53 protein-coding genes and 2 pseudogenes (2 of these 55 only partly in view) are annotated in these 56,292 nt (G+C 64.6%); 23 read left to right on the plus strand and 32 right to left on the minus strand.

Annotation, left to right across the window (positions count from 1 at the left end; genetic code table 11):
• Positions 1-311, minus strand: a pseudogene (locus Q0030_RS06320) (serine hydrolase) (it extends 948 nt beyond the left edge of the window).
• 187 nt (positions 312-498) lie between these two features.
• A complete protein-coding gene (locus tag Q0030_RS06325) occupies positions 499-972 on the minus strand; it encodes a VOC family protein (protein ID WP_298364146.1) in 474 nt (157 codons plus the stop codon).
• A gap of 486 nt (positions 973-1,458) precedes the next feature.
• Between Q0030_RS06325 and Q0030_RS06330 the strand changes: the two genes are divergently transcribed.
• Positions 1,459-2,112 (plus strand): glutathione S-transferase family protein, encoded by a 654-nt coding sequence (locus tag Q0030_RS06330; protein ID WP_298364148.1) that lies wholly within the window; start codon positions 1,459-1,461, stop codon positions 2,110-2,112.
• Between the two features lie 210 nt (positions 2,113-2,322).
• A complete protein-coding gene (locus Q0030_RS06335; protein WP_298364150.1) occupies positions 2,323-2,559 on the plus strand; it encodes a hypothetical protein in 237 nt (78 codons plus the stop codon).
• Positions 2,560-2,681: 122 nt separating this feature from the next.
• Here the strand turns inward: Q0030_RS06335 and Q0030_RS06340 are convergent, their stop codons facing one another.
• Together Q0030_RS06340 and guaA are read right to left on the minus strand one after the other, a co-directional pair.
• Positions 2,682-3,584, minus strand: a complete 903-nt coding sequence (locus Q0030_RS06340; protein WP_298364153.1) for an HNH endonuclease — start codon at positions 3,582-3,584, stop codon at positions 2,682-2,684.
• 92 nt (positions 3,585-3,676) lie between these two features.
• Positions 3,677-5,275, minus strand: coding sequence for a glutamine-hydrolyzing GMP synthase (gene guaA / locus Q0030_RS06345; RefSeq protein WP_298364155.1), 1,599 nt, complete (start codon positions 5,273-5,275; stop codon positions 3,677-3,679).
• A 136-nt stretch (positions 5,276-5,411) separates the two neighbouring features.
• Between guaA and Q0030_RS06350 the strand changes: the two genes are divergently transcribed.
• Both Q0030_RS06350 and Q0030_RS06355 read left to right on the plus strand, forming a co-directional pair.
• The gene (locus Q0030_RS06350) at positions 5,412-5,783 is read left to right on the plus strand and encodes a nuclear transport factor 2 family protein (RefSeq protein WP_298364158.1); all 372 of its coding nucleotides are present in this window, start codon (positions 5,412-5,414) and stop codon (positions 5,781-5,783) included.
• A gap of 152 nt (positions 5,784-5,935) precedes the next feature.
• On the plus strand, positions 5,936-6,268 hold the full coding sequence (locus Q0030_RS06355) for a DHCW motif cupin fold protein (protein ID WP_298364161.1): 333 nt from the start codon (positions 5,936-5,938) through the stop codon (positions 6,266-6,268).
• Between the two features lie 153 nt (positions 6,269-6,421).
• Here Q0030_RS06355 and Q0030_RS06360 read toward each other — a convergent pair whose 3' ends face one another.
• A complete protein-coding gene (locus tag Q0030_RS06360; protein WP_298364163.1) occupies positions 6,422-6,874 on the minus strand; it encodes a helix-turn-helix domain-containing protein in 453 nt (150 codons plus the stop codon).
• A 114-nt stretch (positions 6,875-6,988) separates the two neighbouring features.
• Between Q0030_RS06360 and Q0030_RS06365 the strand changes: the two genes are divergently transcribed.
• The gene (locus tag Q0030_RS06365; protein WP_298364166.1) at positions 6,989-8,239 is read left to right on the plus strand and encodes an MFS transporter; all 1,251 of its coding nucleotides are present in this window, start codon (positions 6,989-6,991) and stop codon (positions 8,237-8,239) included.
• 145 nt (positions 8,240-8,384) lie between these two features.
• Here the strand turns inward: Q0030_RS06365 and Q0030_RS06370 are convergent, their stop codons facing one another.
• Complete coding sequence (locus Q0030_RS06370; protein WP_298364169.1) at positions 8,385-9,683, minus strand: RsmB/NOP family class I SAM-dependent RNA methyltransferase; 1,299 nt, start codon at positions 9,681-9,683, stop codon at positions 8,385-8,387.
• A 22-nt stretch (positions 9,684-9,705) separates the two neighbouring features.
• On the minus strand, positions 9,706-10,128 hold the full coding sequence (locus Q0030_RS06375; RefSeq protein ID WP_298364171.1) for an MAPEG family protein: 423 nt from the start codon (positions 10,126-10,128) through the stop codon (positions 9,706-9,708).
• Positions 10,129-10,297: 169 nt separating this feature from the next.
• On the opposite strand from Q0030_RS06375, the gene Q0030_RS06380 reads away from it, so the two are divergent.
• Together Q0030_RS06380 and Q0030_RS06385 are read left to right on the plus strand one after the other, a co-directional pair.
• On the plus strand, positions 10,298-10,735 hold the full coding sequence (locus Q0030_RS06380) for a hypothetical protein (RefSeq protein ID WP_298364173.1): 438 nt from the start codon (positions 10,298-10,300) through the stop codon (positions 10,733-10,735).
• 125 nt (positions 10,736-10,860) lie between these two features.
• Positions 10,861-11,697: a metallophosphoesterase gene (locus Q0030_RS06385; RefSeq protein WP_298364175.1), complete on the plus strand. Its 837-nt coding sequence runs from the start codon at positions 10,861-10,863 to the stop codon at positions 11,695-11,697.
• Between the two features lie 6 nt (positions 11,698-11,703).
• On the opposite strand, the gene Q0030_RS06390 is transcribed toward Q0030_RS06385, so the two are convergent.
• From Q0030_RS06390 to Q0030_RS06410, 5 genes are all read right to left on the minus strand, one after another.
• Positions 11,704-12,036, minus strand: a complete 333-nt coding sequence (locus Q0030_RS06390) for a hypothetical protein (protein ID WP_363323433.1) — start codon at positions 12,034-12,036, stop codon at positions 11,704-11,706.
• Positions 12,037-12,174: 138 nt separating this feature from the next.
• Positions 12,175-13,197 carry an NADP-dependent oxidoreductase gene (locus tag Q0030_RS06395; protein WP_298364178.1) on the minus strand — a complete coding sequence of 341 codons (1,023 nt, stop codon included), beginning with the start codon at positions 13,195-13,197 and terminating at the stop codon, positions 12,175-12,177.
• A 192-nt stretch (positions 13,198-13,389) separates the two neighbouring features.
• On the minus strand, positions 13,390-13,815 hold the full coding sequence (locus tag Q0030_RS06400) for a GFA family protein (RefSeq protein ID WP_298364183.1): 426 nt from the start codon (positions 13,813-13,815) through the stop codon (positions 13,390-13,392).
• A gap of 71 nt (positions 13,816-13,886) precedes the next feature.
• Positions 13,887-15,377 carry an IMP dehydrogenase gene (gene guaB / locus Q0030_RS06405; RefSeq protein WP_298364191.1) on the minus strand — a complete coding sequence of 497 codons (1,491 nt, stop codon included), beginning with the start codon at positions 15,375-15,377 and terminating at the stop codon, positions 13,887-13,889.
• Positions 15,378-15,578: 201 nt separating this feature from the next.
• Positions 15,579-15,824: a hypothetical protein gene (locus Q0030_RS06410; RefSeq protein ID WP_298364194.1), complete on the minus strand. Its 246-nt coding sequence runs from the start codon at positions 15,822-15,824 to the stop codon at positions 15,579-15,581.
• Between the two features lie 142 nt (positions 15,825-15,966).
• Here Q0030_RS06410 and Q0030_RS06415 point away from each other — a divergent pair, with 142 nt between their 5' ends.
• On the plus strand, positions 15,967-17,454 hold the full coding sequence (locus Q0030_RS06415) for a DHA2 family efflux MFS transporter permease subunit (protein ID WP_298364198.1): 1,488 nt from the start codon (positions 15,967-15,969) through the stop codon (positions 17,452-17,454).
• A 493-nt stretch (positions 17,455-17,947) separates the two neighbouring features.
• A pseudogene (locus tag Q0030_RS06420) lies at positions 17,948-18,168 on the plus strand (hypothetical protein); the annotation flags it as partial.
• A gap of 101 nt (positions 18,169-18,269) precedes the next feature.
• Here the strand turns inward: Q0030_RS06420 and Q0030_RS06425 are convergent.
• From Q0030_RS06425 to Q0030_RS06440, 4 genes are all read right to left on the minus strand, one after another.
• The gene (locus Q0030_RS06425) at positions 18,270-18,593 is read right to left on the minus strand and encodes an antibiotic biosynthesis monooxygenase (RefSeq protein ID WP_298364201.1); all 324 of its coding nucleotides are present in this window, start codon (positions 18,591-18,593) and stop codon (positions 18,270-18,272) included.
• 125 nt (positions 18,594-18,718) lie between these two features.
• Positions 18,719-19,612 (minus strand): LysR family transcriptional regulator, encoded by an 894-nt coding sequence (locus tag Q0030_RS06430; protein ID WP_298364204.1) that lies wholly within the window; start codon positions 19,610-19,612, stop codon positions 18,719-18,721.
• Between the two features lie 66 nt (positions 19,613-19,678).
• A complete protein-coding gene (locus tag Q0030_RS06435; protein ID WP_298364209.1) occupies positions 19,679-20,371 on the minus strand; it encodes an RlmE family RNA methyltransferase in 693 nt (230 codons plus the stop codon).
• Positions 20,372-20,404: 33 nt separating this feature from the next.
• A complete protein-coding gene (locus tag Q0030_RS06440; RefSeq protein ID WP_298364215.1) occupies positions 20,405-21,448 on the minus strand; it encodes a Ppx/GppA phosphatase family protein in 1,044 nt (347 codons plus the stop codon).
• 212 nt (positions 21,449-21,660) lie between these two features.
• Between Q0030_RS06440 and Q0030_RS06445 the strand changes: the two genes are divergently transcribed.
• The gene (locus Q0030_RS06445) at positions 21,661-24,036 is read left to right on the plus strand and encodes a xanthine dehydrogenase family protein molybdopterin-binding subunit (protein ID WP_298364218.1); all 2,376 of its coding nucleotides are present in this window, start codon (positions 21,661-21,663) and stop codon (positions 24,034-24,036) included.
• A gap of 188 nt (positions 24,037-24,224) precedes the next feature.
• Here Q0030_RS06445 and Q0030_RS06450 read toward each other — a convergent pair whose 3' ends face one another.
• Positions 24,225-25,028: a hypothetical protein gene (locus Q0030_RS06450; RefSeq protein WP_298364221.1), complete on the minus strand. Its 804-nt coding sequence runs from the start codon at positions 25,026-25,028 to the stop codon at positions 24,225-24,227.
• A 136-nt stretch (positions 25,029-25,164) separates the two neighbouring features.
• On the opposite strand from Q0030_RS06450, the gene Q0030_RS06455 reads away from it, so the two are divergent.
• The 3 genes from Q0030_RS06455 to Q0030_RS06465 all read left to right on the plus strand — a co-directional run bounded on the left by Q0030_RS06455 (position 25,165) and on the right by Q0030_RS06465 (position 28,683).
• Entirely contained in the window at positions 25,165-25,659 is a 495-nt protein-coding gene (locus Q0030_RS06455) for a YaiI/YqxD family protein (protein WP_298364224.1), read from the plus strand.
• Between the two features lie 4 nt (positions 25,660-25,663).
• Positions 25,664-27,478 (plus strand): ATP-binding cassette domain-containing protein, encoded by a 1,815-nt coding sequence (locus tag Q0030_RS06460; RefSeq protein ID WP_298364227.1) that lies wholly within the window; start codon positions 25,664-25,666, stop codon positions 27,476-27,478.
• Positions 27,479-27,603: 125 nt separating this feature from the next.
• A complete protein-coding gene (locus tag Q0030_RS06465) occupies positions 27,604-28,683 on the plus strand; it encodes a D-TA family PLP-dependent enzyme (protein ID WP_298364229.1) in 1,080 nt (359 codons plus the stop codon).
• 99 nt (positions 28,684-28,782) lie between these two features.
• On the opposite strand, the gene Q0030_RS06470 is transcribed toward Q0030_RS06465, so the two are convergent.
• Positions 28,783-29,685, minus strand: coding sequence for a LysR family transcriptional regulator (locus Q0030_RS06470; RefSeq protein ID WP_298364232.1), 903 nt, complete (start codon positions 29,683-29,685; stop codon positions 28,783-28,785).
• A 92-nt stretch (positions 29,686-29,777) separates the two neighbouring features.
• Between Q0030_RS06470 and Q0030_RS06475 the strand changes: the two genes are divergently transcribed.
• A complete protein-coding gene (locus Q0030_RS06475) occupies positions 29,778-30,995 on the plus strand; it encodes an MFS transporter (protein WP_298364235.1) in 1,218 nt (405 codons plus the stop codon).
• Positions 30,996-31,094: 99 nt separating this feature from the next.
• Here the strand turns inward: Q0030_RS06475 and Q0030_RS06480 are convergent, their stop codons facing one another.
• The 9 genes from Q0030_RS06480 to Q0030_RS06520 all read right to left on the minus strand — a co-directional run bounded on the left by Q0030_RS06480 (position 31,095) and on the right by Q0030_RS06520 (position 40,907).
• A complete protein-coding gene (locus Q0030_RS06480) occupies positions 31,095-32,309 on the minus strand; it encodes a TIGR03862 family flavoprotein (protein WP_298364237.1) in 1,215 nt (404 codons plus the stop codon).
• A gap of 2 nt (positions 32,310-32,311) precedes the next feature.
• A complete protein-coding gene (locus tag Q0030_RS06485) occupies positions 32,312-33,229 on the minus strand; it encodes an SDR family NAD(P)-dependent oxidoreductase (RefSeq protein ID WP_028344663.1) in 918 nt (305 codons plus the stop codon).
• Positions 33,230-33,498: 269 nt separating this feature from the next.
• Entirely contained in the window at positions 33,499-33,645 is a 147-nt protein-coding gene (locus tag Q0030_RS06490; RefSeq protein WP_246787647.1) for a hypothetical protein, read from the minus strand.
• 141 nt (positions 33,646-33,786) lie between these two features.
• Positions 33,787-34,266, minus strand: coding sequence for a MaoC family dehydratase (locus Q0030_RS06495; RefSeq protein WP_298364244.1), 480 nt, complete (start codon positions 34,264-34,266; stop codon positions 33,787-33,789).
• Between the two features lie 13 nt (positions 34,267-34,279).
• A complete protein-coding gene (locus tag Q0030_RS06500) occupies positions 34,280-36,004 on the minus strand; it encodes an AMP-binding protein (RefSeq protein WP_298364250.1) in 1,725 nt (574 codons plus the stop codon).
• Between the two features lie 143 nt (positions 36,005-36,147).
• Entirely contained in the window at positions 36,148-37,035 is an 888-nt protein-coding gene (gene mmsB / locus Q0030_RS06505; RefSeq protein ID WP_298364253.1) for a 3-hydroxyisobutyrate dehydrogenase, read from the minus strand.
• 25 nt (positions 37,036-37,060) lie between these two features.
• Positions 37,061-38,143 carry an enoyl-CoA hydratase/isomerase family protein gene (locus tag Q0030_RS06510; protein WP_298364255.1) on the minus strand — a complete coding sequence of 361 codons (1,083 nt, stop codon included), beginning with the start codon at positions 38,141-38,143 and terminating at the stop codon, positions 37,061-37,063.
• A complete protein-coding gene (locus Q0030_RS06515; RefSeq protein WP_298364258.1) occupies positions 38,140-39,285 on the minus strand; it encodes an isobutyryl-CoA dehydrogenase in 1,146 nt (381 codons plus the stop codon). Before Q0030_RS06515 ends, Q0030_RS06510 begins: the two co-directional genes overlap by 4 nt.
• Before the next feature lie 125 nt (positions 39,286-39,410).
• Positions 39,411-40,907, minus strand: coding sequence for a CoA-acylating methylmalonate-semialdehyde dehydrogenase (locus Q0030_RS06520; RefSeq protein ID WP_194454867.1), 1,497 nt, complete (start codon positions 40,905-40,907; stop codon positions 39,411-39,413).
• Between the two features lie 120 nt (positions 40,908-41,027).
• On the opposite strand from Q0030_RS06520, the gene Q0030_RS06525 reads away from it, so the two are divergent.
• A complete protein-coding gene (locus Q0030_RS06525; RefSeq protein WP_298364263.1) occupies positions 41,028-41,942 on the plus strand; it encodes a LysR family transcriptional regulator in 915 nt (304 codons plus the stop codon).
• Positions 41,943-41,954: 12 nt separating this feature from the next.
• Here Q0030_RS06525 and Q0030_RS06530 read toward each other — a convergent pair whose 3' ends face one another.
• Entirely contained in the window at positions 41,955-42,197 is a 243-nt protein-coding gene (locus tag Q0030_RS06530; RefSeq protein WP_298364266.1) for a DUF1127 domain-containing protein, read from the minus strand.
• A gap of 170 nt (positions 42,198-42,367) precedes the next feature.
• On the opposite strand from Q0030_RS06530, the gene Q0030_RS06535 reads away from it, so the two are divergent.
• Entirely contained in the window at positions 42,368-43,939 is a 1,572-nt protein-coding gene (locus Q0030_RS06535; RefSeq protein WP_298364269.1) for a winged helix-turn-helix domain-containing protein, read from the plus strand.
• Between the two features lie 196 nt (positions 43,940-44,135).
• Positions 44,136-44,648 carry a ParB N-terminal domain-containing protein gene (locus tag Q0030_RS06540; protein ID WP_298364272.1) on the plus strand — a complete coding sequence of 171 codons (513 nt, stop codon included), beginning with the start codon at positions 44,136-44,138 and terminating at the stop codon, positions 44,646-44,648.
• Positions 44,649-44,801: 153 nt separating this feature from the next.
• On the opposite strand, the gene Q0030_RS06545 is transcribed toward Q0030_RS06540, so the two are convergent.
• Positions 44,802-45,410 (minus strand): TetR/AcrR family transcriptional regulator, encoded by a 609-nt coding sequence (locus Q0030_RS06545; protein ID WP_298364275.1) that lies wholly within the window; start codon positions 45,408-45,410, stop codon positions 44,802-44,804.
• 60 nt (positions 45,411-45,470) lie between these two features.
• Complete coding sequence (locus tag Q0030_RS06550; protein ID WP_298364277.1) at positions 45,471-46,010, minus strand: PaaI family thioesterase; 540 nt, start codon at positions 46,008-46,010, stop codon at positions 45,471-45,473.
• A 132-nt stretch (positions 46,011-46,142) separates the two neighbouring features.
• Here Q0030_RS06550 and Q0030_RS06555 point away from each other — a divergent pair, with 132 nt between their 5' ends.
• From Q0030_RS06555 to Q0030_RS06565, 3 genes are all read left to right on the plus strand, one after another.
• Positions 46,143-46,913, plus strand: a complete 771-nt coding sequence (locus Q0030_RS06555) for an enoyl-CoA hydratase (protein ID WP_298364281.1) — start codon at positions 46,143-46,145, stop codon at positions 46,911-46,913.
• Between the two features lie 287 nt (positions 46,914-47,200).
• Positions 47,201-47,926: a toll/interleukin-1 receptor domain-containing protein gene (locus Q0030_RS06560; protein WP_298364283.1), complete on the plus strand. Its 726-nt coding sequence runs from the start codon at positions 47,201-47,203 to the stop codon at positions 47,924-47,926.
• A 292-nt stretch (positions 47,927-48,218) separates the two neighbouring features.
• On the plus strand, positions 48,219-50,498 hold the full coding sequence (locus tag Q0030_RS06565) for an FdhF/YdeP family oxidoreductase (protein WP_298364285.1): 2,280 nt from the start codon (positions 48,219-48,221) through the stop codon (positions 50,496-50,498).
• Positions 50,499-50,677: 179 nt separating this feature from the next.
• On the opposite strand, the gene Q0030_RS06570 is transcribed toward Q0030_RS06565, so the two are convergent.
• Both Q0030_RS06570 and Q0030_RS06575 read right to left on the minus strand, forming a co-directional pair.
• The gene (locus tag Q0030_RS06570) at positions 50,678-52,264 is read right to left on the minus strand and encodes a hypothetical protein (RefSeq protein ID WP_298364289.1); all 1,587 of its coding nucleotides are present in this window, start codon (positions 52,262-52,264) and stop codon (positions 50,678-50,680) included.
• 269 nt (positions 52,265-52,533) lie between these two features.
• Positions 52,534-53,793 (minus strand): MFS transporter, encoded by a 1,260-nt coding sequence (locus tag Q0030_RS06575; protein WP_298364291.1) that lies wholly within the window; start codon positions 53,791-53,793, stop codon positions 52,534-52,536.
• 295 nt (positions 53,794-54,088) lie between these two features.
• Between Q0030_RS06575 and Q0030_RS06580 the strand changes: the two genes are divergently transcribed.
• The 3 genes from Q0030_RS06580 to Q0030_RS06590 form a co-directional block, all read left to right on the plus strand.
• Positions 54,089-54,256, plus strand: a complete 168-nt coding sequence (locus Q0030_RS06580; protein WP_298364293.1) for a hypothetical protein — start codon at positions 54,089-54,091, stop codon at positions 54,254-54,256.
• Between the two features lie 622 nt (positions 54,257-54,878).
• The gene (locus Q0030_RS06585; protein WP_298364296.1) at positions 54,879-55,166 is read left to right on the plus strand and encodes an AlpA family phage regulatory protein; all 288 of its coding nucleotides are present in this window, start codon (positions 54,879-54,881) and stop codon (positions 55,164-55,166) included.
• A gap of 252 nt (positions 55,167-55,418) precedes the next feature.
• Positions 55,419-56,292, plus strand: partial view of an AAA family ATPase gene (locus Q0030_RS06590; protein WP_298364299.1) — the 5' portion only. The gene runs 524 nt beyond the window's last position; 874 of the gene's 1,398 nt are visible here — the first part of the coding sequence; the start codon lies at positions 55,419-55,421; its stop codon lies off the right edge, out of view.

Raw genomic sequence — 56,292 nt, forward strand, 5'->3', positions numbered from 1 at the left:
TCCTCGAGCATGCGCGCAAAAGTCTGCGGGCGGCCGTCCATCGTCACCGACGCGGAGGCGCCGATGTCATGATCTTCGCGCGGCAGCACCGACGCCGGCCCGGCGCCGCGCCAGACATTCACCGTCGGCACCAGCTGGCGAATGTTGCTCCAGGCCCAGCGCAATTCGGGAAAGCTGCGGAACGAGCCGTTCTGGAATGTGATGGTCTTGTCCTGCGGCGGCGGAAAGCCCTGCATCCAGCCAAGCATCTCGGGATCGGACTTCGCGGCGGTGGGCGTTTGTTGCTGATTGGCGGCGGCTGCGACGGACATCAATGCTGGCTCCAGAGCTGCGGAGCGAAATGCGTATCATGCGACGGCAAAGGGCACATCCCGTGTTTGCGCCGGGGTGACCGTCGTCGCATGCGCATGCCGATGCACGAATGGCTGTGCGGCCGCACAATTCGCTTGATCGGACACCTGACTGTCGCGCTCGGGCCAGATCATTCCAGCGCGCGGATTACCCGGCAGCCGCCCGCTCGATCGCCGCGATGTCGATGTTCTTCATCGTCATCATCGCCTCCATGGCGCGCTTGCCGGCGGCGCGATCGGCGCCGTTGACGAGCTCCAGCAACCGCCGCGGCGTGATCTGCCAGGTAAAGCCCCAGCGATCCCGGCACCAGCCGCACGGCAATTCCTTGCCGCCATTGCCAGTGACCGCATTCCAATAACGATCGGTCTCGTCCTGGCTGTCGGTCAGCACCATGAAACTCACCGCCTCGTTCGGCGTGAAGTTGGAGCCGCCATTCAGCCCGACGAAGCAGCGGCCGAGCACGGTGAACTCGACCGTCAGCTCATCGCCCTGCCCGATGCCCGGTATCGGCGAGACATGGCCCGCATCGACATGGCTGTCGGGAAACGTCGCGGCGTAGAATTCCGCCGCTGCGCGCGCCTGGCCCTGATCGAACCAAAGGCATGTGACGAGATCGGTCATTTGCAGTCTCCTGGTTTTTGCGAAGGACGCTTGGCCGAGGCGCCAGCCGACAGCGGGGCAACACACCGATGAAAATAATTCAGGATGGCATTTGTCAAAGTTCCGCCTCTACACGCACAGTGTCGTCCTGGCGAAAGTCAGGAGGAACTCAGGTGACCCATAACCACCGAATTTGGTTATGAACGAGATCATGGCCCCGGCGTCGCATGACAAATTGCCATTTGGGGTAATGGGTCCTAGCTTCTGCCAGGACGACGATGAGGATGGCTCTCGATTCAAGTTGTCACACCACGCGGTGTCATCACCCGCGCATGCGGGTGATCCAGTATTCCAGAGACTATGCTCGAGCCGAGAGGCCGCGGCGTACTGGATCGCCCGGTCGAGCCGGGCGATGACACCTGAGAATAAGGACGCAGCTTCCAGGATCGGCTGTCGGGGCGCGCGCCGCTCGTTCGTCCTCGGGACGCAAGGACATGGAGTGAAGCGATGACCCCCACCATCACCGCCTTCGAACGGTCCCCCGACGGCGGCAAGGGGCTGGCGCGCGATACGCGGGTTCGCTGGGCGCTGGAAGAAGTGGGCCAGCCCTACGCGGTTCGCCTGGTTTCGTTCCAGGCGATGAAGCAGCCGGCACATCTGGCGCTGCATCCCTTCGGCCAGATTCCAACCTATCAGGAAAGTGATCTCGCGCTGTTCGAGACAGGCTCTATCGTGCTCCATATCGCCGGGCGTCATGCGGGCCTGCTGCCTAACGAAGCCAATGCCCGCGCCCGCGCAATCAGCTGGATGTTTGCCGCGGTCAACACCGTGGAACCACCGATCCTCGAACTCGCAACCGCCAGGGTTCTGGAGAGCGACAAGCCATGGACCAAGGAGCGCCTGCCCCTGGTCATGGATCGCGTCCGCGACCGGCTGAAGCAGCTCGCCGCCCGCCTCGGCGATGCCGACTGGCTCGACGGCGCGTTCAGCGCCGGCGACCTGATGATGGTGTCGGTGCTGCTCAGGCTAAGAATGTCGGGCATCCTGAATGAATTTCCGAACCTTTCCGCTTACGTCGCCCGCGGCGAAGCACGACCTGCCTACAAGCGGGCTTTCGAGGCTCAGCTGGCGGTTAACACGGGCAAGCAACCGACCGGCTGAGGTTTGCGACAGGCGGGACAGAGCCCTCGTGCAGTTGCACAACACCACTGCACCACATGCAGTTCCGGCACAACGATTACGATCGCGTCGAAGCCCTCACGCAGCATTGAGCCGGCGTGAGCAAGGATTGCATTCAAATGCGCCCGCTCCGCGCACATCTATCAGACGAGGCCGGACTCCTCGGCCCCTTAAGCAAAACGGAGAAACTCAATGACGAACGTCAAACTGTTGTCGGCTGCTTTCATCGCGGTTGCCATGATCGCGACACCGGCGATGGCGCGTGAAACGCACGCTGTTTCCAGGCATGTGGCCGAAGCCAATGCCGCCGCGCCGGCCGAGCCCGTCTATGTCGATGGTCGCGCCTGCATCCCGGCACCGCGTGTCGGTTCATTCGCGACCGCACCCTGGACTGGCGGCAATATCCCCTGCGAACCGGGTCCGTATTGATCGCTGCGCGCGACAGCTAACGAAACAGCAAATTGCCGTATGGCGGGTTAGCGACACGCTACCCGCCATTCTGCGCACCGACCGATGAGACGGTGGAATACGTTTCGCTACACCCTACGCGCTCATTGCTTAAAGCAATGCTCACGGTGCCATCTTAGGAAATGCGGATGCGGACGGTCAGACACGCGCTGCGGCGCGAGCGCGTGGCCTGACTTGTTGATTATTGATCGTATGCCTTGCGGATCATTTGTCTGCCGCGAGATCAATATTTCCAAATTGTCGGCCAAGCTGATCAAGCCGCGATCAAACATCCAATGCGCTGTGCCAGAAAGAGCGATCCCGTTGCTAACAATATCGGGTCCGCTCGCCTCCACTGGCCGAATGTGCGCAGCAGCGACTTCCGCGCGCCCTCTCCCATTGATCAGTTTTAGTCCTGTGATCGCACACCGCTCGTCGTAGGCGCGCAGAACCACACGACGAAAGACCCGGTCGCGCATAATCCTCGACATCGTAACGCTCACGCGGTCGCGTTGCTGGTCATATGTGAAGGGCGCTTGTGCTCCTTCGCCAATATCGAGCGATGGCACGTCAGTGTCGGAACGCGGCAACAGAGGCACATCTTCCTCGAAGCCCAGTTCGACTATTCTGGCAAAATCATCAGGTGAGAGTGGACGAACCGCAGATTGAGCCCGTCCGGATATGCGTCCCTGGTCATTGAGAACACCCCGCTCGACTGGTCCCGTTGCACCGTTGAACGGGACCGGATTTGCGAAGTCGAGATAGGTTCGTGGCTCGATCAGCGCGAGGTACATCCCCGAAATGCCGGGATCGGGAATAACCTGACGAACCTTGGCGATCGCAAAGTAACCTTTTGTCTCGGCCACTTTGCTTGGCTCGTAGTAGACAATCCAGTCACCGACACAGGCCTCGACACGGCGCAAATACTGGCTGGGGAATTGATACTGTTCCGCAGGACTATCGTCGTAGATCGAGTCCGACCGATGAATGAATACGCCAAACCCCATAGCTGCTTCGGCCCCACCTCCCCGAAATCCATTTAGATTACGTGACAACGCTCCAAGAAGTCATCATGGGATCTGCTTTTTCGCGCGTGACCTCACTCCCACTCAATCGTCCCCGGCGGCTTCGACGTCACGTCGTACACCACCCGGTTCACGCCCTTCACCTCGTTGATGATGCGCGTCGCGGTCTCGGCCAAAAACTTCATGTCGAACTGGTAGAAGTCGGCGGTCATGCCGTCGGTCGAGGTGACGGCGCGGAGGCCGACGACGTATTCGTAAGTTCTGCCGTCGCCCATCACGCCGACGGTCTTGACCGGCAGCAGCACGGCGAAGGCCTGCCAGATTGCGTCATAGAGGCCGTGCTTGCGGATCTGGTCGATATAGACCGCATCGGCGTTACGCAGGATGTCGAGCTTTTCTTTGGTGATGTCGCCGGGGCAGCGGATCGCAAGGCCGGGGCCCGGGAACGGGTGGCGGCCGACGAAGACTTCGGGCAGGCCGAGCTCGCGGCCGAGCACGCGCACCTCGTCCTTGAACAATTCGCGCAGCGGCTCGACCAGCTTCATGTTCATGCGATCAGGAAGGCCGCCGACATTGTGGTGCGACTTGATGGTGACAGACGGTCCGCCGGTGAAGGAGACACTCTCGATCACGTCGGGGTAGAGCGTGCCCTGCGCCAGGAATGCGGCGCCGCCGATCTTCTTGGCCTCCGCCTCGAACACGTCGATGAAGAGCCGCCCGATGGTCTTGCGCTTCACTTCGGGATCGGTGACGCCTTCGAGCTCGCCCAGAAACTCTTTCGACGCGTCCACATGGACCAGCGGGATGTTGTAGTGGTTGCGGAACAGGTCGACGACGGTCTTCGCCTCGTCGAGCCGCAGCAGGCCGTGATCGACGAACACGCAGGTGAGCTGGTCGCCGATCGCTTCATGGATCAGGACCGCGGCGACGGCGGAATCGACGCCACCCGACAGGCCGCAGATCACCTTGCCCTTGCCGACCTGGGCGCGGATCTTCTCGATCGCCTCCTCGCGGAAGGCGCGCATGGTCCAGTCGCCGGTCAGGCCCGCGACCTTGCGGACGAAGTTGCGCAAGAGCTTTGCGCCGTCCGGCGTGTGCACCACCTCAGGGTGGAACATCAGGCCGTAATACTTCCGCTTCTCGTCCTGGATGATCGCGAACGGCGCATTCGGCGAGGTGCCGGCGACCGAGAAGCCGGGCGGCATCTTGGTGATGCGGTCGCCATGGCTCATCCACACCTGATGCTTTTCGCCGTGGCCCCAGACGCCGTCGAACAGTTGGCTCTCGGTCTTGACCTCGACATCGGCGCGGCCGAATTCGCGGTGGTGGCCGCCCTCGACCTCGCCGCCGAGCTGGGCGGCCAGGGTCATCTGGCCGTAGCAGATGCCGAGCACGGGAACGCCTGACTCGAAGATCAGCTGCGGGGCGCGCGGCGAGCCGGTCTCGTGCACCGACTCCGGCCCGCCGGACAGGATCACCGCCTTCGGCTTCATCTCCTTGAAGGCGGCCTCCGCCTTCTGGAACGGCACGATCTCGGAATAGACGCCCATCTCGCGGACGCGGCGGGCGATCAGTTGCGTCACCTGGCTGCCGAAATCGACAATCAGAATCTTGTCATGCGCCGAGGCCACCGTGGGCGCCGACGAGTCATGGGCTGTGTGCTGGGCTGTCATGGCAAGCAGATACGCGACGGCGCCCGCCCCCGCAACCGCGCAGCGCGGGGCGCCCACATTCTTCTTTGGGCATGGACAAATCTATATAGGTCAATACTATTGACCTAATTTGGCCGGAACCGATGGGAGGAAACCAATGCCGGATTTTCACGAACCGTCCCGCCTCGCGGCCCTCGGCCGCGACTGGGTCGCCGCCTGGAACGCGCGCGACCTCGAGCGCGTGCTGGCGATGTATTCGGAGGATACCGAGATGACCTCGGACCGGATCCCGGCGTTCGGGTTCGGCGCGTCGGGCACGGTGCGCGGCAAGGCGCAATTGCGGGCGTATTGGAGCGCTGCGCTCGCCAAACTGCCCGAGCTGCGTTTCGAGCTGATCGACCTCTATGTCTCGCCCGACAGCGTCGTGGTGTTCTACCAGAATGAGCGCGGCAAGAAGATCTGCGAGTATCTGCGGTGTGACGCCGAGGGCAAGATCAGGCAGGGTTCGGCGAACCATCTGGTGGGTTGAACGCGATCTCTCACCCCCCGTCATTGCGAGCGAAGCGAAGCAATCCATGGCTCCTTCCCCCCTCGCGCGGAAGCATGGATTGCTTCGTCGCTTCGCTCCTCGCAATGACAGCGAAGAATTCGTAGGATGAGCGAAGCATCAGGACCACCCACATGAAAATCCCGGCCCTGCCCTTCACCGTCACCGACTGGAGCAACGTCGAACCTTCGGTGCATCCCGGCGAGACCGGGCAAGCGCTGTGGCGCACGCTCGACATCGGCGAGCTGCGGGTGCGGATGGTCGAGTATTCGCCGGGCTACCTCGCCGATCACTGGTGCGATCGCGGCCATGTGCTCTTTGTCGTCACGGGCGAGCTCGACACCGAGCTGCGCGACGGCCGCAAATTCACGCTGAAGCCGGGCATGAGCTACCAGGTCTCCGATTTCGGCGACGCCGCGCACCGCTCGTCGACGGCGGTGGGTGCGACGCTATTTATTGTGGATTGAGCTGATGTAGTTCCTCAGTCATTGCGAGCCACCCGGTCGGCGCGAAGCGCCGCCGGATGACAGGCTCCGCGAAGCAATCCATAGCGCCGCTTGGTGAGACATGGATTGCTTCGTCGCTTCGCTCCTCGCAATGACGTGGAGAGAGTCACGCACTCACCGCCTCCGCGCCGCAACCTTCCTCACCTTGGTATCCGCCCAGCTCAGCGGCTTGCCGCTCTTCGACGGCAGCACGAGTTGCCCGACGGCCTGCCCGGCCTGGTCCAGCAGCACCGAATGCGCTTCGCCGCGCGCATAGAGATGCGCCTCACCCCATTGCCGCAAGGAGACCACGATCGGGAACAGGTCGTGTCCCCGCTTCGTCAGCGCATATTCGAGGTAGGCGCTGCCGTCGGACGCCGCGACCTGCTCGAGCACGCCGGCTTCGACCAGCTTGCGCAACCGCGCCGTCAACATGCCCTTGGCGATGCCGAGATTCTTCTGGAAGTCGCCGAACCGGCGCAGGCCGTCGAACGCGTCGCGCACGATCAGCAGCGACCACCAGTCGCCGATCGCATCCAGCGCGCGCGCCACCGGGCATTCCGCCTTTGCGAATGCAGTCCGCTTCATCGCGGCCTATCTCCTTCGATCACGATTCCGAACTGGTATTAAAATAGGACTAGACAGCATCCGGCGCAACTGGTCTCATTATAAGACTAGATTGAACTTGCAACGGAGGCGATGATGAGCACCCAGGATGTGACGACAGCGGAACCGGCAAAGTCGGCCGACATCGCCGGAGGCCGGCTTTCGCCCGCGATCGTGCTGCTGTTTGCGGTCGCTTGCGGGCTCAGCGTCGCCAACATCTATTCCGCCCAGCCGCTGCTCGACACCATGGCGCAGGATCTCGGCATTACCCCCGCCGCGATCGGCATCGTGGTGACGCTGACCCAGGTCGGCCTCGCCTTCGGCCTGATGCTGATCGTGCCGCTCGGCGACCTCTGGGACCGCCGCAAGCTGATCGTCGGCCAGATCATGCTGTCATCCGTCGCGCTCGTCGTGGTCGGCACCGCGCCGAACGCGGTCGTGCTGTTTTGCGCAATGGCGCTGGTCGGGCTGCTCGCCGTCGTCATCCAGGTGATCGTCGCCTTTGCCGCGACATCGGCCTCGCCGGCCGAGCGCGGACGGACCATCGGCACCATCCAAAGCGGCGTCGTGTCGGGCATCCTGCTCGCGCGCTTTGCCTCGGGCACACTCGCCGATATCGGCGGATGGCGCATGGTCTACCTGACCTCGGCGGTGCTGATGCTCGCAATGGCCGCGCTGCTCGCCTATGTGCTGCCGCGGCAGCAGCCGCGGGCGTTGACCGGATCATCCTGTGCCAAGCTGCTGCGCTCGACGGCCGCGCTGTTCGCCGAGGAGCCGGTGTTGCGCGAGCGCGCCGTATTCGCATTCCTGATTTTTGCAAGCTTCAGCGCGTTCTGGAGCTCGGTGGTGCTGCCGCTCGCCGCACCGCCGCTGTCGCTGTCGCACACCACGATCGGCATGCTCGGCATTGCCGGCCTCGCCGGCGCGCTGGCGGCGCGCAATTCGGGCCGCCTCGCCGATCGCGGCTGGGGCCAGCGCACCACCGGATTGTCGCTGCTGCTGATGCTCGCCGGCTGGGCGCCGATCGCCTGCATGCACGCGTCGCTGTGGCTGGTGCTCGCCGGCGTCGTCATGATCGACTTCGCGGTGCAGGCCGTCCACGTCACCAACCAGAGCCTGATCGTCGCGGCGCGCCCCGACGCGTCGAGCCGCCTGATCGGCGTCTACATGGTGTTCTACTCGGTCGGCAGCGGGCTCGGCGCGATCTCTTCGACGATGGCCTATGCCGCCGCCGGCTGGCTCGGCGTCTGCGCGCTGGGCGCTGCGATCAGCGCCTGCGCGCTGCTGTTCTGGGTCATCGTGGTGAGCAGGACACCGGCGCCGGCGGGCGTGTGCTCCGAGGCGTAGGGTACCCAACCCGTCATTGCGAGCCACCCGGTCGGCGCGAAGCGCCGCCGGATGACAGGCTCCGCGAAGCAATCCATCGTGCCGCATGTGCGGAGCCATGGATTGCTTCGTCGCTACGCTCCTCGCAATGACGGCGGAAAAAGCCTCACGCCTTCCTCAGCACCGAGACGAAGAACCCGTCGGTGCCGGTGCGGCGCGGCGTCATCAGCAGGCCCTCCGCCGATTGCAGGGCGGCCTCTGCGAATGGCTCGGCCTTGTCCCACAACACCGATGCGGTCTGCTCCGGCGGCTGCACGGAAAACTCCGGGTGCCGCGCGATGAACGCCTTGACCTGCTCGCCGTTCTCCTCCGACAGCACCGAGCAGGTGATGTACGCGATGCGGCCACCGCCCTTCACCAGCGGCGCGGCGCGCTCCAGCACCTCGGCCTGATCCTTCAGCCGCACCTCGAGCGCGCCGGGGCGCATGCGCCATTTGGCGTCGGGATTGCGGCGCCAGGTGCCGGTGCCCGTACAAGGCGCGTCGATCAGCACGAGATCGGCGGAGGCCTTGATGTCGGCCAGCACCTCCTCCTCGCCGCGCGGCGTGCGCACGTCGCAATTGTGCACGCCGGCGCGCGACAGCCGTTCATGGATCGGCGCGAGCTGGCGCTTGTCGCTGTCGGTCGCGATCAGCCGGCCCTTGCCTTGCATCTGAGCTGCCACCGCCAGCGTCTTGCCGCCGGCGCCGGCGCAGAGATCGATCACCTGCTCGCCGGGCTTGGCCGCCGAGAACAGCGCGGCGAGCTGCGAGCCCTCGTCCTGAACTTCGATAGCGCCCTTGATGAAATCCTCCTCGGCATGGATGCCGGGGTTGCGCGCGTCGGCGCCGAGCTCGATGCGCAGGCCGAGCGGCGACCACGGCGTTTCCTTCGCACCAAGATGCGACAATCGCGGCAGCACCTTCTCGCGCTTGCCACGCAGCGTGTTGACGCGCAGATCGAGCGGCGCGCGGCTCGCCATCGCTGTTGCTTCGGCGGCGCGGTCGTCGCCGAACACTCTTGCCAGATACGGGTCGAGCCAGTCCGGATAGTCGCCCGCGACATGCGCCGGCGCATCCGCAAGCGAACGCGAGGCCAATGCAGCCTCCTCGGCCGCGGTCAGCGGTTCCGGCGCGAACCGGCCGCCGTCGCACAGCGCCGAGATCGTCGGGATGTCCATGCCGCGCTCGAGCTTGAGCATGCCGAGCACCCGCGACCGGGCGCTGGCGTCGTCCATCAGATAGGCCGCGGAGGATTGCCGGCGCAGCACGTCCCAGATCAGGCCGGAGATCGCGGCGCGATCGCCGGAGCCGGCATAGCGGTGCGCGGTGCCCCATTCCTTGAGCGCTTTCGCGGCGGGAATGCGCTGTGCGTCGATGGTGGCGATCAGCTCGATCGCGGCGGAGAGCCGGGCAGCGGGGGTCATAGAACTCTTTCGGTTGGGCGCATCAGATCAGCAGCAGGAGCTTGAGCGCGAAATACAGCCACATCGCCGCCAGTACCAGTACGCCGGCGAACCAGGCAAGCGAGCGCGGCCGCACATCGTTGGAGCTGACGAATACCCCGGCATGGGCAAACCGCGTCACCACGAACACCCAGGACATCAGCACGATGAACAGATCGGCACGGCGCAGCGGCAGCGCAATGGCGATCAGGACATAGAACAGCACCGGCAGCTCGAACTGGTTGGCAAAGCAGTTACCGAGTTGGGTGGCACGCTCCGGCCAGTTCGACTCGCGCAGCGCGATATCCTTCATCTTGGTTTCGCCGCTTTTGAGCGCCCGGCCCCGCGTCACCGCCATGCCGAACAAAAGCGCGAAGGTGAGCCCAATCTGGATGAAGACCGGCAACAGAACCATTTGAACCGACATCAAGAATCTCCCTTAAGCCGGGCGCCCGGCCGCCCTCTTAGCCGCCACGGCCGCGCAACACAATGAAGCCTGCCGATAACGCGCCTGGGCAATCCGTTGAACCATCATCCAAGCCTGGGTGACCAACCCCCAGGAATAATGACGGTTTCAGTTCCCCACGGCTGACGCGATGGGCATCATCACCCCGATCCTGGACGGCGCGACCCTGGCCGCCGAGAGCCTCGGCGATCTCCTCACCTCCATGCTGAAGGCGATCGACCCCGGCATCGGCTGGTTCGACGACGCGGCGGATGGCGGGCTCGGCATAGTGCTGTCGGGGCTCGCCGGCGTCGCCACAGCGCTCCTGGTCGCAATCCTGCTCTTGGTTTATTTCCGCAGCGGCTATCGCTCGGCGCGCGACATCGTCAGGCACAGCCTCGCCACGGCGCTGGTGCTCAGCCTGCTCGGCTATGCGGCCTACGACATGGGGCACGATGCGCTTGCCTATCTCGGGCTCAACGCATCGCCGGCCGCGACGGGAACGAACTCGCCTGATACGAGACTGCTCGGAGGCCGCAGCGGTCCGCCTACCCTATCCATCCGCGCGGACAAGCAGCTTGCGATCTAGCGCCTGCGCCGCCGGATCAAACAAGACATCAAACAACGCATCAAACAGAGCAGCGAAGAACACAGCGAAATCGTCATCGTTCCGACTTTGCGCCGAGGCTATAATTCGGGCGAAAGGATCGATGCATGCCCCAGTTTCGCCTGACACAAATCTCCGACACCCACCTCGCGCGTCGCTTCAAGCCGCTCGTCGACAACTTTCATCGCGTCAGCGAGCACATCGACGCGACGCGTCCCGATCTCGTGCTCAACTCCGGCGACGTCTCGTTCGATGGGCCGACCAGCCGCGACGATCTAATGTTCGCCAAGGAACTGCACAACGCGCTGCCGGTCGATTGCCTCTATCTGCCGGGCAATCACGACATCGGCGACAATCCGACCGCGGTCGGCCCGGTGCCGGCGCAACTGCCGACCGAAGAAACGCGCCGCGCTTTCACCTCGGTGCTCGGCGAGGATCGCTGGCATTTCGACGCCGCCGGCTGGTGCTTCATCGGCCTCAATTCGCTGATCATGAATACCGGCCTCGACAGCGAGGCCGCGCAGTTCGACTGGCTCGCCTCGGCGCTCGACAAGGCCGTCGGCAGACCGGTCGCGCTGTTCCTGCACAAGCCGCTGTATCTCGACGTGCCGTACGATGCCGAACGCGTCGAGACCGCGATCCGCTACGTGCCGCAGCCGGCGCGCCGCCGCCTGATCGAGATGTTCGGCAAGGTCGATTGGCGCCTGGTCGGCAGCGGCCATGTGCACCAGCGCCGCGACTACACATTCGAGCATGTCAGGCAGATCTGGGCGCCCTCGGCCGGCTTCATCATTTCAGATGCGCGACAGGAAGTGATCGGCATCAAGGAAGTCGGCCTGGTCGAGTACCGCTTCCAGCCGGACAGTTTTGAAGTGCGTCACGTCAGGGCCAAGGGACAGGTCGATGTCGACCTGGACATGCTGCTCGGCAAGCAGCCGGCGTGAGGCGTCTCAGCTCCGCGCCGCGTCGTGCAGGTCCTGCTTGATGACGGTGAGCAGCGCCTGCAGCGAGTCCTTGTTCGGCCGCGGCGCCGCCGGCCGCGCACGCGGCATGAAGCGGACCGGCTCGGCGGCCGGCTCGTCCTCGACAAATTTTCCATGCAAGACGTCGTCGCGGCGGCCCATGACGAACATCGTCGCCCAATAGCCGAGGGCGAGGAGAATGACCCCGAAAACAATAGCTTCAAAAACCATGGCTACACCTGAAATATAGCCATATTGAATCAACTGCTCCGGGTCCCCGTCAAGCAAATGGGGGCCGAAAAGCCCCCAAGAGCCCGCCATTGTGGCGCTTTTGATACTTTGTTGCGCGGAATGGGAGCTAGAGCCCCGCAGAACGGGGCTCTAGCTCCTTCTTTGACGCGTTTTCCTCACGCGAACCGGTACCCACTTCGCTCGAAAACGCTTTGCCAGCCCCTTAACTCAGGCCTTGTCCGGCCCGATCCGGACCAGCTGCTTACCGAAATTGGCGCCCTTGAGCAGGCCCATGAAGGCCTCCGGCGCGCTGTCCAGTCCCTCGGTCACGAACTCCTTGTACTTGACCTTGCCCTCGCGCACCCATTGCGACATGTCGCGCAGGAAGTCGCCATGCATGGCGGCGAAGTCGCTGACGATGAAGCCGCGGAAGGTCAGCCGCTTGGTCAGGATGTTGCGCATCATCGCGCCGGCCCATTTCGGGGCGAGCGCCTCCGTGTCGTTGTAATGCGCGATCAGGCCGCAGACCGGAATCCGCGCGAACGCATTGAGCAGCGGGAACACCGCGTCGAACACCGCGCCGCCGACATTCTCGAAATAGACGTCGATGCCCTTCGGGCAGGCTTCCTTGAGCTTCGCCGCAAGGTTGGGATCGCGATGATCGAGGCACTCGTCGAAGCCGAGCTCGTTCTTGACGTAGGCGCATTTGTCCTTGCCGCCGGCGATGCCGATCGCCCGCGCACCTTTGATCTTCGCGATTTGCCCGACCGCCGAGCCGACGGCGCCGGACGCGGCCGCAACCACCACCGTCTCGCCCGCCTGCGGCTTGCCGATCTCGAGCAGTCCCGTATAGGCGGTCATGCCGGGCATGCCGAGCACGCCGACCGCGGTCGAGATCGGTGCGATCTTCGGATCGATCTTGGCGAGCCCCTTGCCGTCGGACAGCACATGCGTCTGCCAGCCTGCGCGCGACAGCACGATATCGCCCTTGGCGAAGGCGGGATTGTTGGACGCGACCACCTCGCTCACCGTGCCGCCTTCCATCACCCCGCCGACCGGCACCGGTGCGGCATAGGACGGACCATCGGCCATGCGGCCGCGCATATAGGGATCGAGTGACAGCCAGATGGTGCGCAGCAGCACCTCGCCCGCGCCCGGTGTCGGCGGCGTGTAATCCTCGAGCCTGAAATTGGCCGGCGTGGGCTCGCCATGCGGGCGCGAGGCCAGAACGATGCGCTTTCCTTGGGACATGATTTCCTCTTGAGGTGATTGGTTCGTGGCGCACACGTAGTCATGCAATCCAGCTCCCCGCAAGGGAGATGGATTTGCTCTTTCGCGCACGCCTGTTTGAAATTCTGTTTAAAATGATGCCCGTCATGCCGGGAGCATGCCGCCCGGCAGACCCGTCATTGCGGGGCAGTCCGCCTGGCTCCCGCGCGATCGCTAGTCAGCCGGGATGAAGCGGAGGGTGCCTGCGCGACGCGTCGGCTTGCCGGTGTCGTTGGTATGATTGACGCCGTCCATGACAGGCACCTCAGGGAAATCGAATGGGCTTACGCCGTCGAGGCACGCCACGTTGACAGCATACAGGCTCTGGTTCGATCGTCGCTGATGATGCGTGTAGATTCCGCAGCGAGAACAGAAGAAGTGCTGTGCCGATCCGGTGTGGAAGCGGTAGCTTGTCAGCGCCTCCTCGCCCTGCAGGAACCTGATCCCACCCATCTCCGCCATGACGACGACGGCACCGCGCATCCGGCAGTAAGAGCAGGTGCAGCGGCGGATCGAACTGAAACCGTCGCTGAGCGTCGCCTCGAAGCGCACCGCACCGCAATGGCACTGGCCGGCCCGAACATTCGTGTCGTTCACCATCTCGCCTCGGTCCCCTGTCAAGAGATTCCGGGGCGGTCCCGTGGACCGACCCGGAATGACGAACGAGGTGCTTACACCCCGCCCGGATAGTTCGGGGCTTCGCGCGTGATGGTGACGTCGTGGACGTGGCTCTCGCGCAGGCCCGCGCCGGTGATGCGGACGAACTCGGCCTTGTCGTGGAAATCCTTGATGTCCTTCGCGCCGACATAACCCATCGCCGCTCTGAGACCGCCGGCGAGCTGATGCATCACGTTGCCGACCGGGCCCTTGTAGGGCACCTGGCCCTCGATGCCCTCAGGCACCAGCTTCAGCGTGTCCTTGATGTCCTGCTGGAAGTAGCGGTCGGCCGAGCCGCGCGCCATCGCGCCGACCGAGCCCATGCCGCGATAGGCCTTGTACGAGCGGCCCTGCCAGAGGAACACTTCGCCGGGCGTCTCATCGGTGCCGGCGAGCAGCGAGCCGACCATCGCGATGTCGGCGCCGGCGGCAAGCGCCTTGGCAAGGTCGCCGGAATATTTGATGCCGCCGTCGGCGATCACGGGCACGTCGGCCTTCTTCGCCGCCGCCACCGCATCCATGATCGCGGTGAGCTGCGGCACGCCGACGCCGGCCACGATGCGCGTGGTGCAGATCGAGCCCGGGCCGATTCCGACCTTGATGCAGTCGGCGCCCGCATCGATCAGCGCCTGCGCGCCGCCCTCGGTCGCGACGTTGCCCGCCACGACCTGCACGGCGTTGGAGAGCCGCTTGATGCGGTTGACGGCGTTGAGCACATGCCGCGAGTGACCGTGCGCGGTGTCGACCACGACGACGTCGACGCCGGCATCGATCAGCCGCTCGGTGCGCTCATAGCCGGTCTCGCCGACCGTGGTCGCGGCGGCGACGCGAAGCCGGCCCTGCGCGTCCTTGCAGGCGAGCGGATGGGCAACCGCCTTCTCCATGTCCTTGACGGTGATCAGGCCGACGCAGCGATATTGGTCGTCGACGACGACCAGCTTTTCGATGCGATGCTGGTGCAGCATCCGCTTCGCCTCGTCCTGGCTGACACCCTCGCGCACCGTGACAAGGTTTTCGTGCGTCATCAGCTCCGAAACCCTTTGCCGCGGATCGGTCGCGAAGCGCACGTCGCGGTTGGTCAGAATGCCGACCAGCTTGCCCGGCACGTTCTTGCCCGCACCTGTCACGACCGGGATGCCGGAGATACCGTGATCCTTCATCAGCGTCAGCGCGTCGGCCAGCGTGGCCTCGGGGCCGATGGTCAGCGGGTTGACCACCATGCCGGATTCGAACTTCTTGACCTGCCGCACCTGGGCAGCCTGACCTTCGGGGTCGAAATTGCGGTGGATGACGCCGAGGCCGCCGGCCTGCGCCATCGCGATCGCCATCCGCGCCTCGGTGACGGTGTCCATCGCGGACGCCATGATCGGGATGTTGAGTTGGATCGCGCGGGTGACCCGCGAGCGGATGTCGACTTCCGAGGGAAGAACGTCGGACAGACCGGGCTTCAGAAGCACATCGTCGAACGTGTAGGCTTCGCGGATAGCCTGAAATCCCGTGGCCATTGCCAACTCCTTATCTGCGGCCCAGCCGCGATGGTCTTACGGATGAACGCCGCCTGCGGCGACGCTCGCTGCGTCACCGTCGAATCGGCGCCCATCGGTGGGGTTGACGCTGGTCGATAGCATGGCGGCATGACGAATCAAAGTGTTTGCCAGCCATGCACAGGCTTTTTACGGGCCGGTTCAGGGGGCCCTATAGCCTGCTTAGCGATATCCCTGCGGCGGCCCGTGCCGGCGGATCGCCTCGACCACCTCGCGGTGGCGCCGGTCCTCGCGCTTCAGGTGCACCGCGATGACCGCATGGGCCGACGGCACCAGCAGCAAGACGTGGAAAAACAGCCCGAAAATCGCGCAAAACACGATCAGGACCAGATTGAAGATGGCCGAAAACGGCTGTCCGTTCAGGAGCAGCCCGATCGGCGGCAGCAGAGCGGCAAGGACGTAGATCACGGCACAGCACCTCAAACGCCGGGGGATGCATACCAGCGTCACGCAGGATTTAGGGCGTTTGCCCGGTTCCGCAATAGCGTGGTCCGGGGCAGGATGATATGGCCCCCTCGCCCGCCTTTTTCAGCACGGCTGTCCTGTTTTGATGAACAAACAACGCCTGATCCCGCTCATCGTCGCTACCGCGCTTTTCATGGAAAACATGGACTCCACGGTCATTGCGACCTCGCTGCCGGCGATCGCCGCCGATATCGGCACGAGCCCCCTGACGCTGAAACTCGCGATCACGTCCTATCTGCTGTCGCTCGCGGTGTTCATTCCGGCCAGCGGCTGGACCGCGGACCGCTTCGGCGCCCGCATCGTGTTTGCCGGCGCCGTCGCCGTGTTCATGCTGGGCTCGATCGGCTGCGCGCTGTCCTCCTCGGTGACCGATTTCGTATTCGCCCGCATCCTGCAGGGCCTCGGCGGAGCGATGATGACCCCGGTCGGGCGGCTGGTGCTGCTGCGGTCGGTCGACAAGAGCGCGTTGGTCAACGCGATGGCCTGGGTGACGGTGCCGGCGCTGATCGGCCCGGTGATCGGGCCGCCGCTCGGCGGCTTCATCACCACCTATTTCTCCTGGCACTGGATCTTCCTGATCAACATCCCGATCGGGCTGCTCGGCATCTTCCTGGCGCTGAAATATATCGACCCGATCAAGAGCGAGGATCCCGAGCGCTTCGACCTGATGGGACTGGTGCTGGCCGGCATCGGGCTTGCCGGCATCGCTTTCGGGCTGTCCGTCGCCGGGCTCAATCTCCTGCCGTGGCCAATCGTCGCCGGCCTGGTCGGGGTCGGCACAGTGTCGATGACGCTCTACATCATCCACGCCCGGCGCACCGGTTCGCCGGTGCTCGATTTCGGGCTGCTGCGACTGCCGACCATGCGGGCCTCGATCGTCGGCGGCTTCATGTTCCGGCTCGGTATCGGCGCGTTGCCGTTCCTGCTGCCGCTGCTGATGCAAGTCGGCTTCGGCCTGTCGCCGTTCCAGTCCGGTCTTGTCACCTTTGCCTCCGCGGTCGGCGCCATGGGCATGAAGACGCTGGCGGCGCGCATCATCAAGGCCTTCGGCTTCCGCAACATGATGACGGTGAACGCGGTGGTGAGCTCGGCCTTCCTCGCCGCCTGCGCTCTGTTCACGATCTCGACGCCGCTGATGCTGATCTTCACCATCCTGGTGGTCGGCGGCTTCTTCCGCTCGCTGCAATTCACCGCGATCAACACCGTGGCCTATGCCGAGGTCGAGGCGCCGCAGATGAGCCGCGCCACCACCCTCGTCAGCGTCAACCAGCAGCTCGCGGTGTCCGCGGGCGTCGCGGTCGGCGCGTTCTCCGTCGAAACCACGCTGGCGCTGCATCACCAGACCGAGCTGTCCGCCGACGTGTTTGGGCCGGCGTTCATCGTGGTGTCGCTGATCTCGGCAGCGTCCGCCTGGTTCTTCTGGCAAATGCCGGTTGACGCCGGCAACGAAATCGCCGGCCGCAAGGCGATCGACATCTCGAGCCGCAAGGGCGCCGAGAAGCGCGCCGCGGCTGAAGCGGTCAAGGTCGCGACCGAGGATACGCAGAACGCGCGCGACCAGCGGCTCGGCTAGTTGATCGAACGAGCCGTTTCCGAAGCACGGACACTGCAAGCCGCCGTCCGGTCACGGCCAGGCCCTTAGGGGTGGCCGGTGATTCCGCCTGGCTGTCCTCGATCCGGACGTTCAATCAGTTCGTATGCGGGAACGTGGGTCGCTTCCAGCCACGATTCCAGTGCAGCTCCGCAGACCGTGCAGATCGCGTCACCCGTATGCGGCACCAAGAACTTCTCTTCAGTGCGTCTGTACTCAGCGCCGCAATTGCATTGAACAATGGTCGCCATATGAGAGATATGCGCCTGCGATATCAGATTTTCCAGCCCCGCAAGAAACGGCCCCAATGCGCGAAACCCGACACTGCACGAAGCCGCCAACCCGGTCGCCGGCGCTCACCGTCGCCGGCACGTAGCGCTCGGAGCAGTCCAGCCGGCCCGGCTCAAGCTTTGTTGAACGGCCTGTCGAAACCGTGCTGGCTTTGCAGGATAAGCCCGCAGGCTCCGCAGGAGGGACCTCGATCTCGCGCGTGGCGCTGTTCTGGCTGGCCTTCATGCTGTCGCGGCCGCTGGGCGCCACGGTCGGCGACTTCCTCGACAAGCCGGTCAGCGATGGCGGTCTTGCCTGAGCCGCCCGATCGCGTCGGCGGTTCTCGCGATCTTCATCATCGTCTGTGTGCTGGTGCTGCCGCAGCGCGCCGGATCGCATCCGGCGGTCTCCGGCACGACGGCGTGATTGAGGGCACGGCTGGAGTCTGCTCCGTTCCGATGGAATCGGAACGGAGCGCGAGAGTCATGCGAAGCTGAAGCCCACTTCGCTCCAAAGCGCTGTTGTCATCAAGTCGGAGCCACTTGCTTGGAGCGCGCTGTCCAAGTCCTGTCCTGGATCACCGTGCAGATCTGGAACTTGTAGTGGCTGAAGAAGTCCGCAATGCCGCGCCTCTTGGCCTTCGCGTGCTCGGGGTGACGGCGCCATTGGTCCAGGGCTTGTTCGGTTTCGAACTCGACGATCGTCACGCGCTCACCGTCTTCGGCAACAAAGCCCTTGTGGGCGACGTAGCCGGGCACGGTCCGCGCCAGCTCGCTCATCTGCTTTGCCATTGGGCCGTACTCGTCCTGAACGCCGGGGTTCAGTCGCGAGCGAAATATGGTGACGATCATTGGCGCCTTCCTGTGCACGGTCGTTCGAGGTCATCGGAGGCGTCGCCCCCGGGGTGCCGCTGACCTTGCGATCAGGAATAACATAAATCAAATGCATATATCAGATTATGATTATGCAAAATGATCTAAGCCAGCTTCGCTTTCAATTCACCAGCCAACAACGCGATCGCCGGATCGAAACGGCCTGGAGCGACGTTGCGGATCAAGGTCACCACGGCGGGCAAGGTGAAGTCCAGAACGTCCAATACGCGCAACACATTCCGGTGCGGGCTTTGCTCGAACTGACGCCGCGGCACCAGACCCAACCCGCCACTATGGGCAAGCAGCGCCAGTTGGAGGTCTTCACCGAACACCTCGGCCGCGACGCGGATCGGCAGTTGCAGCCGGTCGAAGGCTTTCATGAGAGCAGCGCGGCAGCCGCACCCGGGCGGGTTGAGGAACCAGCCCTGCCCGGAAAGGTCGCGCAGCCGATAACGATTGCGCTTCGCTGGTGATTTGACCGGGCCCACGATGACAATCCGTTCGACGCCCAGCGCAATGCCCGCCAGCCCTGGCGGTAGAGTATGGGCATCGGTCAACAGGCCAACCGCGCAATCGAGCGCCCCGCTGCGCACGTCCTCGATGAGACCGGCGCTCCAGTTTGAACTGATCTGTAGTTTGATCCGAGGGAACGCCCGGTGCAGGGCATCAAGTGGCGTGGTCAGGACCATTTCGCCCAGACCATGCGCAATCCCGGCCTTCAGGTCGCCGGCAGGATCGGCTGCGCTCGTCGTGCAGGCTTGCAGCTCCGCGACCGCGGTCAGGACTCTCCTGCAATGTTCCAGGACATGATTCCCAAGCGCCGTAAGAACAGCCGGTTTCACCGCGCGATTGAACAGCGGCGCGTCGCCGATCGCAGCCTCAAAGTTCTGGATGCGCCGCGTGGCGGCCGGCTGCGTCAGGTTGAGGCGTGCGGCCGCCCGGTTCACCGACCCCGTTTCAGCGACCGCGACAAAGGCTTGGATATCTTGCAGGTTCATAAGCAGGAAGCATAATCAGATTTCGATTATGCAGGAAGTAGAAAGGCTGGAGCCGCTGCTGAGCGCTCACGACATTGGCTTTTGGGCAGCACGAAACCCCGTGGCCAGCACGTAGCGCTCAGAGGAATCCTGCCGGCTGGCGGCCGGCTTGACGTGACGCACGCTGGCGAAATCGCGCTTCAACTGCGCCACCAGCTCGGCGTCGGCGCCGCTCTGGAACACTTTTGCCAGGAACGTGCCGCCGGGATTGAGCACCTCGCCGGCGAAGTGCGCGGCGGTCTCGACCAGGCCGATGATGCGCAGCTGATCGGTCTTGCGATGGCCCGTGGTGTTGGCGGCCATGTCGGACATCACGAAATCGGCGCGGCCGCCCATCATCGCGATCAGCTTCTCAGGCGCGTCATGGTCGAGGAAGTCGAGCTGCGCGAACGTCACGCCGGGGATCTCGCCCATCTCCAGCAGATCGATCGCGACCACCTTGCCCTTGCCGTCGGCGGCACCGGTACGCTTGGCCGCGATCTGGCTCCAGCCGCCGGGCGCAGCGCCAAGGTCGACGACCGTCATGCCCGGCTTGAGCAGGCGATATTTGTCGTCGATCTCGAGCAGCTTGAAGGCCGCACGCGAGCGGTAACCCATCGCCTTGGCCTTGGCGACGTAGGGATCGTTGAGCTGGCGCTCGAGCCAGAGTTTTGACGACAATTTGCGTTTGCCGCCGCTCTTGACCGTGACGTGCAGCCGCCCGGTGGTGTCTTTCGCCATGATCTTTCTTGGATTGGAGTGATTGGGCGTGTTCTAGCACGCCCGCAGCGCGCCGTCCTCGCGCATCATCTCGACCAGCATGCCCTCGCGCAGGCCGCGATCGGCGACGCGAAGCCGCGGCATCGGGAACGCGTTGCGGATCGCATCGAGGATCGCGCAGCCGGCCAGAACCAGGTCAGCCCGCTCGACGCTGATGCAGTTGTTGTTGACGCGCGCCTCGTAGCTCATGCCGAGCAGCTTCTGGATCGTCGCGGTGACGTCGCCGTCGTTCATCCAGATGCCGTCGATGCGGCGGCGATCGTAGCGCGACAGATTGAGGAACACGCCGGCGAGCGTGGTCACCGTGCCCGAGGTGCCGAGCATGTGCATGTCGCGCAGATCGCGGCCGTGCTCGGCCGCGAACGGCGCGACGTGCCGGGCGACCTCATCGATCATCCGCGCATACATGTCCCTGGTGACGTTCTTGCCGCCGAAATGCTCGGCGAGCGTAACGACGCCGAGCGGGATCGACATCCACGCCTTGATGCGCGGCGGCGCATCGGGCGCGGCAGGATCGCGCTCGATCCGCACCAGCTCGGTCGAGCCGCCGCCGATGTCGAACAGGATGGCGCCCCGCCCTTTCGGGTCGAGCAGCGGCGAGCAGCCGATCACGGCGAGCGTCGCCTCGGTCTCGCGATCGATCACCTCGAGCTCGATGCCGGTCTCGGCTGCGACGCGCGCGCGAAAGCTCTCGGCGTTGCCGGCAGCGCGGCAGGCCTCGGTCGCGATCAGCCGCAGCCGGCGCGCCTTGCGATAGCGGATCTTGTCGCTGCAAATGGCAAGCGCAGCGATCGCCCGCTCGATCGCGGCTTCGCTGATCGAGCCGGTCGCGGCGATGCCCTCGCCGAGTCGGATGATGCGCGAGAAGGAATCGACCACGCGGAACCCGTCGCCGGTGGGACAGGCGATCAGGAGCCGGCAATTGTTGGTGCCGAGGTCGAGCGCGGCGTAGACGCCGCTTTCCGCGGTCGCCGCAATCAGCCCTGACGGGGCTTCGCCGGCCGGAGGGCCGTCGCAAAGCCGCACATAGTCATTCATCAAAACACTGTCTTTCCGCAGGACCCCAAGGGCAATCCATGGGCCTGCCGAATAATTGTCCGTTCACGGAAACTTTAGCAGCGTCAAAGCCCTGCGCAAACTCCGTTCACATTGGGTCCATGCCCAATCGGGCGTTGTCGTTAAGGGGGGCGTGCGTTATCTCCTCAGCGCCCCCAAACTCCAGCAAATCAGGGCATTTCAGGTCATTTTCGATGCAAGATCACACGCCGCCCGCCTCTCTCGAGAACGCTATCGCACTGCAAAAATACGGTGTCGGACAGCCCGTTCGACGAAAGGAGGACGACACCCTGGTGCGCGGCAAGGGCAAATACACCGACGATTTCTCCCTTCCCGGCCAGGCCATCTGCTGGATGGTCCGCTCGTCCCATGCCCACGGAATCATCAAGGGGATCGACACGGCGGCCGCCAAGGCGATGCCGGGCGTGCTCGACGTCTGGACCGGCGCGGACCTTGCGGCCGCCGGCTACAACCCCTTCACCTGCGGCCTGCCGCTGAAGAACCGCGACGGCTCACCCCTCAAGCAGACCAACCGCCCGGCGCTTGTGACCGACAAGGTGCGCTTCGTCGGCGATCCCGTCGCCTTCGTGGTGGCGGAGACCGCGGCACAGGCCCGCGATGCGGCCGAGGCCGTCGAGGTCGATATCGAACCGCTGCCGGCGGTGACCGACGCAGCCGAAGCGTCCAAGCCCGGCGCGCCGCAGCTCTATGACAACATCCCCGATAACGTCGCGCTCGATTATCATTATGGCGACACCGCCAGGATCGAGGCGGCGTTTGCCAGCGCCGCGCATGTGACCAGGCTCGACATCGTCAACACCCGCGTCGCCGTGGTCTCGATGGAGCCGCGCGTCGCGCTCGCGCATTACGACAACAAGACCGAACGCTTCACGCTGCAGGTGCCGACCCAGGGCGTCTCCGGCAACAAGGCGATCCTGGCGCGCCTGCTCAACGTGCCCGCCGACAAGGTCCGCATCCTCACCGGCAATGTCGGCGGCTCGTTCGGGATGAAGAACCTCAACTATCCCGAATACACCTGCATCGCGCATGCGGCGCGCCAGCTCGGCCGTCCGGTGAAGTGGCTGGACGAGCGCTCGACCAGCTTCCTGTCCGACAGCCAGGGCCGCGCGCAGCTGATCCACGCCGAGCTCGCGCTCGATGCCGACGGCAAGTTCCTCGCGGTGCGGCTCTCCGGCTACGGCAATCTCGGCGCCTACATCACCGGCGTCGCCCCGGGCCCGCTGTCGCTCAACACAGGCAAGAACCTCGCCAGCGTGTATCGCACGCCGCTGCTCGGCGTCGACATCAAGACGGTCGTGACCAACACCACGCTGATGGGCGCCTATCGCGGCGCCGGCCGGCCCGAGGCCAATTATTATATGGAGCGACTGATCGACGCCGCTGCCGACGAGATGGGCATCAACCGCTTCACGCTGCGCAAGCGCAACTTCATCAAGCCGTCGCAGCTGCCGTTCCCGGCAGCCTCCGGCGTCACCTATGACAGCGGAGATTTCGCCGGCGTGTTTCAGAAGGCGCTCGAAATCTCCGACTATGAGAACTTCGCCAAGCGCAAGAAGGAGAGCAGGAAGAGCGGCAAGCTGCGCGGCATCGCCGTCGGCTCCTATCTCGAGGTCACCGCGCCGCCGAGCGGCGAGCTCGGCAAGATCACCTTCGAGCCCGACGGCTCGGTGAAGCTCACCACCGGCACGCTGGATTACGGCCAGGGCCACGCCACGCCGTTCGCGCAGGTGCTGTCCGACCAGCTCGGCGTACCCTTCGAGAAGATCACGCTCGAACAGGGCGACAGCGATCTGGTGCGCTTCGGCAACGGCACCGGCGGCTCGCGCTCGATCACCGCGACTGGCCAGGCGATCGTCGAGGCTTCCGCGCTCGTCGTGGAGAAGGGCAAGAAGGCGGCCGCGCACATGCTGGAGGCCTCCGAGGCCGACATCGAATTCGGCCAGGGCCGCTTCACCATCGCCGGCACCGACCGCTCGATCGGCATCATGGAGCTCGCCGAGCGGATGCGCGACAGCAAGATGCCGGAGGGCACGCCGGAGACGCTCGACGTCGATCACGCCACCAAGGAGACCGCGTCGACCTTCCCGAACGGCTGCCACGTCGCCGAGGTCGAGATCGATCCCGACACCGGCGTGACGCGGATCGTGCGTTACTCGGCGGTCAACGATTTCGGCACCGTGGTCAACCCGATGATCGTCGCCGGCCAGTTGCACGGCGGCGTTGCACAGGGCATCGGCCAGGCGCTGATGGAGGAAGTCAGCTACGACGGCTCGGGCCAGCCGATCACCGGCTCCTTCATGGACTACGCGCTGCCGCGTGCCGGCGACGTGCCGTCGATGCTGGTCGGCGATCACCCCTCGCCGGCGAAGTCCAACCCGCTCGGCACCAAGGGCTGCGGCGAAGCCGGCTGCGCCGGCAGCCTCGTCTGCATCGTCAACGCCGTGGTGGACGCGCTGTCGGAGTACGGCATCAAGCACATCAACATGCCGCTGACGCCCGAACGCGTCTGGCGCGCGATCCAGGACGCCAAGGCGAACGCGGCGGCTTGAAGCAGGCGCTGTCGCCACAAACAACGCTGTCGCCGCCAACACCGCTGTCATCGCCCGCGAAGGCGGGCGATCCAGTATCCCAGAGACGATCGTGCTTGAGCCGAAAGGCCCCGGCGTACTGGATCCCCCGCATGCGCGGGGGATGACAGTTGTGGGCGGGAGGCGCTGCGCCTCTTCCCGAATATCCGCTACGCCGCGGCCTGCTCGCGCGGCTGGGTGATCGCGATGTGCCAGCAATGCGCGAGCGGCACGCCATTGCCGAGCACCAGCGCGTCGAGCTCGACGAAGCGGTGGCCCTTCTTGTCGTAATTGCCGGTCACCTTGGCTCGCGCGGTCAGCTCGTCGCCGATCTTGCCCGCCGACAGCAGCTGCATGCGGGTGCCGACATGGATCCACGGCCCCAGGATCGCATTGTCGACCAAAACCTTGTTCATCACCCGCGGCAGCAGGCCGGGATGGCCGAGACCTTCGCGCAAGTAGATCGGGTCGGTCTCGCGGATATCGGCGAGATATTCCTTGGCGGCGTCGCCGGACCAGTCGCGTGGGATCACGCCGAGCCACTTGCCTTCTTCATATGACGACGCGCTGACCGGCTTGCGTTCGGCGACGGCCGCGACCTGCTTGTAATCGTCGAGCACAAATTTCGGCGCTGAGGCGGGCAGCGACGCGGTGCCGGTGGCGCAGAGCTCGCCGCGGCTATGGAGCTCGATCGTGAGCCCATTGCCGGTCTCCCGTCCGGTCAATTCCGCGATCTCGCCGTCATAGACCGGCTTCACGAAGCGGGCATCGATCAGACCACGATCCAGGAAATCGCGGCCCCACTTCTCGACCGGCAGGTGCATCATGTAGGCCATCACATCGACGCCGGGCACCAGACCGCCGGAAAAGCCGAACTTCCGCGCCACCGCGTCGTCGTGGATCTTGTTCTCCGACAGTTTCGAGGTGTTGTACGCCGAGACGCGGTAGGTCTGCGAAGGCGTCTGCGAGTTCATGGGGTTTTCCCTTATTTCCGTTGCTTTTCTGGCGACAATGGTAGTCGAACGAAAAGGCATGGCAAGCGTCTCGTTTTGCTCGCAATTTTCCGCACCATGGAGTACACGCAGGCCGCGCCTGCCAACCAATGAATCGATGACTGAAACCCCTGCCCCCACCCGCATCTATGTCGACGCCGACGCCTGCCCGGTGAAGGACGAAATCTATCGCGTCGCGATCCGGCTCGGCGTGCCCGTCAGCGTCGTCGCAGGCAATTTCATCCGCGTGCCGCAGGATCCCCTGATCGAGCGCATCGCCGCCGGTTCCGGCATGGATGCCGCCGACGACTGGATCGCGGAACGCGCGCATGAGGGCGACGTCGTGATCACCGCCGACATTCCGCTGGCGAGCCGCTGCGTCAAGGCCGGCGCCGAGGTGATCGCGCCGAACGGCAAGCCGTTCACAGAGCAATCGATCGGGATGACGCTCGCGGTGCGCAATTTGATGACCGACCTCCGCTCGTCGGGTGAGATCACCGGCGGGCCGAAATCATACTCGCCGCGCGACCGCTCGAATTTCCTGTCGGCGCTCGACCAGACCATTCGCCGCATCCAGCGCCGACGCGCCGAGCAATCGGCGAGCCAGGGTTAGCGCGATGGCTCCTCCTCTTATCCAGCTCAAGGACATCAGCCTGACCTTCGGCGGCACACCGCTGCTGACCGGCGTCGAACTGTCGGTCTCCGCGGGCGAGCGCGTCTGCCTGATCGGCCGCAACGGCTCCGGCAAGTCGACCTTGCTGCGGATCGCGGCCGGCCTGGTCGAGCCCGATGCGGGCAGCCGTTTCGTGCAGCCCGGCGCCACCATCCGCTATCTGCCGCAGGAGCCGGATTTCGGCGAGCACAAGACGACGCTGGCCTATGTCGAGGCCGGCCTTGGCCCCGGCGACGACCACTACCAGGCGCGCTATCTGCTCGAACAGCTCGGCCTCAGCGGCGAGGAGGATCCCGCGCATGTCTCCGGCGGCGAGGCGCGCCGCGCGGCGCTGGCACGCGTGCTGGCGCCCTCGCCCGACATCCTGCTGCTGGACGAGCCGACCAACCATCTCGATTTGCCGACCATCGAATGGCTCGAAGGCGAACTGGAAAGCCGGCGCTGCGCGCTGGTCCTGATCAGCCACGACCGCCGCTTCCTGACCAATCTGTCGCGCACCACCGCCTGGCTCGACCGCGGCCAGATCCGGCAGATCGAGCGCGGCTTCGGCGCCTTCGAGGCGTGGCGCGACGAGGTGCTGGCCGAGGAAGAGCGTGAGCAACACAAGCTCGACCGCAAGATCGTCAACGAGGAGCACTGGCTGCGCTACGGCGTCTCCGGCCGCCGCAAGCGCAACGTCAAGCGGCTCGGCAATCTCTTTGCGCTGCGCGACCAGCGCCGCAACTATCGCGGCGCCACCGGCAATGCCACGCTCGCCGCCGCCGAAGCCGAGAAGTCCGGACGGCTGGTGATCGAGGCGAAGACCATCACCAAGGCCTATGGCGAGCGCACGATCGTCGATACCTTCTCGACCCGGATCCAGCGCGGCGACCGCGTCGGCATCGTCGGCCCGAACGGCGCCGGCAAGACCACATTGGTGCACCTTCTGATCGGCAACGATCCGCCTGATTCCGGTTCGGTGCGGCTCGGGGCCAATATCGAGATGGCAACGCTCGACCAGCATCGCGAAAGCCTCGATCCGAAGCTGACCTTGGCCGAGGCGCTCACCGGCGGCCGCGGCGATCACGTCATGGTCGGCGACAAGTCGAAGCACGTCATCGGCTACATGAAGGACTTCCTGTTCGCGCAGGAGCAGCGCGGCACGCCGCTGGAAGCCCTTTCCGGCGGCGAGCGCGGACGCCTGATGCTGGCGCGCGCGCTGGCCAAGCCGTCGAACTTGCTGATCCTGGACGAGCCGACCAACGACCTCGATCTCGAAACCCTCGACGTGCTCGAGGACATGCTCGGCGACTACGAGGGCACGGTGATCCTGATCAGCCACGACCGCGACTTCCTCGACCGCGTGGTGACCTCGGTAATCGTGCCCGAAGGCCAGGGCCACTGGATCGAATATGCCGGCGGCTATTCCGACATGCTGGCGCAGCGCGGCGCCGACGTGAAACGCGAGGCGGTGAAGGCGGACGCCGCGGTCGAGGAGAAGAAGGAAGCCAGGGCCGCCGCACCCGAAGCGGCCCCCAGGCGCCGGCTGAGCTTCAACGAGAAGCACGCGCTGGAAACTTTGCCGAAGACGATCGACAAACTGCACGCCGAAATCGCAAAACAGCAGAAGCTGCTCGACGATCCCGACCTCTATGCGAAGGATCGCAAGAAATTCGACGCAGCCTCAGCGGCGATCGCCAAGGCGCAGAACGAACTCGCCGCCGCCGAGGACCGCTGGCTCGAACTCGAAGTGCTGCGCGAAGAGATTGAACAGGCATGAACCTAACGGCCATTGCCGTCATTGCGAGCGGAGCGAAGCAATCCATTTCGCCGCTTGCCGAGAGATGGATTGCTTCGTCGCTGCGCTCCTCGCAATGACGCGAAGGTGAAACCGGAGTTGACCCGATGACCACGCCCCTCGCCGCCAAGATCGCCAAGGAATACGGCACGCCCTGCGCCGTGATCGACATGGACCGGGTCGAGCGCAACATCGCGCGCATCCAGAAGGCCTGCGACGAAGCCGGCATCGCCAACCGGCCACACATCAAGACGCACAAGAACCCGATGCTGGCGCAGCTCCAGATCAAGGCCGGCGCCAAGGGCATCACCTGCCAGAAGCTCGGTGAGGCCGAGATCATGGCCGATAGCGGCATCGACGACATCCTGATCAGCTACAATCTGCTCGGCGACGAGAAGATGGCGCGGCTCGGCGCCCTGCAGGGCAAGGCCAACGTCACCGTCGCCGCGGATAATTCCGTCGTCATCGGCGACCTGCCGAAGGCGGCAGCCGCCTCGGGGCGTCCGCTCCCGGTCGTGGTCGAATGCGACACCGGCCGCAAGCGCGCCGGGGTCGAGACCCCGGCCGAGGCGATCGCGCTGGCGCGCGAGATCGCGGGCTCCAAGGGCCTGAGCTTCGCGGGCTTCATGCTGTACCCGACCGAGACCGGCTGGGCGGATGCGCAGAAATTCTATGACGAGGCGCAGGCCGGCGTGCGCGCCCACGGCCTCGATGCGACCATCGTCTCGACCGGGGGCACGCCGAACCTCGTCAATCTCGGCAAACTGAAGGGCGGCACCGAGCACCGCTTCGGCACTTATATCTACAATGACCGCATGCAGGTCGCGGCCGGCGTTGCCACCTGGGACGATTGCGCGCTGCATATCTATTCCACCGTGGTCAGCCGCGCCGGCCCCGAGCGCGGCATCCTCGATGCCGGCTCCAAGACGCTGACCTCGGACACCGGCGGCCTCGAAGGCCATGGCCTGATCCTCGAACATCCCGAGGCCAAGATCGCGCGCTTTGCCGAGGAGCACGGCTTCCTCGATCTCTCCCGCAGCAACACCCGGCCGAATGTCGGCGACGTCGTGCGGATCGTGCCCAATCACGTCTGCGTCGTCGTCAACATGATGGACGAGGTGGTGATGGTGCGCGGCGACGAGATCATCGGCGCGTTGCCGGTGACGGCAAGGGGCAAGCTGCGCTGAGTGCAATCTTGCACGATGGGTAGAGCGCAGCGAAACCCATCATCTCGCCGCGCGGATCGAAGTTGATGGGTTTCGCTTCGCTCTGCCCATCCTACGGATCTACCCGCGGATCAGCGCCTGCAGCTCGCGGTCCAGCGCTGCGCGAAACACCTCGATCGGCCGCGCCAGGCGGCCCGCGGGTGGGCGATGCACGATCCAGGCGCGCACCGCCGGATTGAAATCGGCGATCTTCACGGTCTTGAGCCGGCTGCGGATCGGGCTTCGTTTCAGCGCCACCGGCGTGACGAGGCCGATGCCGAGCCCGCGCGCCACCAGCGACAGGCGCAATTCGCTGTCGAGCGCCTCGACCGCGATGGTGAACGGCAGATGCGCCGCATCGAAATGGCGTTTCAGCGTCTGGCGGAAGCCGCAACCGTCCTGGTTGATCACCCATCCGGTCCGCGACAGCCATTCGAGGTCGACGAATTTCGGCGTCTTCGTCTCGCGCGCGACGACGAACACCACCGGCTGTGCGCCGAGATCGTCGGCCGCGAGATCGTCGGGCGGCGCGGTGCCGTCGGGCAGGCAGATCGCGGCCGCGTCGAGCTCGTTGCGGCTGACCCGCTCCATGTGATTGGGCGACCAGCCCGAGACGACGCGCAGCGCGAGCGCGGGGAATTCGCCGCGCACCGCATCGAGCGGACCGGTGAGCCCCGCCTCTGACAGGAACGGCGTCAGGCCGAGCCTGAACTCGCCGCGGACCATGCCGTCATTGGCGACACCTGACTTGAGGTCGTCGAGCATGCGCAGCACGCGGCGGCCCTGCTCATAGGCCTCGATGCCCGCAGCCGTCGGCTTCAGCGGCTTCGACAGCCGGTCGAGCAGCTGCGCACCGAGCATCTCCTCGAGATTCTGGATCCGCCGCGTCACGCCGGGCTGGGTCAGGTTCAGCCGCGCTGAGGCCGCGACGATCGATCCGGTCTCCACCACGGCGACGAACGCCACAAGGTCATGGGTATTCATAACAATCTCGCATATTCTTCATAAACTTATTTGAATTGTAGCATATTACGCCGATCCCCTAAAGGGGTCTCGCCACTCCATCGCGAGGTCCCATGACGATTTCCGAAGCCACCAAACTCTCCCCGGCGCGCCCCGTCTCGGTGCGCCCCCTGATCTGGATCGGCGCCGTCACCACCGGCACCGTCGTCACCAATCTGTTTGCCCCGCAGATCCTGGTTGGCCTGATGAGCCGATCGCTCGACATGACCGCGCTGCAGGCCGGGCTGATCTCGACGCTGACCCTGCTCGGCTACGCGCTCGGGCTGTTGCTGCTAGTGCCGCTGGTCGATCTCGTCGAGAACAAGCGGCTGATCCTGCGCACATTGGCCTGCGCCATCGTCGCGGCGGTCGGCACCGCAATGGCGCCGACGCCGCTGATCTTGTTGGCCGCCACCTTCGTCCTCGGCGCGTCCTGCGCCGCGATCCAGATGGTGGTGCCGCTGGTCGCCTCGATGGTCCCGCCGGAGCGCCGGGGACAAGCGATCGGCGATGTCATGAGCGGCCTGATGATCGGCATCCTGCTGTCGCGGCCGATGGCGAGCCTGATCGCGGACAGCTGGAACTGGCGCGGCTACTACCTCACCTCGGCCGTCCTGATGACCGTGCTCGGTTGCGCGCTGGCGCGCTATCTGCCGACGCTGCAGCCCCCGACGAAGGTCAGCTACGGCGCGATGCTGCGTTCATTCCCAAGATTGCTGCGCGAGGAGCCGGTGCTGCGCGTTCGGTCCTGGACCGCGGCACTGGTGATGGCATCGTTCACCGCGTTCTGGGCCGCTGTCGCGCTGCGGCTGCCGGATGCGCCGTTCAAGCTCGACGCCAAGGGGATCGCGCTGTTCGCGCTGATCGGCGTCGCCGGGGCAGCGGCGACACCGATCGCCGGCCGTTGGGGCGACCGAGGTTTCGCGCGGCCGTTGCTGATCGTCTCGCATCTTCTCATCGTCGGCGCGCTGGCGCTGTGCGCCTGGGCCGGCATGATCGAGTCGCGGATCACGGCCCTCACGCTACTTGGCGTCGGCGCCGTGCTGCTCGATTTCGGCATCACCACCGACCAGACGCTCGGCCGCCGCGCCGTCAATCTGTTGCAGCCGGAAGCGCGCGGCCGGATCAACGGCCTGTTCGTGGCGCTGTTCTTCATCGGCGGCGCGGTCGGCGCGGCGGCGGCGTCCGTGGCGTGGAGTTATGGTGGATGGACGGCGGTCTGCGCGGTGGCTGCGACGTTCGGTGTGCTCGGCTTCATCACCGACATTGCGACGAAGACGGGGTCGGAGTGAGTGGCAACGTGTAGGATGGGTAGAGCGCAGCGAAACCCATCATCTCGCAGCGCGGATCGAAGTCGATGGGTTTCGCTTCGCTCTACCCATCCTACGAAGCTACGACTTCAACCAATTCAACGCGCCCTTCCCCGCTGCGGCACCCGTTGCAAACGACGCCTGCAACAGATAGCCGCCGGTCGGTGCTTCCCAGTCGAGCATTTCGCCGGCGGCGAAAACGCCAGGCAAACGCCGCAGCATGAAATGTTCGTCGAGCTCGTCGAACCTGATCCCGCCGGCGCTCGAGATCGCGCGATCGATCGGCGCGACGCCCGTGAGCTGCACCGGAATCGCGTTGATCAGCTGCGCAAGCTCTGCCGGCGAGAACGATGCCAGTGGCCGGCCAGACGCAATCGCTGTCTCCTGCATCAGGCCGATGCCGACAGGAGAGAGCTGCGCCGCCTTGCGCAGGAAATTCGCGAACGACTGCTTGCCACGCGTCCCGGACAAGCGGGTGGTCAGCGCGGCGGCGTCGAGGTCCGGACGCAACGCGATTGTCAGCGTCGCCTGCCCGATACCCAGCACCGCCTCACGCAATTCCGCCGACAACGCGTAGATGGCGCCACCTTCGATGCCCGCACGGGTGACGACGGCCTCGCCGCGCACCGTGTGCGGACCAATCGTCAATGCGATGCCCTTCAGCGGCTGCCCTTCGAAGCGATCACGGAAGACATCCGACCACGCGACCGCGAAGCCGGAATTGGCCGGCCGTATCGGTGCGACGGCGATGCCCTTCGCTGCGACGGTCACCGTCCACGTCCCGTCGGAGCCAAGCCGCGGCCAGCTCGCGCCGCCGAGCGCAAGCACCGACGCGTCGGCATTGACCACGCGCGGACCATCCGGCGTTGCAAACAACAATCCGCCGCTCTCGTCCCACCCAATCCAGCGATGCCGGAACGTAAACGCAACGCCCGCGGCATCGAGCCGCCGCAGCCAGGCACGCAGCAACGGCGATGCCTTGAACACTTTTGGAAACACGCGGCCGCTGGTGCCGACGAAGGTGGGCTGCCCCAGCGCCGCGCTCCAGGCGCGCAGGGCGTCGGGCGGAAACGCCTCGACCGCGGCCGTCAGATGCGGCATCGCCTCGCGATAGCGCGCGAGGAAATCCGGCAGCGGCTCGCTGTGGGTGAGATTGAGCCCGCCGCGGCCGGCCATTAGGAACTTGCGGCCGGCCGACGGCATCGCGTCGTAGACGGTGACCTGTGCACCGCCCGCCGCAAGGGTTTCGGCCGCCATCAGGCCGGCAGGTCCGGCTCCGATGACGGCGACGCTCATGCTCAGAGCTTGATCCCGGCCCGCGCCGCGGCCTGGGCGACGTACTTCTGGGTCTGCTCGAACGCACCCTGCAGCGCCTTCGCGGTCGACATGTCGCTGATCGCGTTGAAGTGCGCGGCGACGCCGTCGGGCGTCCATTCCGATTGCGGCAGGTTGACGCCTTCGGTCTCCAGCACGCGGATCACCGCGAACGAGCCGGCACCGGCGCCCATGATGGTGCGGGTCGGCGCGTCCTCCGAGAGTAGGAACTCCACTGCCGGCGTGATCGCTTCCGGCTTCATCAGCGCCAGCGCCTGCGGCGGCAGCAGCTCCTCGGTCATGCGGGTCGCCGCCGTCGGCGAGATGGTGTTGACCTTAATGTTGTTCTTGCGGCCCTCTTCCGCGAGCACATTCATCAGGCCGACCATGCCGGCCTTCGCCGCGCCGTAATTGGCCTGGCCGAAATTACCGAACAGGCCGGACGACGAGGTCGTCAGCACGATGCGGCCGTAATTGCGCTCACGCATGCCGGCCCACACAGCCTTGCAGCAATAGAAGGTGCCGGTGAGATGCACGTCGAGCACCTTGGCCCAGTCGGCGACCTCGAGCTTGGTGAATGACTTGTCGCGCAGGATGCCGGCATTGGCGCAGAGCAGATCGACGCTGCCCCACTCCTTCGTGGCGCGCTCGACCATCGCGGTGACCTGCTCGAAGTTCGAGACGTCGGCGCCGTCGGCCATCGCGGTGCCGCCGGCCTTGCGGATCTCCTCGACCACGGTCTCGGCCGGCGACAGCGAGCCGCCGGTGCCGTCGCGCGCGCCGCCGAAATCGTTGACCACGACCTTGGCGCCGCGGCTGGCGAGCCCCAGCGCATGCGCCCGCCCAAGACCGTTGCCCGCGCCGGTGACGATAGCGACGCGTCCGTCAAACCTGATTGCCATGCTTGTCGTTCCTGCTCTTAATTCCCTTCTCCCCTTGTGGGAGAAGGTGGCGCGCACAAGCGCGCCGGATGAGGGGTTCTCTCCACGGATGAGCACGCGGAGAGAGACCCCTCACCCGGCTCCATCTCGCTCCGCTCGATTTCGCCACCCTCTCCCACAAGGGGAGAGGGTGAGTGCCCGAACGGCATGAAAAGATTGGAGACTTTTGATCAGCGATGGATGGCCGGGTCAAGCCCGGCCAGTACCATCCACGTCAGCCACCGGGCGCGCTAGACGGAAGGGGTCATCGATCCGCAGGGTTTCAGGCTTTTGAGCAGGTGCCCACTCCAGCACTCGTGATGCTCTTGGGCGTAGCTCATCGAGCCAATCACAATCAAACCGACCACGACAAGTCCGGCGACGATGTTCTGCACCATGGCTGCCACTCCCGGGACCGCACCGCCTGAAGGGCGTATGATGGACACCAGGGATCAAAGCCGTCAATGGACTACTTGGACCAGGCGAGCTCGCTCCCACCTCTCCCGCTTGCGGGAAAAGTGGAGCTACTCAACCATCCCTCAGTTGAAATAGATCAGGCCGAGCCAGTCGGCGACCAGCGCGGGCTTTTCCTCGCCCTCGATCTCGACCGTGACGTTGGTGCGCGACAGCAGTTCCTTCGGCTTGCGCAGCGTGGCTTCCGCGAGCACGAAGCGGCCGCGAACGCGCTTGCCCGAGCGCACCGGCGAGATGAAGCGCAGCTTGTCGAAGCCGTAATTGACGCCCATCGCGGTGCCCTCGAGCACCGGCATCACCTCGTAGGACATGATCGACAGCAGCGACATCGTCAGGAAGCCATGGGCGATCGTGGTGCCGAACGCGGTCTCCTTCTTGGCGCGCTCGGGATCGACATGGATGAACTGGTGATCCTCGATCACGTCGGCATAGGTGTCGATGCGGCCCTGATCCAGCAGGTGCCACGAGGACACGCCGATCTCCTTGCCGACCATGCCCTGGTAGGTTTCCAGCGACACCGGCGGCTTCTTCCAGACTTCGTTCATTGGCTAACCTCTGCTAACCGGAGGTCCGCACCTTCTGCAGCTCCGGAAATTCTTCCTCGCGGAACTCGGCTCCGCGCAACGCATCGCTTCTGACATCGTCATGTTCGAGCCGGCGCAACTGCACGCGACGAATCTTTCCAGAAATCGTCTTGGGCAGTTCGGTGACCAGCTCGATCTTGCGGATGCGTTTAAACGGTGCGAGCCGCGTGTGCAAATGTTTGAAGATCGACAGCGCCGTCTCCGGGCTGCGCTCGACACCGGAGACCAGCAACACATAAGCCTTGGGGACCGCCAGCCGGATCGGGTCCGGGCTCGGCACCACGGCGGCTTCCGCCACCGCATCATGTTCGAGCAGGACGCTCTCCAATTCGAACGGCGAGATGCGATAGTCGGAGGATTTGAACACGTCGTCGGTGCGGCCGACGAAGGTCAGATAGCCCTCGTCATCGGTAAACACGACGTCGCCGCTGCGATAGATCTCGCCATCGGTGCCGATCAGTCTGCCGTCGTCGCCCTGGTAGCCCTGCATCAGGCCCGCTGGCCGGTCCGCGCCGAGCAGCAAGGTCACCTCGCCCTCCTTCGCGGCATGGCCGTCATTGTCGGTGACCTGCACGCGATAGCCGGGTAGCGGACGGCCCATCGAGCCGACCTTGACCTTCTGACCCGGCGAGTTGCCGGCGAGCGCCGTGGTCTCGGTCTGGCCGTAGCCGTCGCGGATGGTCAGGCCCCAGGCCGATTTGACCTGGTCGATGATCTCAGGGTTGAGCGGCTCGCCGGCACCGCAGACCTCGCGCAGCGAGACCTTGAAGCTTGCTAGCTGCTCCTGGATGAACATCCGCCACACCGTCGGCGGCGCGCACAGCGTCGTGACACCGCAGCGGGCGATGGTCGCGAGCAGTCCCTTCGCCTCGAAGCGTGGCTGGTTGGCGATGAAGATCGTTGCACCGGCATTCCAAGGCGCGAAGAAGCAGCTCCAGGCATGCTTGGCCCAGCCGGGCGACGAGATATTGAGATGAATATCGCCGGGCTGCAGCCCGATCCAGTACATGGTCGAGAGATGCCCGACCGGATAGCTGCGCTGGCTGTGCCGCACCAGTTTTGGCTTGGCCGTGGTGCCCGAGGTGAAATACAGCAACATCGGGTCGTCGGCGTTGGTCGGGCCGTCGGGCGTGAATGCGTCGGACGCCTTGGTCGCCTCCTCGAACGGCAGCCAGCCGTCCTGCGTCTGCGTCGCCCCGACCACGATGCGGACGAGCTTGTCGCTGCCGAGCCCTTCGAACTTCGCGACCTGATCCTGCGTCGCGACCACTGCCTTCGCCTTGCCGCGATCGAGCCGGTCGCGCAATTCATCCGCGGTCAACAGCGTGGTCGCGGGGATCACGACCACGCCGAGCTTCATCGCCGCCAGCATGGTCTCCCACAGTGGCACGACATTGCCGAGCAGCAGCAACAGATGATCGCCGCGCTTCAGCCCCTGCGCGCGCAGGAAGTTCGCCACCCGGTTGGAACGGCGCGACAGCTCGGCGAACGACAGCTTGGTCTCGTTGCCGGTGGCGGCATCGACGATCCAAAGCGCCGGCCGGTCCCGGCTGTCGGCATTGTGCGCGAGTTCGGCGTCGAACCAGTCCAGCGCCCAGTTGAACGGCACGGGATCCGGCCAGCGAAATCCCTTCACCGCGGCATCGTAGTCGGTGCGGTGCTTGAGCAGAAAGGCGCGTGCGTCCTGAAATGTGGTCATCTTCTTCCGAGCCCGTTGATTGGCAACCAGCGTCACCGTCAAGCGTAGCCCGGATGGAGCGAAGCGCAATCCGGGGGCGGTCGCGCCAGTAGATAAAGCAGTCCCGGATTTCGCTGCGCTCCATCCGGGCTACGAGTGGCCCGCTATTTCCCAGCGAGGCTCCGAACGTGCTGGATAATTCCGGAAAAGTCGACCCCGCCGTGGCCGGACGCGTCGAAGGTCTTATAGAGCTCCTGCGCATGCTTGCCGAGCGGCGTCACCGCGCCCGCGGCATTGGCGGCGTCCTGCGCCAGGGTCAGGTCCTTGACCATCAGGTTGGAGGCGAAACCCGGCTTGTAGTCGTTGTTGGCCGGCGAGGTCGGCACTGGACCTGGAACCGGGCAATAGGTCGTCAGCGACCAGCACTGGCCCGACGAGGTCGAGGCGACGTCGAACAGCGCCTGATGCGACAGGCCGAGCTTTTCGGCCAGCACGAAAGCCTCGCCGACCGCGATCATCGAAATGCCGAGGATCATGTTGTTGCAGATCTTCGCCGCCTGCCCTGCGCCGCCGGCACCGCAATGCACGATCTTCTTGCCCATGTTGGCCAGCATCGGCTGGGCCGCCGCGAACGCCTTCGCCTCACCGCCGCACATGAAGGTCAGCGTTGCGCCCTTGGCGCCGCCGGTGCCGCCGGAAACCGGCGCATCGACCGAAGCCATGCCGTGCTTGGCGGCGAGCACGTGCGCCTGCTTGGCGCTTTCGACGTCGATGGTCGAGCAGTCGATGATCAGCGCGCCCTTGGCCATCGCGGGCAGCACTTCGTTCCAGACGCCGAGCACATGCTTGCCGGCCGGCAGCATGGTGATGACGACATCGGCACCCTTCACCGCGCTGACGCCGCTCTCGGCGATCGCGGCGCCGTCGCTCTTGGCCTGATCGCGGGATGCTGCGACCAGATCGAACGCGGTCACCTTGTGGCCGGCCTTGACCAGATTGGCCGCCATCGGCCCACCCATATTGCCGAGCCCGATGAATGCGACGTTTGCCATGGGAAGTCCTCCGCTTGCGACGTTTCTATTTGCTGTCAGGAAATTTCAGTTCGTCGGCGCCGATCTCGGCGAAGTAAGGCACCAGCATCTCCGCCGTCACGTCCTCGATTCGGGCGGGCTGCCATTTCGGATTGCGGTCCTTGTCGATCACGGCGGCGCGCACGCCCTCGCGGAAATCGTCGCTGGCGAACACTTCGAGGGCCGCGCGATATTCGCGCACCAGACACTCTTCCAGCGTCTCGGTCGCCCGCGCCAGCCGCAGCAGCTTGAGCGTCACCACCATGCCGCGCGGTGACTTCTCACTGAGCGTCTTCAACGTGGCCTGCGCGAGCTCCGATCCGTCGGCCTCGAGCGCGGCGACAACGTCCTCCATCCGTCCGCGCGCGAACCAGCCGTCGATCCTGGCCTGCATCGCAGCCACAGGGCCGGATTTTTCGCCGGTGGCAAAGCCTGCAATCAGCCGGTCGATTTCGATGGACGTCGTGCCCGGCGCAATTTTGGTCAGCGCCTCGCGCAGCGCCGGAAGCTTGGCGCTCGGCACCACCGCATCGGCGAACTTGGCATAGATCGCATCGGGGCCGTTCATCGTGGTACCGGTGAGACCAAAATAGGTGCCGATCTCGCCCGGCGAACGCGACAGCAGATAGGTGCCGCCGACGTCGGGGAAGAACCCGAGCCCGACTTCGGGCATCGCAAGCTTGGTTCGCTCGGTCACCACGCGGTGTCGGCTGTGCGCCGACAGGCCGACGCCGCCGCCCATCACGATGCCGTCCATGAAGGCGACATAAGGCTTCGGAAATTTCTTGATCCGCGCGTTGAGGATGTACTCGTCGCGCCACAGGATCTTGCCGAGGTCGCCCTTGACCTTCGAGCTTTCCCAGAGCGCGCGGATGTCGCCGCCGGCGCACAGGCCGCGCTCGCCGGCCCCTTCCAGCACGATGACCGCGACATCGGGATCGGCCTCGAACGCATCGAGCGCCTTGTCTATGTCGTGGAACATCTCCAGCGTCACGGCATTGATCGCCTTCGGCCGGTTGAGCCGGATGATGCCGGCCGATCCCTCCTTGCGCGCAATCAGATCGCCTTCGGCAACGGCCGCATCATTCATCGCGCGCCCTCGATCAATTTGCGCGACACGATCAGCCGCATGATTTCATTGGTGCCTTCGAGGATCTGGTGCACGCGCAGATCGCGCACGATCTTCTCGACGCCGTATTCGCTGAGATAGCCGTAACCGCCGTGGAGCTGCAGCGCCTGGTTGGCGACCTCGAAGCCGACATCGGTGCCGAACCGCTTCGCCATCGCGCACAGCATGGAGGCGTCCGGATCCTTGCGGTCGAGCGCGGCCGCCGCACGCCACAGGAAGGTGCGTGCGGCTTCGAGCTCGGTCGCCATGTCGGCGATCTTGAACTGCAACGCCTGGAATTCGTCGAGCCGCTTTCCAAAGGCCTTGCGGTCCTTCATGTAGGCCAGCGCCTTGTCGAGCGCCGCCTGCGCGCCGCCGAGCGAGCACGCTGCGATGTTGAGACGGCCGCCGTCGAGGCCGGCCATCGCGATCTTGAAACCGATGCCCTCCTCGCCGAGCCGGTTTTCGACCGGCACGCGCGCATTCTCGAACACCACGGCGCGGGTCGGCTGTGCATTCCAGCCCATCTTGCGCTCGTTGGCGCCGAACGACACGCCCGGCGTCTTGCCGTCGATCACGATCGTCGAGACGCCGCCGGGGCCATCGCCGCCGGTGCGCACCATCGCCACCAGGAGATCGGTGCTGCCGGCGCCGGAGATAAACTGCTTCTGCCCGTTGAGCACGTAATGATCGCCGTCGCGCACGGCGCGGGTGCGGAGCGCCGCGGCATCAGAGCCGGCGCCCGGCTCGGTCAGGCAGTAGCTCGCGATCAGCTCCATGGTGCAGAGCTTCGGCAGCCATCTGTGGCGCTGGGTGTCGTTGCCATAGGCATCGATCATCCAGGACGCCATGTTGTGGATCGAGATGAAGGCGGACGTGGTCGGACAGCCCGTCGCCAAGGCCTCGAAGATCAGCGCCGCGTCGAAGCGCGTCATCGCCGAGCCGCCGACATCGTCCTTGATATAGATGCCTCCGATGCCGAGGCCAGCGGCCTCGCGCATCACGTCCACCGGAAAGTGCTTCTTCTCGTCCCATTCGAGCGCATGCGGCGCGATCTTCTCCGCCGCAAACGCCCGCGCCATGTCGCGAACCGCGATCTGGTCCTCGTTGAGAGCGAACTGCATCTCGCCGCCTAGCCCTGAAGGTTACCCCATCGTCATTGCGAGGAGCGAAGCGACCAAGCAATCCATTCTTCCACGCGGGGGATGGGTGGATTGCTTCGCTGCGCTCGCAATGACGTTCCCGGAAATCACTTCATCGTCGGGATCGAGAACTCCGCGCCGTCCTTGACACCGGACGGCCAACGCGAGGTCACCGTCTTGGTCTTGGTATAGAAGCGAACCGAGTCCGGGCCGTGCTGGTTGAGATCGCCGAAGCCGGACTTCTTCCAGCCGCCGAAGGTGTAATAGGCGATCGGCACCGGGATCGGCACATTGACGCCGACCATGCCGACATTGACCTTGGCCGCGAAGTCGCGCGCCGCGTCGCCGTCACGGGTGAAGATCGCAACGCCGTTGCCATAGTCGTGGTCGGACGGCAGCGCCAGCGCCTCGTGATAGTCCTTGGCCCGCACCACCGAGAGCACCGGGCCAAAGATTTCTTCCTTGTAGATCCGCATGTCCTTGGTGACGTTGTCGAACAGCGAACCGCCGAGATAGAAGCCGTTCTCGTAGCCCTGCATCTTGAAGCCGCGGCCGTCGACCGCGAGCGTCGCGCCTTCCTTGACGCCGATGTCGATGTAGCTCTTGACCTTCTCGACCGCCTCGCGGGTCACCAGCGGGCCGTAATCGGCCGACGGATCGACCGAGGTGCCGATCTTGAGCGACTCGACGCGCGGGATCAGCTTTTCCATCAGCCGGTCGGCGGTGGTCTTGCCGACGGGGACCGCAACCGACACCGCCATGCAGCGCTCGCCGGCCGAGCCGTAGCCGGCACCGATCAGCGCGTCGACCGCCTGGTCCATGTCGGCGTCGGGCATGATGATGGCGTGGTTCTTGGCACCACCGAAGCACTGGCAGCGCTTGCCGGTCTGCGCGGCGCGCTCGTAGATGTACTGCGCGATCGGGGTCGAGCCGACGAAACCGATCGCCTTGACGTCGGGATCATCCAGGATGGCGTCGACCGCTTCCTTGTCGCCGTTGACGACGTTGAGGATGCCGGCCGGCAGGCCCGCCTCGATCATCAGCTCGGCAAGCTTCATCGGCACGCCGGGATCGCGCTCGGACGGCTTCAGGATGAAGGCGTTGCCGCAGGCGATCGCGGGCGCGAACTTCCACATCGGGATCATCGCCGGGAAGTTGAACGGCGTGATGCCGGCGACCACGCCGAGCGGCTGGCGCATCGAATAGATGTCGATGCCGGGGCCGGCGCCTTCGGTGTACTCGCCCTTCATCAGATGCGGGATGCCGCAGGCGAACTCGGCGACCTCGAGGCCGCGCTGGATGTCGCCCTTGGCGTCGGGAACGGTCTTGCCGTGCTCGCGCGCCAGCAGTTCGGCGAGCTTGTCGTAGTCGCGCTGCACCAGCTCGACGAATTTCATCATGACGCGGGCGCGGCGCTGCGGGTTGGTGGCGGCCCACTCCGGCTGAGCGGCGCGGGCGTTCTCCACCGCGGCGCGGACCTCGGCCTTGGAGGCCAGCGCCACCTTGGCCTGGACGTCGCCGGTCATCGGCTCGAAGACGTCAGCCGTACGGCCCGAGGTGCCCTTGACCTCCTTGCCACCGATGAAATGTCCGATCGAGCGCATGAATATCCTCCCTTGAAGACGTGAATCGCCGCTCCTCGCGGCGAGATCGCTTTACAAACCCTAATGACCCTGCATTTTATAGGATTCAAGTCCGATAAATTGCACCATAGATGTGCGGAAATGCAGGATCAAGGCGGCGACACGATCGACTGGGACGACTTCCGTTTCGTGCTTGCCATCGTGCGCGGCGGGTCGGTGTCGGCTGCCGCCAAGCAGCTCGGCGTCGATCATGCCACAGTGATCCGGCGTGTCGACCGGCTGGAAGGCCACCTCTCCGCAAAACTGTTTGATCGCCGCAAGACCGGCTACCTGCTGACCGAGGCCGGCCAGCGCGTCGCTGATAGCGCCGAGGCGATGGAATCGACCATCGTCGCCAACCAGGAGGCGGTCGGCGGCTCGCGCGCGCACCTCACCGGCACGGTGCGGATCGGCGCGCCCGACGGCTTCGGCAGCCACTTTTTGGCTTCGCGGCTGGTCAAGTTCACCGAGCGGTATCCCGATCTCGATTTGCAGCTCGTCGCCACCGCGCGGCTGTTCTCGCTCTCCAAGCGCGAGGCCGACATCGCGATCAGCCTGACCATGCCGAAAGAAGGCCGCATCGTCGGCCGCAAGCTGCTCGACTACACGCTCGGGCTTTATGCCGCACCCAGCTATCTGGCGCAGGCACCGAGCATTGCCGCGCGCGCCGACCTGCCGCGGCATCGCTTCGTCGGCTACATCGAGGAACTGCTGTTCACCCCGGAACTGGACTATCTGCCGCAGGTCTCGCCGAAGATCTCGGCGAAATTCCGCAGCGCCAACCTGATCGCGCAGCTCAACGCCACCATCGCCGGCTTCGGCATCGCCGTGCTGCCGCACTTCATGGCGACCGCCCACCCCGAATTGCAGCCGGTGCTGCGCGACGAGGTGCGGATCTCGCGCACCTTCTGGCTATTGATGCACGCCGACAGCAAAGACCTCGCCCGCATCCGCGCGGTGGCGGATTATATCTATGAGACCGTGGAAGCCGAGCGGGCACTGTTTGCCGGGGTGTAGGGCATATCGACGTCATCCGGCGGATCGGATGCCTCGCGGGTCCGAGTCCCGGTTCGATGCAACGTAGTCGACCTCGCCGCGCGAAATCCCGATGTCCATGAGCTCCCGATCACTCAAGCTGCTGAGATCGGCGCGCAGCCGCTCCCATTTGCGCCATTCCTGAGCTGCATCCCAAAATCCCTTGAATACGCTGAAGACCCGCGGCATCGATGCGGTCGGCTGGGCTGAGCTCGTTGGACTGTAGGTCGTGCTCATTGCAGCATCTCCAAGGTACGTTCTTCCACTTGGACAGGTTGCCGCGGCGTCGGCGCGCGCGCTTAACACGCTGCTTACATTTTCCTCACCAGCGGCTTATTCTTGGCGTTCCAAGCGGTGCCAAGGCGCCTCACGACGATCGTTTGAGGCACACCCAAGGGATTCGCAGCTTGCGCTATCTCTTCGAGGAGTACGCACTCGACACGGACCGGCGCGAGTTGCATCGCGGGGCGGACGTGGTCTCGGTCGCGCCACAGGTATTCGACCTGCTCGACTTCCTGATCCGCAACCGGGAGCGCGTCGTCAGTAAGGACAACGTCATCGACGCCATCTGGAACGGGCGCAGCGTGTCCGATGCAGCCCTGACCACACGCCTCAACGCCGCGCGGAGCGCAATCGGCGATTCCGGCGAGGAGCAGCGCCTCATCAAGACCCTGCCGCGCAGAGGTTTCCGGTTCGTCGGCGTGGTCCGCGAAGAGCATGCGCCGGCAGCCGCGGCGACGGCCGGCGCCGCGACGGAACCACCGCAGGCGTCCCCTAAGCTTCCCGACAAGCCCTCGATTGCCGTGCTGCCGTTCCAGAACCTGAGCGCCGACCCCGAGCAGGAGTATTTCGCCGACGGCGTCGTCGAAGACATCACGATGGCATTGTCGCGGTTTCGCTGGCTGCTTGTGATCGCGCGCAATTCGAGTTTCACCTACAAGGGCCGGCCCGTGGACATCAAGCAGGTCGGCCGCGAACTCGCGGTGCGCTATGTCCTCGAAGGGAGCGTGCGCAAGGCCGGAAATCGTATCCGCATCGCAGGTCAGCTCATCGATGCCGAGACCGGCGCACACCTCTGGGCTGACCGTTTTGATGGTGCGCTCGAGGATATCTTCGATCTGCAGGACCAGGTGACCTCTATGGTGGTGGGCGCGATCGCGCCCATGTTGCAACGCGAGGAGATCAAGCGGGCCAGGCGCAAGCCAACCGAGAACCTGGATGCATACGACTATTACCTGCGTGGCCTGGCGAGCGTTCGTCGATGGACCAGGGAAACCAACAACGAAGCGCTCCTGCTCTTTCGCAAGGCGATCGAGCTCGACCCCGGTCTGGCGTGCGCCTATGGCATGGCCGGGTGGTGCTACATCCAACGCAAAGCACGCCGCTGGATGATCGATCCTGCCCAGGAATCTGCCGAAGCTACGCGGCTGGGCCGGAAAGCAGTGCATCTGGGAGCAGATGACCCGGCAGCGATGTGCATGGGTGCCTACGTGCTCGCCTTTATTGCCCATGAGTTCGACGATGCTATCGCATTCGTTGATCGCGGACTGGCGATCAACCCGAACCTGGCGCAAGCCTGGAATCTTGGTGCCTGGGTGAGAGCTTTTGGAGGCGAGCCCGACCTCGCACTTGACTACGCTGCGCGCGCCATGCGCTTGAGCCCGATCGATCCGGCGATGCACACAATGCACGCAGCCGTGTCGTACGCTCACTTTCTCTCGGGCCGCTACGACATGGCGCTGTCATCGGCCGAAAAAGCGCTGCGCGACAATCCGGATTTCCTGCTGGCAATCTGCATGTTCGCGGCCAGCAATGCGTTCACCGGACGCCTCGAGCGAGCACGGGAAGGCATCGCACGCGCACGCGAACGCAATCCCGATTTGCGCATCTCCAATCTGGGAGATCTGGCCCCATTCCGCCGGGCGGAGCATCTTGCGCTCTTTGCCAAAGGCCTTCGCGAAGCGGGGCTTCCGGACTGATCGCCAGTTCGCGGCCCGCCCCGTAACAGCGCCGTGGCGGACTGCATCTACGAGACAGTGGAAGCCGAGCGGGCGCTGTTCAGCGGAGCGACCTGACTGGCGCTGGCCCTCGAGCTCGGTTTGAGAAATGCCTTGGCGGTGTGGCGCTTCATCCTTATACCGCATTTTGGACGGATCCTGAGTAGGGAGTAACACTGTGCCCGACCCGGAAAGTCTTCCAATCGATCAGATTTACGTACCCGTCAAGAAACGGAAAACCCTCAGGCCTGAGCTCGTTCAAGAAATTGCGGCGAGTATCCTGGAAGTTGGGCAACAAGTCCCCATTCTCGTTCGGCCTGATGAGGGCCGCCTCGTTTTGCTCGAGGGGTTACATCGGCTCGAGGCCTGCAAGGCGCTTGGCGAGACAACCATCATCGGAGTCTGGGGTTCAGCAGAGACTGCTCACCACAAGACGCTGTTGTCCGACGGAGCTGAGACAGAGGCCAAGCGGGACAAAATGGCGCGATTGAAGAAGCTGCGCCTCGAGAGAGAAGCTGCCGAGAGATCGCCGGCTTCCGCAGACGCGATCGTGGAAACTGAATCAGCCAAGCTTCGGTCGGCTCGCTCCGGAACGAGTATCAGACGAGGGTCGTCGGACGATCCACGATCAAAAACGAGGACGCTGTCGGAATGGCTCACACAACAAAAGCGCGATGGTGGTCGTTATTGATTACCGCCTCCGCCATCAAGGTCGGAGGGAGCATGCGAAGGGCCATCACTCCGGAAGCCTCGCAGGGCTGAGGCCTTCCAAGGGGTGCCTCATGCCTTCGTTGCCGACGAAAACTGAACCGGTGAGATCCGGCGCCTCGTCGCAGGAACTCCGCTAATTCGGTCTGGCACGCGGCTTCTTCGTCACCGCCGCCCGCCCCATCACCGCCTCGCGGCCCGCGCTCAGGATCTCGTCGGACATCTCGCCATTGCCCGCGATCCGCGACATCACGATGGTGCCCAGCATGGTCGCGAGCGTGGCCATCGCCTGCTTGCGCGCGGTCTTGCGCGGCACGTCCTGGATCTGGTCGGTGATCATGTCGATCATCTGGTCGAGCTTGAGCGCAAAGGCCTTGCGGGTCTTCAGGCTTTCGCGGGCGATCTCGGCGCCGAGCGCCGGCACCGCGCAGCCCTGGCCGGGATCGTCGCGATGGGTCGCGGAAAGATAGCCGTCGACGATGGTCGCAAGCCGCTTCTCCGGCGGCACCTCCGCCGTGATCTTGCGCCAGCGCTCGTTGGCGCGGTCCATGGCGTAGTTGAACGCCTCGATCACCAGCGCCTCGCGCGAGTCGAAATGCGCGTAGAAGCCGCCATGGGTCAGGCCGGCGTCCTTCATCAGGTCGGCGACGCCGATGCCATGGGCGCCCTTCTCGCGCAGCCGCGTCGCGGCCTTCTTCACGATCCGCGCGTGGGTCTCCTGCTTGTGTTCTTTCGAATAGCGCATGCCGCTCTCATGGAATGTTTCTAATCATACAATAGCAGATTTGCGCCAGGAATGCTGCAGTTATTTCGCTTTTGGTTCCCCGCCCAGCATGGAAAACGTCGCGGTCGCGTGCACCGCAAGATTGCCTTTGCCGTCGCGGCCGAAGCCCTCGGTGTAGCTGGTCTGGCGGCCGAGCTTGATCACCTTGCCCTCGGCCGAAATGGTTCCCGAGCGCGCCGAGAGCGGGCGCAGATAGGTCAGCTTGAGGTCGAGCGTGACCGAGGTCTGCCCGGCCGGCAGCAGGGTCGAGATCGCACAGCCCATCGCGGTATCGAGCAGCGCGGCGGCGGTGGCGCCGTGCAGCAGGCCGATGGTGTTCTCCAGGCTCTCATGCGGCTCGAGTTCCATCACGATCCGCCCCTCCTCGACAACCGCCATGCGGAAGCCGATCAGTTTTGCCATCGGCGGCGGCGGCAGGCGGCCGTCGCGGATCGCGCGCATCGCGGCGATCCCGGACATCGGCATCGCCGCCTTGGCGACCGGTCCGGGCGCCTGCCATTCCACCACGCGCGTGCGCGTCAGATCGAGCGAATGCAGGTCTGATGTCTCGGCGGCGGTCATGACGGCTCCATTTATATGATAACAATAATTCTATATGTCCGCGCCCCGCAGTGCAACCGCCGGTCCGGTGCTTGACAGCGGCGGGCTTTGTCCGGGACATGGCGCCATCATTTCCTGCGCCGGGACCTTTCCATGGACATGCTCAATCCTCACTGCGGCATCGACCGCGACAGCAGAGGCGTCGTCCGCCTCACAATCTGCAACGCCGGCAAGCTGAACATCGTCAGCTCGGCCGTGACCAACGGCGTGCGCGAAGGCTTTGAGCACCTCGCCGCCGACAGCAGTATCCGCGCGGTGATCCTAGCCGGCGAAAGCGGGCGCAGCATGATCGGCGGCGCCGATATCAAGGAGATGGCGACGCTCGACCCGAAATCAGCCGAGCAATTCATCAGCCGCCTCCGCGATCTCTGCGAGGCCGTGCGCCAATTCCCGGCGCCGGTCATCGCGCGCCTGCCCGGCTGGTGCCTCGGCGGCGGCCTCGAGGTCGCGGCCGCCTGCGACGTCCGCGTCGCGGCGCATGACGCGATGTTCGGCATGCCCGAGGTGCGCGTCGGCATCCCTTCGGTGATTCATGCGGCGTTGTTGCCGCGCCTGATCGGCTGGGGCCGCGCCCGCTGGCTGATGATGACCGCGGAGAACATCGACGCCCCGACCGCGCTCGCCTGGGGCCTGGTCGACACGGTGGCAAAACCCGGCGGCCTCGACGAGGCGGTCGAGCACACCGTGAAGGCCCTGCTGGAATGCGGCCCCGAAGCGCTGCGCATACAGAAGGATTTGCTGCGGCAATGGGAAGAGCTGCCGCTGACCGAGTCGGTCAACCTCAGTGTCGGCGTGTTCGGCAAATCGTTCCAGTCCGGCGAGCCGCAGCGGTTGATGCAGGGTTTTCTGGATCGCAAGCGCTAAGTCCAACACCTGTAGCCCGGATGGAGCGCAGCGAAATCCGGGAAACCTCGTCCGCGAAACGAGTGGTCCCGGATTGCGCTTCGCTTCATCCGGGCTACGCTTGGCAGCGAATTAAACGGCAACGTCACTTGTAGAAACGATTTACCTCCCTCCACGTACAAGAAGCAAAGGGACGGACTCCCCAGTTGGGTTAGACGATCGAGTACCGCTCTTTTTTGATCGCGCCCCTGTACGGCGCCGCAACTTCTGATAGCATAGTAATGCTTGTTGTATAGCGCGGAGGATCGATGGCAAAGCCCAAGAAAATCTTCATCAGCTACAACCACAAGGACCAAAACAAAGCGGTTCGAGTCCTCAACCGTCTGGAGGAATTAGAACCGCACTATACGATTTGGTTCGATCGGCACGTAATCGAACCTGGGCGGCGACTTGCGGATCAAATTCTAGAGGGGCTGAACGGAGCCAATTACTACGTTATTCTTATAAGCGAGAATTCAAACAAGTCCCAGTGGGTCAAGCGAGAGCTTTCCACGGCGTTTGATTTGTCCAAGAAGAAGGATTTAGCTCTCGTACCATTCATGATCGACGATGCAGAAACGCCGCTTGAGTTCAGAGGACAGTTGACGATCAATGCACGCGGCAAAGAGTTTGAGAGTGGACTTGACGAACTGGTCGATTTCTTCAAGCGCCAAAATGAGCCGGGCAGCCGGATCCTTTATGATCTCAAGCCAGGTGCTCCCGCTCCAAAGCTGCCCTGCGAAGACGAACTCGGCTCGTTGGACCTTGGCGACCTCCGATTCCTTCTAACCAAACGGCTCACCGTTCAGGATGTAGGTGTCCTTTGGTTCGATCTGTTTACACAAACAATGGAAAATGAAGTCGCCCCAACAACTCTGGCACAGTATTGTGTGACGCTCATCGCGAAATCTCAAAGGGAAGAGCTATTGCTAAAGCTCTACAAGCTACTTTGCCGCAATCATCCCCGATTGGCTGAATTGGCTAAGCTGCAATAGACAGTTGCAATCCGCATGAGCAGCAACATGCGTTGCTGCCAGCGCGGATATTGGCGTCGCCTACCCTTCGAACTGTAGCGGGTAGGGGCTTATAGGGACTTTCAGCCGGCTGACGGAATGTTGACCGCGGGCGTCAGCGGACTAATCTACCCTCCATCGCGAGACGGGCGCTCCGGATCGAGAACGTCGATCGGAACACGCTCTCTCGCGGATCGCCGCGCGCGCGGCCAACAAAACAATCACTTTCGGGACAAACGCACGAGGTCAGAACTCAAGAGCTGCAGGAGGACATATGGTCCAAAAGCGCGACGTTCCCGGTATTCGTCCTTACAATGCTCCGGCTGGCGGCTGGGGTGCCCTCAAGGCCACCGCGACAGCGGTTCGCGACCAGATGGATCTGGTCGAGGCGCCGATCACGCTGCTCCGCACCAACAAGCCCGACGGATTCGATTGTCCGGGCTGCGCCTGGCCGGACAAGGAACACACCTCCACTTTCCAGTTCTGCGAGAACGGCGCCAAGGCCGTGACCTGGGAGGCGACCAGCAAGCGCGTCACGCCCCAATTTTTTGCCGACCACACCGTCACCGAGCTGCTGACCTGGAGCGACTTCCATCTCGAGAACGAGGGCCGGCTGACCGAGCCGCTCGCCTATGACTCCGCGAGCGACACCTACCAGCCGATCAGCTGGGACAGCGCCTTCGCGCGGATCGGCGAGAGCCTGCGCAGCCTGCCCGATCCTGACATGGCCGAGTTCTACACCTCCGGCCGCGCCTCGAACGAGGCCGCGTTCCTGTTCCAGATCTTCGCGCGCGAATACGGCAGCAACAATTTCCCCGATTGCTCCAACATGTGCCACGAGGCGACCAGCGTCGGGCTGCCGCAATCAATCGGCATCGGCAAGGGCACGGTGTCGCTGGACGATTTCGACCATTGCGAGCTGATCATCGCGATGGGCCACAACCCCGGCACCAACCATCCACGCATGATGGGCACGCTGTGGGAGGTCTCGCGCCGCGGCGTGCCGATCATCGTGTTCAACCCGCTGCGCGAGCGCGCGCTGGAGCGCTTCGCCGATCCGCAGGATCCGATCGAGATGGCGACCCTCGGCTCGACGCGGATCGCCTCGACCTATTACCAGCCCAAGGTCGGCGCTGACGCCGCGGTGCTGAAAGGCGTCATGAAGGCGCTGATCGAGAAGGATGACGCGACACACGACGTGCTCGACCACGCCTTCATCGCCGAGCACACCAACGGTTTTGCCGCGTTCGCCGCCGACCTGCGCGCGACGGCGTGGGAGGCGATCGAGACCGTTTCCGGCTTCAGCCGCGCCCAGCTCGGCGAGGTCGCCGCCGCCTACGCGAAGTCCAACGCGACCATCGTCACCTATGGCATGGGCATCACCCAGCACAGCCGCGGCACCGACAATGTCCAGCAGATCGCAAACCTGCTGCTGCTGAAGGGCAATTACGGCAAGCCGGGCGCCGGCATCTGCCCGCTGCGCGGCCACTCCAACGTGCAAGGCAATCGCACCGTCGGCATCACCGAGAAGCCCAACATCCCGATGTTCGAAGGCATCGAGCGCACCTTCGGCTTCAAGCCGCCGCGCCAACACGGCCATGACGCGGTCGCTGCGATGGAAGCGATCGACGACGGAAGGTCCAAGGTCCTGGTCTGTCTCGGCGGCAATTTTGCCATCGCCCTACCCGACCCCGAGCGATGCACCGCCGCCATGCGCAAGCTCGAGCTCGCTGTGCATCTCGGCACCAAGCTCAACCGCTCGCATCTCCTGGTCGGCAAGCAGTCGATCATCCTGCCGGTGCTGGGACGCACCGAGCGCGACATCCAGGCCTCGGGGCCGCAGGTCGTCACCGTCGAGGATTCGATGTCGATGGTGCACGCCTCGCGTGGCAAGCTGACCCCGGCCTCCGAAAACCTGCTTTCGGAATCGGCGATCATTGCCGGCATGGCGATGGCGACCTTGCCTTCAAGCAAGGTGCCGTGGACCGATCTGATCGCCGACTACGACCGCATCCGCGACGCCATCGAGGGCGTATTCCCCGACTTTCGGGATTACAACGCGCGGATCCGGATTCCAGGCGGCTTCCGCCTGCCGCTGCCGCCGACCGAGCGCAAGTGGACGACGCCATCGGGCAAGGCCGAGTTCCTGATCTTCGATGGCCTTGAAGAAGATCCGGTGCTGTCGGACGAGACCATCCTCAAGCTCGCCACCATCCGCAGCCACGATCAATACAACACCACGATCTATGGGCTGAACGACCGCTATCGCGGCGTGTTCGGGCGGCGCGACGTGCTGTTCGCCAACGAGGCGGACCTCACCGCGCGCGGGCTCGCCCATGGCGATCTCGTCGAGATCGAGACCGCGCTGCCCTCGGGCGCGCCGCGCCGCCTCACCCTGACCGCGATCGTCTACGACATCGCCCGCGGCTCGGTCGCCGCCTACTATCCGGAAGCAAACGGCCTCGTGCCGCTCGACTATCAGGACAAGGAGAGCGGCACGCCGTCGTACAAGTCGGTGCCGGTGCACATTCGCCGCGTCGCGCCGGCGGCGTAGCGGCCGCGTCGCAGGACGTAGCCCCGCATGAGCGACGCGGCATGCGGGACCGCCCTTCCGATATCGCTTCGCTCATCGGGCCACGCCTACAGCAACGCGGCAAGATGGCAACGGTCGCGGATCGAGGCGTTCAACCTCGATCCGCGACCTTGTTGGATTGCTGCGGCTTCAGCCTGTAGCTAGTCCTCGGATTCGACGAAGGGCGGCCTGAAATAGCCGGGCTGGACGCCAAGCTGGAATCGGCCGATCGATCGGTAGTCACCGAGATTGCTGCTCGGCTGCGGCGTGTTGTAGCCGGCGAACACGATCGTCACGGTCCGCTCGTCGGTCAACACCGCCTGCGGATCGTAGACCCGGCCGCTGAAGAAGTTCGTGGTGTAGCCCTGCGCCGGCGGCACGAATGGCGCGACCTGCGCTGCCGTCAGCGCGTCGGCGCCCAGAACATTCACGAGCGGCGCGTTCAACGGATACGAGCGCGGGCCCGCAGGATCGACCACCTTATCCGTGGACAGGATCGGATTGTCGAAACCGTTGACCACGTGCCACTTCAGCAGATCGGCGGCGCTGCGAACCGGATTGTCGGTTTCGGCATAGCCGACGAAGTGGAAGCCGTCGGAATCGTTGTCCAGGCAATTTCCGGCGCCGAAGAACATGCCGAAGCGCCCGTCATGGATCCGCAGGATGCTGCCGCTGCCGAGCCAGCGAATCCCGTTGAGCGCAACCGTGGTCTGGTCGTTGAGGCCGGTCGCCGCACCGACGTCGGTAAAGTTCACGCCGTCCGAGGTCGTTGCGACACGAATCGTGATGACGTCGTGGTTGGTCTTCCTCGGCTTCTTGTTGACGAGGTTGGTCAGCGCAAAGGCCGGCGTCGCCGGGCACACCTGGCTTGCCGGGAAGTTCTTGTCGCCGGGGGTGAGGTTCTTGGAAACGTAGACGACGGCCGTCTTCTCGCCGATGTGCACGGAGCCCAAAATGGCATCGGCATCGGTCAGGCCGGTGGTCGCACTCGCCGTCGCCTCGAGCTTCGGATAACCGCCGGACGCCAGCGGGCTGACATATCCGAATTCCGGAAGGCCGAACAGCGAGAAATCCTCCTCACCGCGGTGAAGCGGATGGACCACGAGCTGATCGCTGTCGATGTGACCGTCGGCACGGTTGAGATGATAGATCCGTTGCTTGCCCTTCACGGACAACACGAAGGCGTGTCCAAGCCCGTTGTCGGCGGCGTTCGCGTTCGACGAGCCATACGCCGTCTTCACGCCATTGACGCTGACGTTGAGATTGTCCGGGTCGGTCGCATCCCACGGGCAGTAGGGGTTGAGCGCCAGGGCCTTGCCCCTGAACTGCCAGGTCGCACCCCAGTCCGTCGAGATCGCAGCGACCGTCGCCTCCTGCTCGTTTCGCGGGCGGTAGTCAAACAGGCCTTCGAGAACGGCCCCGCGACGGCGCACGAACGGAAAGTAGTACGGCTGCATCACGCTCTTGCCGTGATTGATCGTGGCTTGTCCGCTTGCCGAGCAATAGTCGGCATAGGGCGTCCCGTAGAGGGCCGGATTGTAGGGCGGCGTGAGACTGCCGGGCGGCACGATGCCGGACGCATCATGATGGAAATGTTGTCCGGACTGATGCAGCGTCCACGGCCCGTGTTCGATCACGGATTCTGTCAAGCTGTTGGGAACGTATGAGAATGTGGGGCCGGCATGGGCGGTCGATGCAGCCGCAAGCAGGACACCGGCAGCGGCAGTGCCAAAGAGCAAGCGCGTCATGGAGCTGAGCCTTTTTTCATGGGGGCAATTCGATCGATCAGGCAATGCGGAGGGCACCCCGGAAATATGCGGAGCGTTGCAAGCCGGACCGATCCCTAACACCGGCCTCCGACAGACATGTGACGCCTGGATGTCTTTCACAGCCAATGCGCGTCGGCTTCGCTGTTCGTAGCGCGGATGGAGGGAAGCGAAATCCGGAGCGTACCGTCCGCGGATAGGGTTTCCCGGATTGCGGTTCGCTCCATCCGGGCTACGCTGACCTCATCCCCTCACCGCGCGTTCGCCGGCGCATGCACCGGCCAGAGATCGGCGCGCCAGTGCAGCGCGATCGCCAGCATCGCGATGAAGCCGGCCGCCGCAAGCAGCGTGCCGGTCGCGGTGTAGCCGATCAGGTCGATCAGGCTGCCGGCCGCGAGCAGGCCGAGCGGCAGGCCGTAGATCACCATCATGCGCACGCCCATCACGCGGCCGCGCAGATGCGCGCTGGCGTTGCGCATCAGCATCACGGCGGCCGAGATCATCGACATGCTCTGCGCGATGCCGGCCAGCACCAGGCAGGCCATCGCCACCGGCATGGTCCTGAGCTCGACGAACACCAGCAGCATCGCATACCAGGCGAGCGTCGCGCCGATCAAAAGCCGCGCGATGCGCACCCCGCCGGCCATGCTGAGCGTGATCGAGCCGATCAGCGAACCCACCGCAAAACTTGCGGAGAGATAGCCGAGCCCGGTCTGGTCGGTGTGGAAGATGTCGCGCGCCACGTAAGGCAGCAATCCGTTGGTCAGCGGAAACGCGGTGAGATTGGCGAGGAACGCGACGCAGAGCGCCGCGCGCATGCCCGGGCCGCTCCAGGCATAGACAATGCCCTCCTTGAGGTCGTGCAGCAGCTTCGAGCCCGGCAGGTCGCCGGGCTCGAGATCGACCGTGCTGTGCGACTTCGGACGGCCCATGCAGAGCATCAGGATGGCGGCGACGAAGTAGAAGCTGGCGATCCCGACATAGACATAGCCGATGCCGAGCGCCGCGAACAATCCCGCCCCGGTCAGCGCGCCGGCGATGCGCGCGCTATCCTGCGTCGTGCGCGCCAGGCTGATGGCGCCGACCAGCTGCTCCGGCGGCATGATGTCGGCGAGCAGCGCGCCGCGCACACCGAGGTCCGACGGACGGATCACGCCCATCAGCGCGACGATGATCATGACATTCAGCGGAGCAAGATGTCCGGTCAGCGCCAGCGTCATGATTGTCCCGGCGAGCGCCGTGTAGGCAAAGCGCATCACGGCGAGCAGGTCGCGATGTCCCACGCGATCGCCGATCATGCCGACCACTGGGGCGACCAGGGTGCCGACATATTGCAGCGAGGCGAGCACGGTCAGCAGCAGCACCGAGCCGGTCTCGACCATGATGTACCAGCCGAGCACCAGCGTCTCGACCTCGAACGCCCAGGAGGTGAGCAGGTCGGACGGCCATTGAAAGCGATAGCTGCGGATGCGGAATGGCGCGAGTGCGGAGGTCCGCGTGGTCCCGCTCAAGACGCGATGACGCGTGTCACGGCGTGTCCTGCCCTTTTCTTGGCTCTTCTGGGTCTTGAATCCGGATTTGGATCCCGGCCGCTGATTCTGTTGGGAAAACGCCCTATTCCGCGAGCGTAGCGCCGAGCCTGCCGGTGTCAATTGAAGCCACCGCATGCGGCCATGCGCGACGGCATCGCGGCAGCGTGCTGCGGTGCTCGCCTGGTTCGCCCAGCGCGCGGCCCCCGGTCGGCCGCCCCTCCGCCCCGCGCGATAACTGTGCTAGCATGCTCGCACCGGAACCGCGGAGGACGCCATGACAGCCTTCGAAGTTTTCGCGATCTATGTGACGCCCTTTGTGATCATCGGGATCGCCATCAAGCTATTGATGAAGCGCTACGCCGTCGACCTGCCCGATGTGCAGAAGCAGGCGGGCGCCGCACCGAAGCGGCGGTTCTTACTCGGCGCCTGGCGGTCGGAATAGGTCACGTTGCAGGCCATCCGGGACGCGCCGCCTCCACGGAGAAATTCTCAATCACTGATTTGCCCGACGGCGCAAGCCCTTGCAACAAAGATATTTCGCTTTATCAGAATTGCAACTCAGTGTATGGTTCGCCCGTCTCACCTGATCGAGGGGCGCTTCGCGGTCGTCACGAACGTGGGTCGAGATGCGGTGGACGCCGAGTGTGCAACTGACGAGTGCGCATGAGGCGGACGGTCAAGTCGTGTGGACTTGCTGTCCAGCGCTTTTTTCAGCCTGCTGAAAATGAAAGAAACCCCTGTGACACAGGGGTTTTTCGAATTTGTCCGGAGCGGCATGGGTCCGCCTGAAAAGTGCCGGGACCTGTATAGGCCCTGAAAATCACCGTGCCGCTCGCTGCCGGGCCGAGACGCTCGCCTGACTGATCAAGTTTTGTTTCTGACGCCGCACTATAAATTTTTTGTTTATCGAGAGCGGCACGACAATCATTGGCGTTTTCATTTTAGCTACGACAGCCAGTCGTATTTTGCGCGCTCCTACCTCATAAAAAATTACGCCTGCGTTCGTTTTGTGCCGTTGTGCGGCGGGGCCATAGTCTCTCGCGTTGACGCAGGGAGACGCCACAATGAGCGCACGAGAGGACGGCGGTTCGATCGAACTTCTCCAGATGATCACACAGGACGAAGTGCTCCAGCGCATCCCGATCTCGCGGAAGTCGCTGGATCGGATGGAAAATCGCGGGCGCTTCCCGAGGGGCCGGTACGTGACCCCGAACCGCAAGGCGTACATTCTGGCCGAGGTCGTGAAGTGGCAGGCCGCCGTTGACGAATACGACCCGCACCGTGGCCGTGGCCGTCACAAGCCCAAGCCCAAGGCTGACGCGCCGGCAGCGGCTGCGGCAGAGGAATGCTGACGCCTGAAGAGCTGGAGCGCCGTCACGGAAGGGGGCCGAGGCGACGCTCCTGCAGATGACCGACCCGGACCGGCAAGGTTTCTAGGTCGGAGAGCCCGAGCGAAGGGCTGACCCCTGACACGGAGGTCGAGGTCGCCGTCCTTCTAGCACGCTCGGCGATCCGGTCCAAGGCGGCACGGAGGGACACCGAGCGATGACCGACATCACCACGTCAAACTCCCTCACCGATCTCGCCACGCGCGAGGCCGCGCCATGACCGACCCGTTCGATGGCCGGGACGAGAGCGAGGTCGAGATACCGGCCGGCAAGGACGCTGCGCCGGACTTCACCGTCAACTTGAAATATCTGGACGAAGACAATGAACTGATCGTCCCCGGCGACACGGAAAACCTCCATGTCTGCCGTGATGGCGACAGGTTGATGATCAGGCGCGAGCCGCACCCGCCGCGCGGCGGCCCTAGCCCGGCTGCTTCACCGAAAGGTCTCGGCGAGTGGAACGCCGGTCTCGACACCGGCAAGCCACCGCCGCGCGGCTGGCTGCTCGGCAACAGCTTCTGCCGCAAGTTCATCAGCTCGTTGATCGCCGATGGTGGCGTCGGCAAGACCGCGCTGCGCATCGCGCAGGCGCTGGCGCTTGCGACCGGGCGCGCGCTCACTGGCGAGCATGTCTTCCAGCGCTCTCGCGTGCTGCTCGTCTCTCTTGAGGACGATGCCGAAGAGCTGAAGCGCCGGGTTCTCGCCGCGCGCTTGCATTTCAACATCGAGGCTTCCGAGCTGGACGGTTGGCTATTCCTCGCCTGTCCGGGCGCGGCAGGCGGCAAGTTGAAGTCCATGAACGCCAAGGGCCAGATTGTCGATGGCCAGCTCAAGGCCAATCTTGAAGCGGCGGTCAAGGCGCACAGCATCGATCTCGTCAGCCTCGACCCCTTCGTGAAGAGCCACGGCGTCGCTGAGAACGATAACAATGCCCTCGACGAGGTCGCGCAGCTCTTGAGCGATCTCGCCGCCGAGCGCGACATCGCGATCGATGTTCCGCACCATGTTTCCAAGGGCGCGCCGGAGCCGGGCAACGCGCAGCGCGGGCGCGGCGCATCCGCGCTCGTTGATGCGGGGCGGCTTTGCTACA

The sequence above is a fragment of the uncultured Bradyrhizobium sp. genome (assembly GCF_947648125.1).
Lineage (GTDB): Bacteria > Pseudomonadota > Alphaproteobacteria > Rhizobiales > Xanthobacteraceae > Bradyrhizobium.

Bases quoted from the DNA above. Each gene is read 5' to 3' on its own strand.
- Q0030_RS06560 (WP_298364283.1), top strand. From the start codon at position 47,201: ATGGCAAAGCCCAAGAAAATCTTCATCAGCTACAACCACAAGGACCAA.
- Q0030_RS06550 (WP_298364277.1), bottom strand. From the start codon at position 46,010: ATGACCGCCGCCGAGACATCAGACCTGCATTCGCTCGATCTGACGCGC.
- guaA (WP_298364155.1), bottom strand. From the start codon at position 5,275: ATGACAGCCCAGCACACAGCCCATGACTCGTCGGCGCCCACGGTGGCC.
- Q0030_RS06365 (WP_298364166.1), top strand. From the start codon at position 6,989: ATGAGCACCCAGGATGTGACGACAGCGGAACCGGCAAAGTCGGCCGAC.
- Q0030_RS06565 (WP_298364285.1), top strand. From the start codon at position 48,219: ATGGTCCAAAAGCGCGACGTTCCCGGTATTCGTCCTTACAATGCTCCG.
- Q0030_RS06470 (WP_298364232.1), bottom strand. From the start codon at position 29,685: ATGAATACCCATGACCTTGTGGCGTTCGTCGCCGTGGTGGAGACCGGA.
- Q0030_RS06380 (WP_298364173.1), top strand. From the start codon at position 10,298: ATGGGCATCATCACCCCGATCCTGGACGGCGCGACCCTGGCCGCCGAG.
- Q0030_RS06400 (WP_298364183.1), bottom strand. From the start codon at position 13,815: ATGGTGAACGACACGAATGTTCGGGCCGGCCAGTGCCATTGCGGTGCG.
- Q0030_RS06330 (WP_298364148.1), top strand. From the start codon at position 1,459: ATGACCCCCACCATCACCGCCTTCGAACGGTCCCCCGACGGCGGCAAG.
- Q0030_RS06335 (WP_298364150.1), top strand. From the start codon at position 2,323: ATGACGAACGTCAAACTGTTGTCGGCTGCTTTCATCGCGGTTGCCATG.
- Q0030_RS06525 (WP_298364263.1), top strand. From the start codon at position 41,028: ATGCAGGATCAAGGCGGCGACACGATCGACTGGGACGACTTCCGTTTC.
- Q0030_RS06350 (WP_298364158.1), top strand. From the start codon at position 5,412: ATGCCGGATTTTCACGAACCGTCCCGCCTCGCGGCCCTCGGCCGCGAC.
- Q0030_RS06500 (WP_298364250.1), bottom strand. From the start codon at position 36,004: ATGACCACATTTCAGGACGCACGCGCCTTTCTGCTCAAGCACCGCACC.
- Q0030_RS06435 (WP_298364209.1), bottom strand. From the start codon at position 20,371: ATGGCGAAAGACACCACCGGGCGGCTGCACGTCACGGTCAAGAGCGGC.
- Q0030_RS06585 (WP_298364296.1), top strand. From the start codon at position 54,879: ATGAGCGCACGAGAGGACGGCGGTTCGATCGAACTTCTCCAGATGATC.
- Q0030_RS06450 (WP_298364221.1), bottom strand. From the start codon at position 25,028: ATGAACTCGCAGACGCCTTCGCAGACCTACCGCGTCTCGGCGTACAAC.
- Q0030_RS06385 (WP_298364175.1), top strand. From the start codon at position 10,861: ATGCCCCAGTTTCGCCTGACACAAATCTCCGACACCCACCTCGCGCGT.
- Q0030_RS06510 (WP_298364255.1), bottom strand. From the start codon at position 38,143: ATGAATGATGCGGCCGTTGCCGAAGGCGATCTGATTGCGCGCAAGGAG.
- Q0030_RS06390 (WP_363323433.1), bottom strand. From the start codon at position 12,036: ATGGCGGGCTCTTGGGGGCTTTTCGGCCCCCATTTGCTTGACGGGGAC.
- Q0030_RS06465 (WP_298364229.1), top strand. From the start codon at position 27,604: ATGACCACGCCCCTCGCCGCCAAGATCGCCAAGGAATACGGCACGCCC.
- Q0030_RS06520 (WP_194454867.1), bottom strand. From the start codon at position 40,907: ATGCGCTCGATCGGACATTTCATCGGTGGCAAGGAGGTCAAGGGCACC.
- Q0030_RS06340 (WP_298364153.1), bottom strand. From the start codon at position 3,584: ATGGGGTTTGGCGTATTCATTCATCGGTCGGACTCGATCTACGACGAT.
- Q0030_RS06445 (WP_298364218.1), top strand. From the start codon at position 21,661: ATGCAAGATCACACGCCGCCCGCCTCTCTCGAGAACGCTATCGCACTG.
- Q0030_RS06490 (WP_246787647.1), bottom strand. From the start codon at position 33,645: ATGGTGCAGAACATCGTCGCCGGACTTGTCGTGGTCGGTTTGATTGTG.
- Q0030_RS06375 (WP_298364171.1), bottom strand. From the start codon at position 10,128: ATGTCGGTTCAAATGGTTCTGTTGCCGGTCTTCATCCAGATTGGGCTC.
- Q0030_RS06370 (WP_298364169.1), bottom strand. From the start codon at position 9,683: ATGACCCCCGCTGCCCGGCTCTCCGCCGCGATCGAGCTGATCGCCACC.
- Q0030_RS06545 (WP_298364275.1), bottom strand. From the start codon at position 45,410: ATGCGCTATTCGAAAGAACACAAGCAGGAGACCCACGCGCGGATCGTG.
- Q0030_RS06530 (WP_298364266.1), bottom strand. From the start codon at position 42,197: ATGAGCACGACCTACAGTCCAACGAGCTCAGCCCAGCCGACCGCATCG.
- Q0030_RS06475 (WP_298364235.1), top strand. From the start codon at position 29,778: ATGACGATTTCCGAAGCCACCAAACTCTCCCCGGCGCGCCCCGTCTCG.
- Q0030_RS06325 (WP_298364146.1), bottom strand. From the start codon at position 972: ATGACCGATCTCGTCACATGCCTTTGGTTCGATCAGGGCCAGGCGCGC.
- Q0030_RS06395 (WP_298364178.1), bottom strand. From the start codon at position 13,197: ATGTCCCAAGGAAAGCGCATCGTTCTGGCCTCGCGCCCGCATGGCGAG.
- Q0030_RS06495 (WP_298364244.1), bottom strand. From the start codon at position 34,266: ATGAACGAAGTCTGGAAGAAGCCGCCGGTGTCGCTGGAAACCTACCAG.
- Q0030_RS06480 (WP_298364237.1), bottom strand. From the start codon at position 32,309: ATGAGCGTCGCCGTCATCGGAGCCGGACCTGCCGGCCTGATGGCGGCC.
- Q0030_RS06440 (WP_298364215.1), bottom strand. From the start codon at position 21,448: ATGAATGACTATGTGCGGCTTTGCGACGGCCCTCCGGCCGGCGAAGCC.
- guaB (WP_298364191.1), bottom strand. From the start codon at position 15,377: ATGGCCACGGGATTTCAGGCTATCCGCGAAGCCTACACGTTCGACGAT.
- Q0030_RS06555 (WP_298364281.1), top strand. From the start codon at position 46,143: ATGGACATGCTCAATCCTCACTGCGGCATCGACCGCGACAGCAGAGGC.
- Q0030_RS06430 (WP_298364204.1), bottom strand. From the start codon at position 19,612: ATGAACCTGCAAGATATCCAAGCCTTTGTCGCGGTCGCTGAAACGGGG.
- Q0030_RS06485 (WP_028344663.1), bottom strand. From the start codon at position 33,229: ATGGCAATCAGGTTTGACGGACGCGTCGCTATCGTCACCGGCGCGGGC.
- Q0030_RS06460 (WP_298364227.1), top strand. From the start codon at position 25,664: ATGGCTCCTCCTCTTATCCAGCTCAAGGACATCAGCCTGACCTTCGGC.
- Q0030_RS06415 (WP_298364198.1), top strand. From the start codon at position 15,967: ATGAACAAACAACGCCTGATCCCGCTCATCGTCGCTACCGCGCTTTTC.
- Q0030_RS06580 (WP_298364293.1), top strand. From the start codon at position 54,089: ATGACAGCCTTCGAAGTTTTCGCGATCTATGTGACGCCCTTTGTGATC.
- Q0030_RS06425 (WP_298364201.1), bottom strand. From the start codon at position 18,593: ATGATCGTCACCATATTTCGCTCGCGACTGAACCCCGGCGTTCAGGAC.
- Q0030_RS06455 (WP_298364224.1), top strand. From the start codon at position 25,165: ATGACTGAAACCCCTGCCCCCACCCGCATCTATGTCGACGCCGACGCC.
- Q0030_RS06570 (WP_298364289.1), bottom strand. From the start codon at position 52,264: ATGACGCGCTTGCTCTTTGGCACTGCCGCTGCCGGTGTCCTGCTTGCG.
- Q0030_RS06355 (WP_298364161.1), top strand. From the start codon at position 5,936: ATGAAAATCCCGGCCCTGCCCTTCACCGTCACCGACTGGAGCAACGTC.
- mmsB (WP_298364253.1), bottom strand. From the start codon at position 37,035: ATGGCAAACGTCGCATTCATCGGGCTCGGCAATATGGGTGGGCCGATG.
- Q0030_RS06360 (WP_298364163.1), bottom strand. From the start codon at position 6,874: ATGAAGCGGACTGCATTCGCAAAGGCGGAATGCCCGGTGGCGCGCGCG.
- Q0030_RS06515 (WP_298364258.1), bottom strand. From the start codon at position 39,285: ATGCAGTTCGCTCTCAACGAGGACCAGATCGCGGTTCGCGACATGGCG.